The organism is Gordonia sp. IEGM753 (assembly GCF_050321825.1).
GTDB lineage: Bacteria > Pseudomonadota > Gammaproteobacteria > Pseudomonadales > Pseudomonadaceae > Aquipseudomonas.
Window position 1 is genome coordinate 1 of the sequence record NZ_JBNQGB010000010.1, and the last position, 57,671, is coordinate 57,671.

Sequence of the window (57,671 nt, forward strand, 5' to 3'; positions counted from 1 at the left end):
CTGCCGAAAACTGCGTAACTCATTGTTTACCAAGGAGTTTTCCGTTTCGACTGCGCCGGAAGTGGGGCGAATTATAGACGTCCAGGATTTCCCGTCAACCCCTGATTTCAGCTTTACTCGGATTTGAGCGAAATACGTGCAAAAGCCTTCTTCCCAGCCTGGCAAACATGGGTCGCGCCCAGCGCATATATAAAGGTGCGATCGACAACCTCACCATCTATACGCACACCACCGGAATTCAGAAGATCACGCGCCACCGCAGAATTCTTCACCAATCCAGCCTTATTAAGGACTGCGGCAATTGGCATATCTTCCGAAGCAGTCAATTCAATCTCCGGCAGGTCGTCCGGCAGCTCGCCTTCCTTCATACGGTTACCTGCAGCACGGTGAGCACTGGCGGCAGCTTCTTCACCATGAAAACGCGCAACGATCTCTTCTGCCAACTTGATTTTGACGTCTCGAGGATTCGTTCCCGCCGCGACATCAGCACGCAAGCTGTTGATCTCATCCATTGACCGGAAGCTAAGCAGCTCGAAGTAACGCCACATGAGCGCATCCGGAATGGAAACCAGCTTGCTGTACATAACACCCGGCGCTTCCTGGATACCGACGTAGTTGCCCAATGACTTGGACATCTTCTTCACGCCATCCAGCCCCTCAAGCAATGGCATCGTCAGAATGCACTGAGGTTCCTGACCATAACCACGCTGAAGCTCACGCCCCATCAACAGGTTGAACTTCTGATCGGTACCACCCAGCTCGACGTCCGCGCGCAAAGCTACCGAGTCATAACCCTGCACAAGCGGATAAAGGAACTCGTGAATGGCGATCGGCTGGTTAGTCGTATAACGCTTATCGAAGTCGTCGCGCTCGAGCATGCGAGCAACGGTGTATTGCGAGGTCAGGCGGATGAAGTCTGCCGGCCCCATCTGATCCATCCAGGTGGAGTTGAAAGCCACCTCGGTTTTTGCCGGATCAAGAATCTTGAAAACCTGCGTCTTGTAAGTCTCGGCATTATCCAGAACCTGCTCGCGCGTGAGAGGCGGACGCGTCGCACTCTTGCCGCTTGGATCACCGATCATTCCGGTGAAATCACCTATAAGGAAGATCACCTGATGCCCCAGCTCTTGAAACTGGCGCAGCTTATTAATAAGCACGGTATGACCCAAGTGCAAATCCGGCGCGGTCGGATCGAAGCCCGCCTTAATACGTAGCGGCTGGCCACGTTTGAGCTTCTCGATCAGCTCGGACTCGACCAATAGTTCTTCCGCACCACGTTTGATCAGCGCTAGCTGCTCTTCAACCGACTTCATAACAGACCCGCAAGGCTCGAATTCAAAGGGAACCAACCATACAAGATCGCGGGTCAAATACAAAATTTGGCCGGCGTAATGACGCCATTCCACTGACAGAGCGTCCGTGGACTTGCTTCACAGATGATTTGGTTATATTTTATACAGTTATTTCATCTTCATCATGTGCATTCATCTTTTCCAATTCATCTTTTTCAAAGTCAAAATTACCTATGACCTCAGAACCGTCTAAAGCGCCTCCGCTTTACCCGAAGACCCACCTGCTCGCAGCAAGTGGCATCGCCGCCCTCTTAAGCTTGGCTCTCCTGGTATTCCCTTCCAGTGATGTTGAAGCCAAAAAGACAACCCTGAGTCTTGAACTGGAAAGCCCTGCAGAACAACTCACACAAGACCAAGACGCTGCTGACGTTGCCCAAGCCACAAATGAACCAGCAGCTTCACCATTTGCACAGATAGAAAACAGCGCCGAAGAACCTCAAGAAACCGCTCAGGTCGCGCCCGAGCCGGTGGTTGAAGAGAAAAAAGCCCCAGGCCACAGAGAAGTGATTGTTGCCAAAGGTGACACGCTTTCGACATTGTTCGAGAAAGTCGGCCTACCCGCGGCCGCGGTGCATGAAGTGCTAGCCAGCGACAAGCAGGCCAAGCAGTTCAGCCAGCTCAAACATGGCCAAAAGCTCGAGTTCGAATTGAGCCCCGACGGCCAGCTAACTAACTTGCACAGCAAGATAAGTGATCTCGAAAGCATCACGCTAACCAAAAACGCCAAGGGCTATGCGTTCAACCGTATCACCGCCAAACCAACCGTGCGCTCCGCTTATGTTCATGGCGTGATCAACAGTTCGCTGTCACAGTCCGCCGCGCGCGCCGGTCTGTCACACAGCCTGACCATGGACATGGCCAGTGTGTTTGGCTATGACGTCGACTTCGCCCAGGATATTCGCCAAGGTGACGAGTTCGACGTGATCTACGAACAAAAGGTAGTCAACGGCAAAGCGGTGGGTAGCGGTCCAATCCTTTCCGCACGCTTCACCAACCGCGGTAAAACCTACACCGCCGTTCGCTATACCAACAAACAAGGCAATAGCAGCTACTACACCGCTGACGGCAATAGCATGCGCAAAGCATTTATCCGCACGCCGGTAGATTTTGCTCGTATCAGCTCGAAATTCTCCATGGGCCGCAAACACCCGATCCTGAACAAGATCCGCGCCCACAAAGGTGTCGATTACGCAGCGCCACGCGGCACTCCAATCAAGGCCGCCGGTGACGGCAAAGTGTTGCTGGCAGGACGCCGTGGTGGTTACGGCAATACCGTAATCCTTCAGCACGGCAACACATACCGCACGCTGTACGGTCACATGCAAGGCTTCGCCAAAGGCGTGCAAACGGGCGGCACAGTGAAACAAGGCCAGATTATTGGCTATATTGGCACTACTGGTCTTTCCACTGGGCCGCACCTGCATTACGAGTTTCAGGTGAACGGGGTGCACGTCGATCCACTGGGCCAAAAACTTCCAATGGCAGATCCTATCGCTAAAGCTGAACGTGCTCGATTCTTCGCGCAGAGTCAGCCGCTGATGGCGCGCATGGATCAGGAAAAAGCCACCATGCTGGCTTCGAGCAAGCGCTAATCATGACGTTCTATATTGGGGTGATGTCCGGAACCAGCCTGGATGGCCTGGACATCGCGCTTGTTGAGTTAAGCCCGACGATCAAGCTGATCGCCACGCATTACATCCCCATGCCTGATGCCCTGCGCGCCGAGCTCCTGAGCTTGTGCGCCAGCGGCCCAGACGAGATTGCCCGTTCCGCCATGGCCCAGCAAAACTGGGTGCAACTTGCAGCGGAAGGCATTCACGCCCTGCTTGATCGGCAGGGCCTCAAACCCTCAGAAATTCGTGCGATTGGCAGTCACGGCCAGACAATCCGGCACGAGCCCGCGCGTGGTTTCACCGTGCAGATCGGCAATCCAGCCCTGTTGACAGAGTTAACCGGGATCACCGTTGTTAGCGATTTCCGCAGCCGCGATGTCGCCGCTGGCGGCCAAGGCGCACCGTTGGTTCCTGCGTTTCACGAGGCGCTATTTGAGGAGCACTCCGGGAATCGAGCCGTATTGAACGTCGGCGGCTTCAGTAACCTCAGCCTGATAGAGCCGGGCAAACCTGTTGCCGGTTTCGACTGCGGTCCTGGCAATGTCCTGATGGATGCATGGATTCACCAGCAACGCGGCGATAAATTTGATCGCGACGGTCAATGGGCGGCCAGCGGAACGGTCCAGCCTACCCTGCTCAACGCGCTCCTCGGTGATTCATTTTTTCAGGCCAAGGGCCCAAAAAGTACCGGCCGCGAAGTGTTCAATCTGCAATGGTTGCTGCAACACCTATCAAACTTGCCAACTTACGCTGCAGAAGATGTACAAGCGACGTTGCTCGAGCTGACCGCCCTAACCGTTGTGGAATCACTACAACACGCTCAATCAAACACGCAGGAACTGTTGATCTGCGGTGGCGGCGCTCACAATGCCGCACTGATGAAACGTCTGGCCGGTTTGCTGCCCGCTGCGCAAGTCAGCAGTACTGCCAGTCACGGTGTTGACCCAGACTGGGTCGAAGCCATGGCGTTCGCCTGGTTGGCGCACTGCTGCCTTGAAGGCATTGCCTCCAATCGTCCAAGCGTTACTGGCGCCCGCGGCTTACGCGTACTCGGTGCCATCTACCCTGCTTGAACCCTCACGAAAAATCCCGGACAGCAAAACGCCGCAGGGCCTGGAGGCCGTGCGGCGCTTGATAAAGCTGTACGCGCGATCAGATCGAGAACGAAGATCCGCAACCACAGGTAGTCGTAGCGTTCGGGTTTTTGATAACAAAACGCGAACCCTCCAGACCTTCCTGGTAATCCACCTCAGCGCCCGCCAAGTATTGGAAGCTCATCGGGTCGACCACCAGACTCACGCCTTCGCGCTCGACAATGGTGTCGTCATCGGCCACTTCTTCATCGAAAGTAAAGCCATACTGAAAACCTGAACAACCGCCACCCGTAACAAATACGCGCAGCTTCAAGCGATCATTCCCCTCTTCATCGACCAGGCTCTTCACCTTGTGCGCAGCACCGTGGGTGAATTGCAAAGCCGTGGGGGTGAAGGATTCGACGCTCATGCTGACTATCTCCCGGCGTTACGCCGCCATAATGCGTGATGACGGGCATTATCCGCTTCTCCTAGAAAATCGGTCAACTATTGTTACGGTATATCAATCGAACCAATGGTCTTCCAGAATGCAGAAAGGCCCGTTAAACGGGCCTTTCTGCGAAGCGCAATACCGAGTTAAGGCAGCATGCCCGCGTGGGACAGGCCAAGACGCTCATCCAGACCAAACAGGATGTTCAGGTTCTGCACCGCCTGACCCGACGCGCCTTTGACCAGGTTATCGATCACCGATAGCACCACCACCAGATCGCCGTCCTGCGGCCGATGAATCGCGATACGGCAGACATTCGCGCCACGTACGCTACGCGTTTCCGGATGACTACCCGCAGGCATGACATCGACGAACGGTTCATTTGCGTAGCGCTTTTCGAACAGCGCCTGCAGATCGACCGAGCGATCAACAACAGTTGCATACAGCGTGGAATGAATGCCGCGAATCATGGGCGTGAGATGTGGAACGAAGGTTAGCCCAACATCCTTGCCCGCAGCGCGACGCAGCCCTTGGCGAATTTCCGGCAGGTGCCGGTGACCTTTAACGGCGTAGGCCTTCATGCTCTCCGAGGTTTCGGAGTACAGAGAACCGACTGAAGCACCACGACCGGCACCGCTGACGCCGGATTTGCAGTCAGCGATCAAACGAGTAGTGTCGGCCAGCCCCGCTTCCAGCAAGGGCAGGAAGCCCAATTGCGTAGCGGTTGGATAGCACCCCGGGACGGCGATCAGACGAGCTTGCTTGATTTGCTCGCGGTTAACTTCCGGCAAGCCGTAAACCGCCTCTTCCAGTAACTGCGGTGCACCGTGAGGCTGGCCGTACCACTTGGCCCACTCATCAGCATCTTGCAGACGGAAGTCAGCCGACAAGTCGATGACCTTGGTACCCGCCGCCAACAACTCGCCGGCCAAGGCATGCGCAACACCGTGCGGGGTAGCAAAGAACACCACGTCACACGCAGCCAGCGTCTTGATGTCCGGGACACTGAACGCCAGACCGTCGTAATGGCCGCGCAGGTTCGGGTACATATCAGCCACGGCCAGACCGGCCTCGGATCGGGAAGTGATGACGACCACTTCAGCTTGCGGATGCTGAGCCAACAGACGCAGCAATTCGACACCGGTGTAACCCGTGCCACCGACGATACCGACCTTGACCATAAACCTGCCCTCAACGAACCCACTGGAAAGCCGTCGATAATAGGGCCCGTATCGTCCTGCGACAACCAGCAAGGTGACGCGCGGAGCCTCAAGCCTCTACTATCCAGCCTACCGTGAACCTGGGAATAACTAAAAAATGCTCTATCTATGGCTCAAAGCTTTTCACATCGTCAGCATGGTCTGCTGGTTTGCCGGCCTGTTCTATCTTCCTCGCCTGTTCGTTTATCACGCGCAAAGTGAGGACGCCGTCAGCAAAGAACGATTCAGCATCATGGAGCGTAAGCTTTACCGGGGCATCATGGGCCCGGCGATGATCGCGACGCTGATTTTCGGTATTGCGCTGATCGCCCTCAACCCCAGCATATTCAGCCAGGGCGCATGGATTCACGCCAAGCTGACGCTGGTCGTTATCCTGATTGGCTATCACCACATGTGCGGCGCGCAGGTGAAACGTTTTGCCCGTGGCGAGAACACCCGCAGCCATGTCTTTTATCGCTGGTTCAATGAAGTGCCGGTTCTGATATTGCTGGCTATTGTAATTCTGGTCGTCGTTCGGCCGTTCTAATTCCAATAAGCACAACCCGACGGGGTACTTCCAATGTCGCTGCCCGCTTTACTCGAACAACGTTTGCGCCTGCCTGTAGTGGTAGCGCCGATGTTCCTGATTTCCAATCCACACCTGGTGCTCGCTTGCTGTCGAAACGGCCTGGTGGGTAGTTTTCCTGCGCTTAATCAGCGCGAGAGCAGCGGATTCAAGGCGTGGCTTGAGGAAATCGAAGCGGGACTGGCGATGCTGGAAAACCCGGCCCCTTATGCGGTGAACCTGATCGTCCACAACAGCAATCCGCGCCTGCAAGCAGACCTCGATATTTGCATCGAGCACAAAGTGCCGATTGTCATCACCAGCCTCGGTGCCGTGAAAGAACTGGTGGATGCAGTTCACAGCTACGGTGGCCTGGTATTTCACGACGTCACAACCCGGCGTCATGCCGAGAAAGCAGCAGAAGCAGGTGTCGACGGCTTGATCGCAGTCGCTGCAGGCGCCGGTGGGCACGCGGGCACCTGGAGTCCGATCTCGCTGATCGCCGAAATTCGTCAGTTTTTCGACAAAACCCTGCTGCTGGCAGGTTGCCTGAATCACGGTCACGAGGTTCTTGCAGCGCAGCTGCTAGGCGCGGATTTAGCTTACTTCGGTACGCGTTTTATCGGCACGACCGAAAGCCATGCACCTGAAGCCTACAAAAACATGCTGCTGGCCTCCAAAGCGGCAGACATCATCCACACACCGGCGGTGTCTGGCGTGCCTGCAAGCTTTATGCGTCAAAGCCTGGAAGCCGCAGGCTTCGATATGGCTGCGCTGCAGAACAAGGGCGAAGTAAACTTCGGGTCCAAACTCAAACCCATCAGCGATGAAGCCAAGGCATGGAAGACTGTGTGGTCTGCAGGCCAGGGTGTTGGTGAAATCAGCGACCTGCCGAGTGTCGACGAATTGGTGTCGCGACTCGACGCCGAATACCGAAACGCTCTGGAGAAGGCAGCGCAGCTACCGAAACGCTGGCCACGCTGAACGGAAAGTTTGGCCAGTCATCCTCGTCTGGCCTTACACTCCGGGCTTCCTACACTCCAAATATTCAAACACTCAGGACAAGGATGCCTCGCAATGGGTGAAAACCGTTTCAAGATCGTATTCGATGGCGCTCTGCTGCCTGGCGTTGACGCAACAACCGCGAAATTGAATCTCGCCGAATTGTTCAAAAGCGACGTGGCCGCGGTAGAACGATTGTTCAGCGGCAAAACCGTTGCTCTCAAGCGTGATCTGTCACAGGCCGATGCGCAAACCTACCTTCAGGCGCTGGCCAAAACCGGCATTGATGCCCGAATCGAAGCCGAACCTTCGATTGAGCTGAACCTTGCGGATGTTCAAGAGCACTCGCCCAGCACCAGCCAACCTGTATTCGCAGACCCCGAAACCCCTTATGCCCCGCCCCGTGCAACCGTCGGCGAAAACCTGCCAGCGTTCGCCCCTCTGAAACCGTTCAGCGTTGCAGGGCGGATCGGGCGTTTGCGCTATCTGGCCTGGGCCATGGTCTTGACCTTGGTCATGCTCGGCGTCGGCTCGGTCGCGACACTTTTGTTCTTTGCCATCATCAGCTCAGACTCCACTGCCGGACTCATTCTCAGTGGACTGGTAGCGTTCATCCTGTGCCTGGTGTTTGCGGTGATCAGCATCCAGATAAGCGTTCAACGCCTGCACGACATTGGCTGGTCCGGCTGGCTATGGTTACTGAACCTTGTGCCATTTGTGGGCAGCATCTTCCCGTTTGTGGTGATGATTGCGCCTGGCAACACTGGCCCCAACCGGTATGGCCCACCGCCCCCACCCAACAGTCCTGCGGTCAAAGTATTGTCTTCGTTGTGGGTTGTATTCATTGCCATTGGATTTGTAGGTGCGTTGGCGGGTGGCTTCAGCGCGATACAGCAGGAATACGAAAGCACCACTGAAAGCAGCTATGAAAGTGGCTCGGTGACCACTGACGAGGTGGAAGTCGAACCTGCAGCCGAGGCCGAGCAAATACCAAATTCCGCAGACGATGAAGCCGAAGAAGCCCAGCCCCCTGTAGACTCTGCGAAAGAATGAACAGCGCTTCCCGCCCGTGACACCTGCGTCGTCGGCGCGGAGCTGTTGCGATGGAGAACTGCATGACCCGTTACGCTCTGATCACTGGCGCATCCAGCGGCATCGGCCTGGCGATGGCCGAAGCGCTGGCCCGCCGTGGCCGCAGTCTGATTCTGGTGGCCCGACAGCGTGATCAGCTGGAAAGTATTGCGATTGAACTGACTCAACGTTTTGGCGTGGAAGTATTGTTCCGCGCCTGCGATCTTGGCGAGCCTCTGCGCCTTTCCGGTTTCTTGCTGGAACTTGAGGAGGGCGACCGCCACATCGATCTGTTGGTGAACTGTGCCGGTATCGGCACGTGCGGCCCGTTTTTAGCCCAGGACTGGATGACGGAACAGGACCTTATCGAAGTCAATATCCTGGCCCTCACCCGTCTGTGCCACGCCATCGGTAACAGCATGGCGCTGCAAGGTGGCGGACAAATTTTAAACGTCGCGTCAGTGGCCGCTTTTAATCCTGGCCCCTGGATGAGTACTTACTACGCCAGTAAAGCGTATGTATTGCACTTTTCCGAAGGCCTGCGCGTAGAGCTCAAGAAGTGCGCGGTAAAGGTTTCGGTACTCTGCCCGGGGCCGACACGTACCGCATTTTTCCGCACAGCAAAACTGGACACCGACAAACTCACCAACAGCAAGCTGTTGATGAGTCCTGAAGAAGTCGCGCTGTATACCGTGCGTGCACTGGAGAAAAACCGCGCCATCATTATTCCTGGTCGCCGTAATCGTTGGTTCGCGTTCCTGCCGCGGCTTGGCTCTCGCTGGCTGAACCGCACAATCGCAGGCTGGGTTAACAAGGCCTATTGCCCGCGCTGAGTTGTCCTGCGGTAAAAGTCTGTGCTCGGGTATTCCACCTGAGTACACTCTGGCCAGTCAAACAACGGAGAAACAGCTGTGGATACTCTGTTCACTAAGATCATCAACCGGGAAATCCCGGCGAAGATCATTTACGAGGACGACCAGGTACTGGCCTTCCACGATATCGCCCCACAGGCGCCCGTGCATTTTCTGGTCATTCCAAAGAAACCGGTTCGCACGCTTAACGACCTCACTGAGGAAGATAAGGCTTTGGCCGGGCACATCCTGTTCACCGCCCAGCGCCTCGCGCTGGAGCTGGGTTGCGAAAAAGGCTTCCGCGTTGTCATGAACTGCAATGAAGAAGGTGGGCAGACTGTCGACCACATTCATATGCACGTGCTCGGCCAGCGCCAGATGCACTGGCCGCCGGGCTGATTCAGCACGTACCCCCCGTAGGAGCGAGCTCGCTCCTACGGCATTGACTCCACAGAGAGAATGACCCAGCGCAAACCTTCCTTGGCCGATTGGGTTAAACTGGCCATCGATTCCCCCGGAGGTCAGCATGACTACCCAACGTCACTACTCGCCGATTGACCGTCTTCTGCTGCAGGCCGATGCCGCGATGCGTACCTTGCTGCCTTTCAGCGGCCAGCCGTACCGTCCGTCACCTGCCATTGTGCAACCGGATGTACAAATGAGCGACGAAGACACCCGGCACGTCGCCGGTCTGATGCGCATCAACCATACCGGCGAAGTCTGTGCCCAGGCGTTGTATCAAGGCCAGGCCCTGACTGCAAAGCTGCCACAGGTGCGCGCAGCCATGGAACATGCCGCCGAAGAAGAAATCGATCATCTTGTGTGGTGCGAACAGCGGATTCATCAGTTGGGCAGCCACACCAGCATTCTCAATCCGCTGTTTTACGGCATGTCATTCGGGATTGGCGCGGTAGCTGGGCTGATCAGCGATAAGGTTAGCCTGGGCTTCGTCGCCGCAACCGAGCATCAAGTGTGCAAGCACCTGAACGAGCATCTTGAACAACTGCCGGCCGAGGACGAAAAATCCCGAGCAATCCTTCAGCAAATGCGCATAGACGAAGAACAGCATGCCGAAAGCGCGCTGGATGCGGGTGGTATCCGCTTCCCGGCCCCAGTGAAGTTCGGCATGAGCCTGCTGGCCAAAGTCATGACCAAAAGTACTTACCGGGTCTGACTGTAAAACTGCAGGCACAAAAAAGGGCGCTTTATCAGCGCCCTTTTTTTGTATTCGAAAATCTCAGGTCGGCATGTTGCGCGCGTAGAAAATTTCGAGCATTTCGTGTTTCACCCGGTCGGTCACCTGAGCACGCTGCTCAGTGGACAGGCTGCTGGTAGCGTCGCCGAACAGGTAATTATCCAGCTCGAAGTTCTTCAACAGCATTTTGGTATGGAACAAGTTTTCCTGATACACGTTCACGTCGGTCATTTGGTACGCGTCGCGGGTGTCTTCGGACAGATAGTTCTGAATCGAATTGATCTCATGGTCGATGAAGTGCTTCTTACCTTCTACGTCACGAGTAAAACCACGCACGCGATAATCAACGGTCACGATGTCCGAATCGAACTGGTGAATCAGAAAGTTGAGTGCTTTGAGCGGTGAAATGACGCCACAAGTCGACACGTCAATGTCCACACGGAAAGTCGCAATACCGTCCACCGGATGGATTTCCGGATAGGTGTGCACCGTGATGTGGCTCTTGTCGAGGTGGGCCAGGATAATTTCAGGCAGCGGGCCCGGCGATTCTTCGATCTGGCTTTCAGTCGGGGTTACCGGCTCTTCCGAGATCAGAATCGTGACGCTGGCGCCCTGTGGGTCATAGTCCTGACTGGCGATGTTCAGGATATTGGCACCAATGATATCGACAACTTCTGTGAGGATCTGCGTCAGGCGCTTCGCGTTGTACTCTTCATTGATGTACTCGACGTAAGCCTGCTGGTCTTGCGGAGTTTCCGCATAGCAGATGTCATAGATGTTGAAGCTCAAGGTCTTTGTCAGGTTATTGAACCCGTGGAGCTTGAGTTTGCTTTTCACCGTTAAAAACTCTCTATGTATTGCGGCCCGGCCGCGTGATCAAGCATGCCCGTCAGATGCGAACGACGCATTTGCGTAGGACGGTTAACACCTCTTCGCGATGGCGATTTTGGTTGTCTGTTCGGGTGCGTGGCCGGTCGGCTGACAGACCATTACCCTGAAAAAAGTGGCGCATTATGCAGACGTCAGCTTGGGATCGCCAGAGTCTGCACTGCTTTTATGATAGTTGAATGTCGATTCAACCGAGTTCGATGATTTCGTAGTCGTGAGTAATCGCCACACCCGCGGCGCCGAGCATGATCGACGCAGAGCAATATTTCTCTGCCGACAGCTCGATGGCACGTTTAACCTGAGCTTCTTTGAGCCCACGGCCCTTGACCACGAAATGCATGTGGATCTTGGTGAAGACTTTTGGGTCTTCAGTCGCGCGCTCGGCTTCGAGGAAAGCTTCACAACTTTCGACAGCCTGGCGTGATTTCTTGAGAATGCTCACCACGTCGAAATTGCTGCAACCGCCAACGCCCAGCAGGAGCATTTCCATCGGGCGGACACCCAGGTTACGACCGCCGGCCTCAGGCGGACCGTCCATGACCACAACATGACCGCTGCCAGATTCACCGAGGAACATGGCTTCGCCAGCCCATTGGATGCGTGCCTTCATCGCCAAGACTCCACTGTATAAAAAAGGGTCGCCAGCTTAGCACAGGGTCCTCGATTGACAGCGCTCACCTTCCTGAGACATAACCTACTGCTTTGTAGACAAATTCTCGATTCTTGTCGGGATGTGTCTGTTAAGCTGACGCCAATTGACTGGCGTAACGCCAGCTAGTAGCGACCATTTTCAGCCGTCCATAAAAATTCAAACATACCGTGCAGTCTTTTCGGGATACAACCATGGTTGCTATTGCCCCACCCCCCAAAATAAAGAATCTCGACAAGCTACTGATGCATTGCCAGCGTCGTCGCTACGCGGCCAAGAGCAATATCATTTGCGCTGGCGACCGTTCGGAAACCTTGTTCTTCATTATCAAAGGCTCGGTCACCATCCTGATTGAGGACGACGATGGCCGCGAAATGATCATCGCGTACTTGAACTCTGGGGATTTTTTCGGCGAGTTGGGCTTGTTCGAGCAGGCCGGTCTGGAGCAGGAACGTAGCGCCTGGGTACGGGCCAAGATCGAATGCGAGGTCGCAGAGATCAGCTATGCAAAATTCCGCGAACTGTCCCAGCTGGACCCGGACATTCTTTACGTGCTGAGCGGACAAATCGCACAGCGCCTGCGCAACACCACGCGTAAGGTCGGTGATCTGGCGTTCTTTGACGTGACCGGTCGTGTTGCGCGGTGTTTGCTGGATTTGTGCAAGCAACCCGACGCCATGACCCACCCCGATGGCATGCAGATCAAAGTGACACGTCAGGAAATCGGGCGGATTGTCGGCTGTTCGCGGGAAATGGTCGGCCGAGTGCTCAAGGATCTGGAAGAGCGCAGCCTGGTGAACGTCAAAGGTAAGACCATGGTGGTCTTCGGCACTCGCTAAACCTTGAACATCGACGCCAGCCTCTGGCGATAAAGCGCGTCGAGCTTCTCCAGCGCATCAGGCACAGAAAATTTCTCGTGCAAGGCAATGTGGCTCTCGGCACGAACTCGCTGCTCCAGGCCACATGCCTCGTTGAAGCGATTCACCGCCGCCACCATCGACTCCCGCTCGTTTTCCAGCAACAACGCGCCGTGCACCAACCCAACCGGGCGTTGGCCGCCATTGCTCTGCCGCCAGCGCTGCGCGGTACCGACCATCTTGCGCCCGTCGAGGTTGACGTTGAACCGGCCGTCACAGAATGCGCCCTCCACCTCTCCCAGCGAAGCAACCCCACCCAACTCATCAAGCAACTGACAAATCGGATCGCAGAGTCGGCGATAGGCGGTTTCGATTCGGTTCTGATCGCCCTCACTGCGCGGCGGCGCATAGACCAATGCAATATTGATTGTTGCGGCCGATTGCGGGACAGGTTCACCGCCGGTTTCGCGTAGCAAGACTGGCCATCCTGCTGCCGCAGACACGTCGCAGGCTTCAGCGAATTGAGGCAATCGGCTGAGGCGTCGTGGCATGACCAGCGCGCGGTCACTTGGCTGCCAGAACAGCAAGCCGAACTCCGAAGCCCCGGTGCAGACGTGAGCCAGCAGCTCTTGTTCGGCGAGCAAACCGGCTTCGGTGGTCAGGGAGGTAATCAGGGCCATAAGGTATTCCGTGGGACCTTAAGTCTGTGGTGAATCTTGAGCGGCCATCGCAAACAGGCTCGCACCTACATCAGTACACCTTCGTAGGTGGGAGCGAGCCTGCTTGCGATGCTTTTTCAGTCGAGTGTGGAACCGGTGATGACGGTGCCGCGCTCAGGGAAGAACAAACGCTGCAACTCGGCGCCGGGGTTTTCGGCGCGCATAAAGGTTTCACCCACCAGGAACGAGTACACGTCGCTGATCTCCATCAGCTCCACATCGGCGCGGTTGACGATACCGCTCTCGGTAATCACCAGACGATCACGCGGGATGCGCGGCAACAGGTCGAGGGTTATTTCCAGGCTCACTTCGAAGGTGTGCAGGTTGCGGTTGTTTACACCGATCAGCGGAGTGTCGAGGGTTTTCAACGCCCGCTCCAACTCGTCGCCGTTATGGACTTCCACCAGAACATCGAGGCCGACGCTTTTGGCCACCGCAGCCAACTCCGCCATCTTCACGTCATCCAGCGCAGACACAATCAGGAGTACGCAGTCAGCGCCAAGGGCACGGGCTTCGACGATCTGATACGGATCAATCATGAAGTCCTTGCGGATAACCGGCAGCTTGCACGCCGCGCGAGCTTGCTGCAGATAGGCATCGGCGCCCTGGAAAAAATCGATGTCAGTTAGCACCGACAGACAGGTTGCGCCACCCTTCTCGTAACTCTTTGCGATGTCGGCAGGGTCGAAATGCTCTCGAATCACGCCTTTGCTCGGTGACGCTTTCTTGACCTCGGCAATTACCGCTGGCTGCTTGAGCTTGGCCTGTGCGATCAAAGCGTCGGCAAAACCACGGGGTGCATCGGCCGCTTTGGCCAGACTTTCCAGCTCGGCAAGACTCACACGAGCACTGCGCTCGGCGACTTCTTCGACTTTGCGAGCCAGAATGTTTTCCAGAACCGTCGGTACACTCATCCCTCATTCTCCACTCTGAATACCGCGGTAAATGCACCCAACTCCTCGAGTTTCTCCCGAGCGAGGCCTGTGTGCAGCGCATCGTGCGCCAAGGCAACGCCTTCTTTCAAACTTGTAGCATGGTCGGCGGCGTATAACGCTGCACCGGCATTAAGCACAATCATTTCGGCAGCTTTCTGACCGTTCTCGGTCTTGCGCTTGCCAAGTGCGTCACGAATCAACTCCAGTGAGGCGGCCGGGCTGTCGACTGCCAAACCGTGCAGGCTCTGGCTTTTCATGCCCAGGTCTTCTGGCTCGACCCAATACTCGGTGACCTGACCGTTTTTCAGTTCCGCGACAAAGGTCGGCGCCGCCAGACTGAACTCGTCCAGGCCATCCTTCGAATGCACCACCAACACATGCTTGCTACCCAGACGCTGCAAGACTTCTGCCAACGGCCGGCACAAGGCCTGGCTGAACACACCCACCACCTGATGCTTCACGCCGGCCGGATTCGTAAGCGGGCCGAGCATGTTGAACAAGGTACGCAGACCCAAATCGCGGCGCGGGCCTGCGGCGTGCTTCATTGCACTGTGATGGGTTTGCGCAAACATGAAACCGATGCCCACGTTATCAATGCAACGCGCCACCTGCACTGAAGTCAGGTTGAGGTAAATACCAGCGGCTTCCAGCAAGTCGGCGCTGCCACTTTTACCCGATACCGCACGGTTACCGTGCTTGGCAACGGTGCAACCGGCGGCCGCCACTACAAACGAAGAGGCAGTCGAAACGTTGAAGATGTTGGCACCGTCACCGCCGGTGCCGACCACATCAACCACGCCGTCGAGGGTCTTGAGCTCAACCTTGTCCGCCAACTCGCGCATGACCGACACGGCACCGACGATTTCATCGATGCTTTCGCTTTTCATGCGCATGGCCATCATGAACGCGCCAACCTGCGCTTCCGTGCATTGGCCGGTCATGATTTCGCGCATCACATCACGCATCTCATCGGTACTGAGGTCGAGGTGGTCGACGATACGGCTCAGGGCTGTCTTGATATTCATGAAAGGTCCTTAGCGCGTGCCGCCAGTTTGTTTGAGGAAGTTAGCGAACAGTTCGTGGCCTTGTTCAGTCAGGATCGACTCGGGGTGAAACTGCACACCTTCGATATTCAATGTCTTGTGGCGCAGGCCCATGATCTCATCGACCGAGCCGTCGTCGAGCTGTGTCCAGGCAGTCAGCTCAAGGCAATCGGGCAAGGTGTCACGCTTGACGATCAGCGAGTGATAGCGCGTGACTGTCAGCGGATTATTCAGGCCTTCGAATACCCCTTTGTCCTGGTGAAAAACCGGGCTGGTTTTGCCGTGCATCACCTGACGGGCACGCACGACATCGCCGCCAAAGGCCTGACCAATAGACTGATGCCCCAGGCAAACGCCCAGAATCGGCAGCTTGCCGGCGAAATACTTGATGGCTTCAATCGAAATGCCGGCCTCGGTCGGGGTGCAAGGACCGGGCGAAACCACGATCCGCTCAGGTTTCAGGGCTTCGATTTCAGCAATAGTGAGCTCATCGTTGCGCACAACTTTAACCTGGGAGCCCAGCTCACCGAGGTATTGCACAACGTTGTAGGTAAAAGAGTCGTAATTATCGATCATCAGCAACATGGCTTAAGAACCTCTTGAATTCACTGACTTTAAATACTGCCTTCGAATGAGTTACCCGCAGCGTCCTGTGCTTTGTCAGTCAAAGCCGCATGGCATACGGGTAACGTTCTGCGGTCAGCTTTCCGGGGTTTGTTCAGCCAGGGCTACTGCGCGGAACATTGCGCGGCGCTTGTTAAGGGTCTCTTCCCATTCCAGCGCCGGGACCGAGTCGGCGACAATACCGCCACCGGCCTGCACGTGCAGTTCGCCGTTCTTGATCACTGCAGTGCGGATCGCAATAGCAGTATCCATGTTGCCGTTCCAGGCAAAGTAACCCACTGCGCCGCCATAGACGCCACGCTTGACCGGCTCCAGTTCGTCGATGATTTCCATCGCCCGAATCTTCGGTGCGCCCGACAACGTGCCCGCCGGCAGAATTGCGCGCAGTGCGTCCATGGCTGTCAGCCCGGCTTTAAGTTGCCCGGTGACGTTGGACACAATGTGCATCACGTTGGAGTAACGCTCGATGACCATTTTCTCGGTGAGCTTCACCGAACCAATCTCCGATACCCGACCCGTGTCGTTACGACCCAGGTCGATCAACATCAGGTGCTCGGCGATCTCCTTGTCGTCCGAAAGCAGGTCTTTTTCCAGCGCCAGGTCTGCCTCTTCGCTGGCCCCGCGTGGTCGAGTGCCGGCGATCGGGCGCACGGTGATCAGATTGTCTTCAACCCGCACCAGCACTTCCGGCGAACTGCCGACAACGTGGAAGTCACCGAAGTTGAAGAAGTACATATAAGGCGTCGGGTTAAAACAACGCAACGCGCGGTACAGATCGATCGGCGCAGCCTTGAAGTCGATCGACATGCGCTGCGAGGGCACGACCTGCATGCAATCGCCCGCCAGGATGTATTCCTTGATGGTGTCGACGGCTTTTTCGTAGTCGTCCTGAGTGAAACTCGAACGGAATACCGGGTCAGCCGACTGTTGCTTGCTGAAATCCAGGCCGCGACGCGGTGTGATTGGCTGGCGGAGTTTTTCCAGCAGCGCTTCCAGGCGCGCCCTGCCCTGTTCGAACGCATCGTCCTGAGCCGGATCGGCCAGCACGATTGCGTGCATCTTGCCGGCGAGGTTATCGAACACCACCACCGCATCGGAAACCATCAGCAGAATGTCCGGAACGCCCAGAGGATCAGGGTTAGGGCACTTGCCCAGACGCTTCTCTACATAACGCACGCAGTCATAACCGAAGTAACCCACCAGGCCGCCATTGAAACGTGGCAGGCCAGCGATGGTCGGGACGTTGTAGCGGGCCTTGAATTCTTCAACGAACGCCAGCGGGTCTTCTGCCTCGTGGCTTTCAACCTCGACGCCATCTACGGTCACGCTAATGTGATGATCGTGAACCCGCAGGACGGTGCGGCATGGCAGGCCGATGATCGAATAACGGCCCCATTTCTCACCGCCCTGTACCGATTCCAACAAGTAGGTGTTGGGCTCATCGGCCAGTTTCAGATAGATCGACAGCGGCGTGTCGAAGTCGGCCAGGGTTTCGCAGGCAAGCGGGATGCGGTTATAGCCGGCAGCGGCCAAACGCAGGAATTCTTCGCGGATCATGTGGTGCCTCGTGGCTTGAGGGTCTAACAGTCAGGTATGCAAACGCGCCGGATAACCGGCCAGAATCAAGTCAGGCGCGCCAACGCCAGCGGGCCAGGGCCTTAATGACTTTCATCCAGAGTTTGCGAGTGACCACCACGATGGAGTTTCCAGGAGGGGATTGAACAGCGTCGGCCAACGTTATCTCAGCGGCCGGATCCAGGCAACCGGGAATTAGCTTGCGCAAGTCGTCGATAACCAGCGCAGGCGACTCCTCGGCGATCGGTCGGCCATGGTTGTAGCCATAACTGAGGGCGACACATTTGACCCCGGCCGCTTTCGCCGCCAACACATCACTGCGCGAATCGCCGACAAACAAGGATTGCGAAGCCGGGATATTGGCCATTTTCATTACGAAGAACAGCGCCGCCGGATCAGGTTTTTTCTGCGGCAAGGTGTCGCCGCCGATGATCCATTTGAAGTATCGGCCGATCTTCATCTGATCCAGCAGTGGCGCGACAAAGCGTTCAGGCTTGTTGGTGATCAACGCCATCTCGACACCCTGCTTGTGCAACCACTTGAGGGTGTCGCGCACGCCGGGATAGACCACGGTCAGCTCATGGCTTTCGCTATAGGCCTGCATGAAGATCTCCAGCGCGCCTTCGGCTTCACCGTCGTCGACCGTTGAATGATCGAGGCCACCGGCCAGCGCACGGCGCACCAGCACTGGCGCACCGTTACCCACCCACTCACGCACCGAGTCGAGGCCGGCCGGTTCGCGACCGAGTTTGAGCAACATGTTATCCACAGCCACCGCGAGGTCCGGGACCGAATCGATCAGCGTGCCATCCAGATCGAACATCACCAGCCGTGGCAGACGCCCCGGAAACAGCTGCTCAAAGCCGCTCATGGGCGGGCCAGCGCCAGTTCGGAGCGCATTTTGTCGATCACTTCCTGATAATTGGGCGCATTGAAGATCGCTGAGCCGGCCACAAACGTATCGGCGCCAGCCGCCGCGATTTCGCGGATATTGTTCACGTTTACCCCACCGTCGATTTCCAGGCGAATGTCGCGGCCGGAAGCGTCGATCAGCGCGCGTGCTTCACGCAACTTGTCGAGTGTGCCGGGAATGAACTTTTGCCCGCCGAAACCTGGGTTGACGCTCATCAGCAGGATCATGTCGACCTTGTCCATCACGTACTTGAGCACGTCCAGCGGGGTCGCCGGGTTGAACACCAGACCCGACTTGCAACCACCCTCACGGATCAGCTGCAGGGAGCGATCAACGTGCAGCGTGGCTTCCGGGTGGAAGGTAATGTAGGTCGCGCCTGCTTCGATGAAGTCACCGACGATGCGGTCCACCGGGCTGACCATCAGGTGTGCGTCGATTGGCGCGGTAATGCCGTACTTGCGCAAGGCAGCGCATACCATCGGGCCGATGGTCAGGTTAGGCACGTAGTGATTGTCCATGACATCGAAGTGCACGAAGTCGGCGCCAGCGGCCAGGACGTTGTCCACTTCTTCACCCAAACGGGCGAAATCAGCGGAGAGAATCGACGGAGCAATTACGAAGGGCTGCATGACGCACCTTTTTTGAGCAGAATCACGATGGCGCGCATTGTATACCTCATGCTTTGGCGCGCGCACCGTGGCTGCGATGATCAGTACGCCGCTCGGTAAATCTTCTCGATGTCGGCAGCGCTCAACTTGCGAGGGTTATTGCGCATCAGACGCTCGATTCCCGCGGCTTCAACGGCCATCGACGGGATCGCATCCTCGGGAACTCCAAAACTGCTCAGGCCTGGCGGGATTTCCACTGCCGCACACAATGCAGTCATCGCCTCCACCGCTTTATCGGCCGCGTCATTGGCGCTCAGATGAGCGGTTTTCACGCCTAACGCCTCGGCAATATCTTGCATGCGCTCGACGCAGGCCATTTTGTTCCAGGTCATGACATACGGCAGTAACAACGCGTTACTCACCCCGTGCGCAATGTTAAAACGCCCACCCAATGGATAAGCCAATGCGTGCACTGCGCCGACGCCGGCATTACCGAACGCCATGCCGGCCATCAGGCTGGCGGTGGCCATGTCTTCGCGGGCTTGCAGATGGGAAGGATTGGCGTAGGCCTTGGGTAATGCCTTGGCGATCAGTTTGATGGCGCCGATGGCCAAGGCGTCGGTAATCGGCGACGCATTCACCGACAGGTAAGATTCGATGGCGTGCACCAACGCATCAACCCCGCTGGCAGCAGTCACACTTCGCGGGCAGGTCAAGGTCATTTGCGGGCTGACCAGTGCGACATCCGGCAATAGATAGTCGCTGACGATGCCCTTCTTCAACTGCGCGACCTTGTCGGAAAGGATGGCGACATTAGTGACCTCAGATCCGGTGCCGGCGGTGGTCGGAATCGCGATCAGCGGCGGCCCTTTACGCGGCACTTGGTCGATGCCGAACAAATCTTCCAGCGCGCCGTGGTAACCGGCGTAAGCAGCGACACTTTTGGCAATGTCGATGGCACTGCCGCCGCCCAGGCCGATCAGCCCGTCATGCCCACCCTCGCGGTAGACCTGCATGCAGTCTTCAACAATGGCGATCTCTGGGTCGGGTAATACGCGGTCAAAGATTTCGTAGCTGCGCCCACCCAGTTGCGCCAACGCCAACGCAACCGTTCCGGACTGGACCAAAGCGGCATCGGTGACGATCAATGGGTTATCGACATCCAGGCGCGTCAGCTCAGCAGCCAACTGCTCGATGGCAGCTGCGCCGGTGATCAGTTTGTGAGCAATTTTGAAAGAGGAAAGACTCATGTGCGCAGCCTCTTATGGGTAGGGGAGCTGCGCACAATAGTAGCTGGGGATTGGGGTTGTCCGCTATTCAGGTCATGAATGACCCAAGACCGCAAAAACACCCTGAGTCACTGTGGGAGCGAGCCTGCTCGCGAAAGCGGATCGACATTCAACATCAATGTCGACTGATACTCCGCATTCGCTAGCAGGCTAGCTCCCATATTGGATCGGTGTGTAGCGTTAGACCTGTGCGGTACGCAGTTTCTCGCTGCGGCCGCGCAACCATTCCAGGGTCAGCAGCAGGATGACCGAGAAAGCGATCAGCAGCGTTGCGGCGGCGGCAATCGTCGGGCTGAGGTTTTCGCGGATGCCACTGAACATCTGCCGTGGCAAGGTCGCTTGTTCGGGACCGGCAAGGAACAGTGTCACGACCACTTCATCGAACGAAGTGGCGAACGCAAACAATGCGCCGGAAATCACACCCGGTGCTATCAACGGCAACGTCACCCGACGGAACGCCGTCAGCGGCGAAGCGCCAAGGCTTGCAGCAGCACGCACCAGGTTGTGGTTAAAACCCTGCAGGGTGGCCGACACCGTAATGATCACAAACGGCACGCCCAACACCGCATGCACCACGATCAGCGAGAAGAAGCTGTTGCCCAGCCCCAGCGGCGCAAAAAACAGATAACTCGCCACACCGATGATGACCACCGGCACCACCATCGGCGAAATCACCAACGCCATCACCAACGGCTTGCCCGGAAAGTCGCCACGGGTCAGGCCAATCGCCGCCAGCGTACCGAAAACCATCGCCAATACCGTGGCGGCAGGTGCAACGATGATGCTGTTTTTCAGAGCACGCATCCATTCAGCAGAGGCGAAGAAATCCTGATACCAATGCAGCGAGAAGCCTTGCAATGGGTACACCAGGAAACTGCCCGAGTTGAACGACAGTGGAATGATCACCAGCACCGGCAGAATCAGGAACAACAGAATCAGCCCACAGAGAATGCGCAAGCTGTAGAACCAGACCCGCTCAACGGGCGACATATAAGGGCTCAACATTTCATTCTCTCCTTAACTCAGGCGCAGGCGGCTGGCGCCGACCAACCAGTTGTAAATCAGATAAAGCACCACAGTCGCCAGCAACAGCAGCCCGCCGAGCGCGGTCGCCATGCCCCAGTTGATGCTGGTGTTGGTGTAGAAGGCGACGAAGTAGCTGACCATCTGATCGTTGGGGCTGCCCAACAACGCCGGGGTGATGTAGTAGCCGATGGCGAGAATGAACACCAACAGGCAACCGGCGCCAACACCGGCATAGGTTTGGGGGAAGTACACCCGCCAGAAGCTGGCGAACGGATGGCAGCCCAGGGAAATCGCGGCGCGCATGTATGTCGGCGAGATGCCCTTCATGACGCTGTAGATCGGCAGGATCATGAACGGCAGCAGAATGTGCACCATCGAGATGTAAACCCCGGTGCGGTTGAACACCAGTTCGAGCGGCTTATCGATAATGCCCATGGCCATCAGGCCACTGTTTATCAGCCCACCCGATTGCAACAGGACGATCCATGCGGCGACACGCACCAGAATCGAAGTCCAGAACGGCAGCAGCACCAGAATCATCAACAAGTTGCTTTGCCGTGACGGCAGGTTCGCCAGCAGATACGCCAAGGGATAAGCCAGCACCAGGCAAATCACGGTAATGATCAACCCCATCCAGAACGTGCGGGCGAAGATATCGAGATAGATCGCCTGATCGGGAGTGGTCGGAGCGATTTCACCGAGGTCGTCAATCCGGTGATCAACGGCTGCCAGCAGGTAGAACGGAGTGATACTGCTGACGTTGCGGCGCACCGCTTGCCAGTAAGCTGGATCGCCCCAGCGCTCATCGAGCCCCTCCAACGCTTCTTTATAAGAGGCCGGCTCAGTGGCAAACGGTAAGGCCCGGGCAGTTTTGGTCAGCAGGCTGCGGTAACCGGCCAACTCCATGTTCAAGCGCTTGGACAGATCACCCAAGGTCTGATTCTTGCGGGCCTCGGCGAGGTCCTCGCTGGCAGCCTTGTAAACGGGCTCGTCGGGCAAGCCACGGCCATCCCAACTGGCAATAGCCGTCACCGTACGCGGCATGCCGCCAACCACTTCGGGGTTGCCGACACTTTTGTAGAGCAGCGCCACGATGGGCACCAGAAACACCAGCAGCAGAAACAGCACCAATGGCGCGATCAAGGCCTGAGCCTTCCAGCGGTTTAGCCGCTCGGCGCGCTTGAGGCGCTGCTTCAATGTGGGACTGGTGCCCGCGTTCAGGGGAATGGCGGTGGCCATGGCGTACTCCAAAAATCTTTGATCGATCATTAAAGTGGGAGCGAGCTTTTGTGGCGAGCGAGCTTGCTCGCGCTGGGCTGCGAAGCGGCCCCAAAACTCTGCTGACAACTTCCAATTTTGTGAGTGCTGCACACTCAAGCGCGAGCAAGCTCCCTCGCCACAAAAAGCTCGCCCTCACAAGAGGGCGAGCCCTCTGATTACTTGGCCGCCCAGGAATTGAAGCGCTGCTCCAGTTGCTCGCCGTTATCAGCCCAGAAGCTGACGTCGATTTGCACTTGGTTGGCGATGTTTTCCGGGGTGGTTGGCATGTCTTTCAAGACATCCTTGGCCAGCAACGGAACGGCTTGGGTGTTGGCCGGGCCATAGGCGATGTTTTCCGAGTAGGTCTTCTGCTGCTGTGGCATGACCGAGAAGGCGATGAATTTCTTCGCCGCTTCAGCACGTGCCTTGTCCAGGCCTTTTGGAATAGCCCACGCGTCGAAGTCGTAGATGCCGCCGTTCCACACCACTTTCAGATTGCTTTCTTTCTGTACCGCAGCAATCCGGCCGTTGTAGGCAGAGCTCATGACCACGTCACCGGAGGCCAGGTATTGCGGCGGCTGTGCGCCTGCTTCCCACCACTGAATGCTCGGTTTCAGCTCATCGAGCTTCTTGAACGCGCGGTCCTGACCATCCTTACCGGCCAGTACTTTGTAGACGTCTTTGGGCGCAACGCCGTCCGCCATCAGTGCGAATTCCAGGGTGTACTTGGCGCCTTTACGCAGGCCGCGTTTACCCGGGAATTTCTTGGTGTCCCAGAAATCAGCCCAACTGGTCGGCGCGGTTTTCAGTTTGTCTGCGTTGTAGGCCAACACGGTCGACCATACAAAGAAGCCCACGCCGCAAGGCTGGATAGCGCCTTTGACGTAGTCTTCGGTTTTGCCGAACAGCGCAGGATCGAGTTGCTCGAACATGTCTTCGTCGCAGCCACGGGACAGCTCCGGCGATTCCACTTCCACCAGGTCCCAGGAAACGCTCTTGGTGTCGACCATGGCTTTGACCTTGGCCATTTCACCGTTGTATTCGCCGGCAACGATCTTGCCGTTACCTGCCGCTTCCCACGGTGCGTAGAAAGCTTTGGCCTGGGCTGCTTTGTTTGCCCCGCCAAAGGACACCACGGTCAGGTCCGGGCCCGTTGCCATCGCGTGTGCCGCGCCGATCATGCCCATTACCAGGGCGGTGAATTTCAGGGATTTCAACATTTATATTGTTCTCCACGTGCAGGGTTGGTGTAGCAGGGGGCGATCAGTTCGCCTCTAAAAGTGGGTCGAGCGCGCGAACGTGTTCGACTTGCCAGCCAAGCGGTACCACATCGCCGACGGCCAGAGCAGGATCCAGCTCGGCAATCGGTTGTTTCACAAAGAAGTCGGTTTTGCCGCAGACTTCCAGGCGAACCCGGACGTGGTCGCCCAGATAGATGAATTCCGCCACCCTCCCTGAGAAGCGGTTGACGCATTGGTCGCTTGCGCCATTGATGCTCACGCGTTCCGGGCGAATCGACAGCGTGACTGGCTCGCCGGTCTGGCCGACGTTGACCGCCAGCGCTTCAACTTTTTCACCACGCCCCAGTTCCACCACGCAGCGGTCGCCGGTCTGACTGTGCAAGCGACCGTTGAGGCGGTTGTTCTCACCGATGAAGTTGGCGACGAAAGTATTTTTAGGCTCTTCGTAGAGTGTGCGCGGTGGCGCAATCTGTTGAATCTCGCCTTGGTGGAATACCGCCACGCGGTCCGACATGGTCAGGGCTTCACCCTGGTCATGGGTCACGTAAACCACGGTCACGCCCAGGCGTTGATGCAGGTGCTTGATCTCCATCTGCATGTGCTCGCGAAGCTGTTTATCCAATGCCCCGAGCGGTTCGTCCATCAGCACCAATTGCGGCTCGAACACCAGCGCACGAGCCAGCGCCACGCGCTGTTGCTGGCCTCCGGAGAGTTGCGCCGGATAACGCTGGGCGAAGGTGTCGAGCTGCACCATGCTCAACACACGTTTGACCCGGTCGCTGACATCGCTTTTATTCAAGCCGCGCACGGTCAGCGGGAACGCCAGGTTCTCGGCGACCGTCATGTGCGGAAACAATGCGTAGTTTTGGAACACCATGCCGATATCACGCTTGTGCGGCGGCACGTTGTTGATCGAGCGCCCGGCCAGCAGGATTTCCCCAGCGGTCGGCGTTTCGAAACCGGCGAGCATCATCAGGCTGGTGGTCTTGCCAGAGCCGGACGGCCCGAGCAAGGTCAGGAATTCACCTTTGCGAATGTCCAGGTTGAGGTCTTTGACGATCAGGTTCTCGCCGTCGTAGCTCTTCTGCACACCACGAAAGCTGACCAGAATATCGCTGGCCCCTGCGTTTGAATCGACCTGGCTCATACCCACACCTTTTTTGTTGATGACTGCTGTGGGGACTAAGCCTAGTGGACGCTGCAAACCACGCAAATCGGGGCGCAGGAGAGAATCGCCTCAGCCGGATGGAAGGTTGGGTGTAGGGATTGCCCTACAAGGATGGCGCGTTTTGGCACGTGCGACGGCAAGCCGTCAGCGACACGCCGCAAGGACAGGTAACAGCCGGTGTACGGGGTGTCGCAAATGGATATGCCGCCTGATTCCTCTGGGCGTCGGACCTCAGAGCAGTTTGTGTTCCATCGCGTATTTCACCAGTTCAGCCAGCGATGTGATGTTGAGCTTCTGCATCAACCGCGCCTTGTGGGTGCTGATGGTTTTGCTGCTGAGCGCCAATTGCTGGGCGATATCGTTGACGTTAGCGCCCTGAGCCAAGCGCTCGAACACCGAAAACTCGCGCTCCGAAAGCAACGAGTGCAATGGTCGCGAATCGGTCAGGCCTACTTCGAAAACCATGCGGTCCGCCAGGTCCGGGTCGATGTAGCGCCCGCCGGCGGCAACTTTTCGGATTGCCGTCAACAGCAGTGCGGGGTCGCTGTCCTTGGTCGCATAACCTGCTGCACCGACCTTTAATGCGCGAGCGGCCATTTGCGCTTCGTCATGCATCGATAACACCAGAATGGCCGGCGGATTGTTCATGGCGCGAATCCGCGGAATGGCTTCCAGGCCATTCACCCCCGGCATGGAGATATCCAGTAACACCACTTCGCAGGGAACATGACGTAACGTCTCGAGCAACTGCTCACCGTTGCTCGCCTCCCCCACCACCAACAAGTCCTTGGCCAGGCCAATCAACTGCTTGATGCCTTCGCGCACGATGGTGTGGTCTTCTGCTACGAGTACGCGGATCACTTGGCCTTACCTCATTCAATGCACTGACGAATTTTTATTAATCCAGCGGCACTCGCACTTCTAACGTCGTGCCTTCACCCGGCTCACTCTCAAGCGACATTCGGCCGCCCATGATCAACACCCGCTCACGCATGCCAACGACCCCGAAAGACGCCGACCTACCGGTTGTGGCGACAAATCCTACGCCATCATCGCTAACAGTCAGGCATAACTCGTCGCCCTCCCGCATCAATGTCAGTTCGACAGTATGCGCTTGGGCATGGCGCATCACGTTAGTCAGCGCTTCCTGCAGGATCCGGAACAGGCCGATGGCCTTGGCATCGCTGAGCACCGGCAGATTATCGGGGACCTGCACCAGGCAAGGGATTTGCGTGCGAGCCTCGAAACGGCGGGCCTGCCATTCAATGGCCGAGGCGATCCCGGCATCAAGAATCGGCGGCCGCAACGCCGTTGCAACATCGCGCACCAATTGGAACAACTGAGCGATCAAGCGCTTCATGCTGTTGAGGCGTTCGTTCAGCCCGGGGTCGAGTTGGGCGTAGGCCAGTTCGCACATGGACGTTTCAAGCTTCAACACCGTCAACATCTGCCCCAGCTCATCGTGAACTTCGCGGGCGATGCGCGCCTTTTCTTCCTCCCGGACACTCTCCAGGTGCGCGGACAACTCGCGCAATTGTTCGCGGGAGCTGGCGAGCTCAAGTTCAATACGCTTGCTCTCGCTGATGTCCCAGACAATGCCATCCCAAACATAGGCACCATCATCGAGACGGCGGGTAATAGCCTTGATCTCGGCCCAGCGTTGCAGGCCTTGGCGAGTCAGGATCCGGCCTTGCCACGACCAGTCACGGTCAGTATCCAGCGCATGGTCTTGCGTGCGGTGGTAGCTCGCTTTGTCATCCGGGTGCACCAGGCTGCGCAGGCCTTTGTCGCGATGAGCGAGTGTCGCGGGCGAATAGCCCACCAGGCCTTCGCTGCCTTCACTGATGTAGGCAAAGTCGACCTGACCTGTCACCGGCGCCCGCTCCAGGCGAAAGACCAATCCCGGAACGTTGGCGGCAATCCCCTGCAGCCGCGCTTCACTTTCCTGTAACGCTGCCAGCGCACGCCGGCGCTCGGTAACATCGTTAAGGTAGACGACCAGGTATTCGCCCCCGCGAAAGCGCAAGAAACTCAATGACACATCTGTTGGCAGGATGCTCCCATCGGCGCGCACACAATTTGTTTCGAAGCTTTGTGGCACATCCTCACTGGCGCGTGCGTGCTTCCAAAGGTTGAGCCAGCGGTCCATGTGCAACCCCGGCTCGAAATCGATCAATGGCCGGTCAATAATCCCGCCGGATGAATAACCGAGCATGTTTTCGGCTGCGCGGTTGGCGTATCGCACATGGCTGTCCCAGTTCACCCAGAGGATGCCGACGGTGCTTTGATCGATGGAAAACTGCGTCAGGCTCAACGCCTCTTCACTGGCGGCACGTAAGGCAATGTCTTCGCGTGCGGCCAGCAAGCGTTGCTCCAGGCTACGCTGCTGCCGACGCTGCCAAAACACAATAGCCATGCTGCTGAGCAGTATGACCGCCAGCAGCAAACACAGGTTTTGCCAAAAACCCGGTGATTCGGTCAGGCGCGGATACTTGGGTTGCAGCCATTGGTTGTGCAGTTGTTCGAGGTCTTTGGCAGGGATTGCTCGCAGCGCACTTTCAACGATGCCCGCCAGCTCCGGCCAGTCCCGACGTGTGGCCACACGCAGCAACTGCGGCAAGCCGATGTCGCCCACCACCACCAGCCCGGCGAACTCTGGCTCGACGGACAGGCGCCCCAATTGCGCTTCGTCGATGATCGCGTAGCTGGCCTGCTGGCTCGATAACAGTTGCAGCGCCTGACGCTCGAGCGGTACGCCCTGAAGATTTAAATGGGGGAAGTTATTGCGCAGGAAATCGGCGGTTACACTGGGCATGCGCACGGCAACTCGGGCTTGGCTGTCGAGCTTTTCCAGCTCCACCACGCCGGCGCTTTTCTGGTCGCTGACCACCAGTTGCGGCACGCGCATGTACGGATCGGAGAACTGCCAGAGACGTAAACCGCCAGGGGTTTGCGTAAGCCCCGGCGCAATATCGATTTCGCCCTCTCGGGCAGCGGCTTCCAATTGCTCAAGGTCTGGAAAATTGCGCCAGCGCAGTTCGACATTGAGTGCCTTGGCCAACCACTTGATCAACTCCACGTTGACCCCGGACAGGCGTTGCAAGCGGCGATCGTATTGGGCGAAAGGCGCCTGCAGGACCACGCCGACGCGTAATTCACCGTGCTGTACCAGCCATTGCCGTTGTGCCGATGTCAACTGGGCGACGTGCGCCGGCGGCCCTGCGGCAGCCCAGCCGATCAAGGGAAACCATAAACAGCCGATAACCAACAGGCAGCGAAAAAGCATCATTGAAGTCTCACACACTGACAAATACTGACCAACCCATTAGGCTGCCGGAATAACTTCTGGCCTGGAATATCCGATGCCCCTTGTCTATCGCCTGGCACTGCCAGCATTGTGCCTGTCGCTGATGCTGCCTTGCGCCTTTTCTGTTGAAGCCGCTGACCCGGCACCGGCCAAAGCGGAAAAACCCGCCGAGGCAAAACCGGTCGAACGCCAGCCGCTGCTTGAGCGTAGTCAGGAAGATGCGACAGCACTTGAGCGAACAGTACCCGCTCAGGAACAGCAACAACTGCAAGCAGGCAGCGACACGTTTCTGGCCTTGTGGAAACCAGCCAATACCGGCGACCCCAAAGGCGCGGTGATTATCATCCCCGGCGCCGGCGAAACCGCTGACTGGCCGCAAGCTGTCGGCCCGCTGCGACGCAAATTGCCAGATGCGCAATGGAGCAGCCTGAGTATCTCCTTGCCAGACTTGCAAAGCGAAGTCATTGCCCCTCGTGTCGTCGAAGTACCGCCGACGATCAAAGCGCCGGAAACCGGCAGTAAGGACTCGACCACCGCAGCGCCCATCGAACAAGCAGTGGGCGGCGAAGCGGACGTGGCAGACAAGGCAATCGTAGAAACCAGCGAAGAGCAGGCCAAAGCAGATGCCGAACGAATTTTCGCGCGCATCGACGCCGCCATCGCCTACGCCGAACAGCAAAGCGCTCGCAAGATAGTCGTGCTGGGACATGGCACCGGCGCTTACTGGGCTGCGCGCTACTTGAGCGAGAAACAACCTTCGCAAATCGAAAAGTTTTTGATGGTGGCAGTGCAGACACCCGTGACGGCGAAGCCCGAATTGGCAGAGCTGACGCCCACCTTGAAACTGCCCACCGCAGACATCTTCTATACGGATAAGCCGTTGGACCGCAACGCGGCACTGGCAAGGTTGCAGGCCAGCAAGCGGTTGAAGACTTCAGCGTTCAGCCAAGTGGCGTTAAAAGCATTGCCGGGCAACTCGAACGCAGAGCAGGAGCAATTGTTTCGGCGGGTGCGTGGCTGGCTGAACCCGCAGGCGACAGCTGACTGATCGATAGCCCGATGGCTCGCTTCCACACGGGAATGCTTTCCACGTGTGCGCGAGCCTGCTCGCCAAGGCGTCGTCTCGCACATGCGCTTCTTTTCGTGTTACCGGAAATTGCGCCGCTGCCGAATCAACGTGTAGGCGCTTTGCAGTTCACGGGTTTTATCGGTCGCCTCGCGCACCTGTAACGCCGTTGCCCCGGTGCCTGCAACTTTGTCCGGATGATGACGGCTGAGCAGGCGCCGGTAGGCATGCTTGATTTGCGCGGGCTCAGCCGAAGCCGATACCCCCAATAACCGTAAAGCATCCTGGTAGGTCACGGCAGTGTTGACCACGTGTTGCTTTTGCGGCTCATAGTCGGCGGCCAGTGCCTGAATTTGCCGCGACCTCAAACCCAGCCATTTGCCCCATTGCAGGATCAATTCGCGCTCGGCAGCGCTGGCACGACCGTCAGCCCAGATCATTCGCCAACAGGCTCGCAAAACGCCTTCGGCAGCGTAGGGCTGGGAGCCCAAACGCCGCAAATAACCGCGCACGTTATCGGTGCCCAACTTGCCACGATTGAACGCGGCAATTGCCCGGCGGGTAGCGGCTTCGGTCATCTCCAGAGATTGCATTTCCTTGCGCGCTTGCAGGATATGGCCATCCACCACCCGGCCATTGCTTTTGGCCAATCGCCCGAGCAATACAAACAGCAGTTCATCGTTGCGCAGTACCGCGCGCCCGCCGAGTTTTTCTCGCAACTCACCAAAGTTTTGCAGCTGCAAGCGCCGATCCAGCGCTTGCCCCAATAAAGCGCCCAGCATGGCCCCCGGAATGCTGGCGACAGCAAAACCCGCTCCGGCTCCAATCAGAGTCCCTGGCCACAACATGTTAGCGTCTCGCTTCTATCAAAGTTTCGGCCTCAGCCAGGCGTTCGTAGGTTCCGACATCCACCCAAACTCCATTCAGGCGCTCACCCGTCACTTGTCCTTGCTCCATGGCAACACGAAGCAGAGGCGCAAGTTTGAAGGCGCCTGCTTCGCATCCATCAAACAGTTTTGGGTGCAGCACGGCGATGCCACTGTAAGTAAGGTTCGCACTACCTGGCTGGCCATCACGCACCAGCCCTTCTGCCACCAGGAAATCGCCGGCCGGATGATGGCGCGGATTGTCTGCCAATACCAGATGGGCCAGCCCGGGAATCGACTTGTGCAAGCCACTGAAATCGAAGTCGGTCCAGATATCACCATTCACCACCAGAAAGGGCTCATCCCCCAGCAATGGCAGTGCGCGAAAAATCCCGCCTCCGGTTTCCAGCGGCTCGCCTTCCGGAGAGTAGTGAATGCGCACTCCGTACTGCGAGCCATCGCCCAGGTAAGCTTCTATTTGCTGACCCAGCCAGGCGTGATTGATCACTACCTCGGTGAAGCCGGCAACCGCGAGCGCTTTCAAATGGTACTCGATTAATGGCACACCGCCAGCACGAACTAACGGCTTGGGTGTTGTAAGGGTTAGCGGACGCATCCGCTCGCCCTTGCCTGCAGCAAGAATCATGGCCTTCATGCCGTTGCTCCAGCGCGCAGGCTAGCCATCAGCACATCCAGCTCGACCAACTCCGGGCGCCGGGCGATGACTGCATCTATATAAGCAAAGAAGCGCGGCACGTCGGCCAGATAACGCGGCTTGCCATCGCGGTGACAAATACGCGCAAAAATACCGATGACCTTCAAGTGACGCTGCACACCCATCAAGTCACTGGCCCGCGAGAAGTCTTCGAAGTCAGGCTGAACCGGTATGCCCAGCGCGCCTGCTTGCTGCCAGTAATCGTGCAACCATCCAGACACACGCTCTTCAGGCCAGCTCAGGAATGCATCTTTGAACAGGCACGTTACGTCGTACGTCACCGGACCATAAACCGCATCCTGAAAATCCAGCACACCGGGATTCGGCTCGCTGAGCATCAAATTGCGCGGCATATAGTCACGGTGCACCAGCACTTTGGGTTGGGCGAGGGCACTGTTGATCAGCAGGTCGCTGACTTGCTGCCAGAGTAGTTGCTGCGCCGCATCAAACTCGATGCCCAATTCATGCTTTACGTACCACTCGGGGAACAGTTCCAGCTCTCGGCGCAGCAACGCGACGTCATAGCTTGGCAACGGCGCAACCATCGGCAATTGCTGAAAAGCCAACAGCGCTTGCAGAGCGTCCTTGAACAAATCGTCGGCATTTTCGCTGTCGATGACGTCCAGATACGTCTTGTTCCCCAGGTCGTTGAGCAAAAGAAAACCTCTTTCCAGGTCTTCGGCAAAAATTTTCGGAACATTTATTCCGGATTTCGCCAGCAAAAAGGCGATATCCACGAAGGGTTTGCAGTTCTCCTGAGGGGGCGGAGCGTCCATTACGACGAAACTTCTGCCCTCGCCTTCCCAGCGAAAATAGCGCCGAAAACTCGCGTCACTACTGGCCGCAGTCAACGTGGCCGGGGGTACAGCGCCCCAGCCTTGTTCTGTAAACAAGATGGCCAACTGTTCATCGAGCCAAACTTTCAGGTGTTGCAAACGTACATCTTGGTCAGGCATTGCAAGGGTCTCCGACGGCGCTAGCCGTCAAGCGGGTCATGCTTTATTATCCAGCATCTTTTTCAGACCATCGAGAGGCGTGCGGCCCACACCGCGGGCAGATGGCACGCAGGAAGCCCGGACTAATAAGATGGCATTGAAATCCCCCGCGTTTCGTAAAAAATTTCCGTTGTTGGTTACCGGCAGTTTGCTGGCCCTGCAACCCCTAGCCACTTCCTACGTGGTTGCCGCGGAACAGTATGACTGCTCAGTCTCTGCTTCGGGTGCCTGGGACTGTGCGCCAAAATCGCCTACCGCAGCGCTGCCACCACGCCCCGTGCATGACGGCAGTGCGGTCAGCTCAGGCGGCGAAGCGGCGACCGACAACGGTTCCGGCACCAGCCAGGACGCCGGCGCCAAGCCTGCGTTGGTGACTGACGCCAAGGGCCGTGGCCTTAAGTCGCGTAGCGAAGACTTCAGTCACCTCGACTGGGTTCCGCGCGAGAAGCTCACTGCTGCGCAATTGGCCGAAACCGGTCCTTATTGCTCTGGTGCCTATATCGAACCGATTCGTCCTGGCATGAATGACAAGACGAATAAAAGTGACGCTCCGACGTTCATCGGCGCCAAGGCTTCCCGTTACAACACGGAAGATCAGGTCGGCACGCTGGCCGGCGACGTAGTGTTGCGTCAGGGCAGCATGCAGGCTGAAGCCGATGAAGCGAACCTGTATCAGGCCGAGAGCCGTGGCGAACTGAACGGCAACGTGCGTATTCGCGACAATGGCGCGCTGATCGTCGGTGACCACGCCGACGTGCAACTCGACACCGGTGAAGCCAAGGTCGATAACGCCGAATACGTGATGCACAAATCCCGTATCCGCGGTAACGCGCTGTACGCCAAACGTGCCGAGAACGCGATCATCCGCCTCAAGGATGGTACGTACACCACGTGCGAACCGAACAGCAACGCCTGGCAGCTCAAGGGCAACAACATCACCTTGAACCCGGCCACCGGTTTCGGTACTGCGACCAACGTGACATTGCGGGTCAAGGACATTCCGATTCTGTACACGCCGTATATCTACTTCCCGATCGATGACCGTCGCCAGTCCGGTTTCCTGCCGCCGACTATCGGCACCGGCACCGATACCGGCTTCATGCTGGTCACACCGTATTACTTCAACCTGGCACCGAACTACGATGCCACGTTGTATCCGCGCTACATGAGCAAGCGCGGCATGTTGGTGGAAGGCGAGTTCCGTTACCTGACCAAGTCCAGCGAAGGTCAGTTCGGCGCTGCGTACCTCAACGACGAAGACACCGAGCGCAGCCAGCAGAGCGATTACGAAAAAACCCGCTACATGTACAACTGGCAGCACAAGGGTGGCCTCGACTCGCGCGTCTTCACGCAGGTCGACTACACCAAGATCAGCGATCCTTATTACTTCCAGGATCTGCAGACTGACCAGATTGGCGTGAAAAGTGCCGACTACGTCAACCAGCAGGGTTCGGTCAGCTACCGTGGCGACAGCTACACCGCTCGCCTCAACGCCCAGGCTTATCAGCTGGCGACCGTGTCGAACATCACACCGTATGACCGTTTGCCGCAAATCACCTTTGACGGTGCGCTGCCTTACCATCCAAACGGCCTGACGTTTGCGTACAACACCGAGCTGGTGCGGTTTGATCGCGATCTGAAAAACGGCAATTTCACAGATGAAAACGGCAACGTTACGCCGCGTCTTGATACCAACGTTCAAGGTCTGGCGCGCGCCAATGGCGACCGTCTGAACCTTGCACCTTCCGTCAGCTTGCCGCTGAACTGGACCTACGGCTTCGTGAAGCCGACGTTGAAGTATCAATACACCCAGTATGATCTGGATCTGGACGGTACTGGCAAAGGTCAGATTGCCGCTCAGACTGCGGAACAAGACAAGATCAACGGTACCTTCGGCAGCAACCAAAGCCGTGGCGTTCCAATTGCCAGCATCGACAGTGGCCTGTACTTCGATCGTGACACTCAATGGTTTGGCAAAAACTATCGCCAGACTCTCGAGCCGCGCCTGTTCTACCTGTATGTCCCAGAGACCAACCAGGAAGACATTCCGGTATTCGACACCAGCGAGTACACCTTCAGCTACGCATCGCTGTTCCGTGACAACCGCTTCTCCGGTTCCGACCGCGTCGGTGACGAGAACAAACTGTCGCTGGGCGTGACCAGCCGCTGGATCGAAGACAACGGTTTCGAGCGTCAACGCGTCAGCGTCGGCCAGGCCTTGTACTTCAAGGACCGCGAAGTTCAACTGCCAGGTATCGACGCAAAAACCCGCGCCGATGCTCAAGCAAACGTTTCGCCATACGCTCTGGAATACGAATATCGCTTCAACCGCGACTGGCGCACCACGGCCGACTACAACTGGGATCCGGACAGCCGCAGCCCTCGCTCGGGTAGCGCAATGTTCCACTACCAGCCTGAAGACAACCCGAACAAGGTTATCAACGCCGGTTATCGCTATCGCAATGACCAGGTTCGTTTCGACCAGACCACCGGTAAATGGTCGGTGGGTGGTGGTGACTACGGTACCCCAGGCCAGCCTGGCTACGTGAAGGACTACTACAAGATCCAACAGCACGACTTCTCGGTGATCTGGCCGATCGTGCCGCAATGGAACGCCATCAGCCGCTGGCAGTATGACTACAACCGTAACCGTACCCTGGAAGCCTTTGGTGGTTTCGAGTACGACAACTGCTGCTGGAAACTGCGCCTGATCAACCGTTACTGGGTTTCATATGACGAGTTCAGTCAAGAAGCTCCACAAAACGAAAAAGGCGACCACGGCGTATTCCTCCAAATTGTTCTGAAGGGACTCGGCGGCCTCACTGGCGCCAAGGTAGAGAGCTTCCTCGACAAAGGCATTCAAGGTTATCGTGAACGTGAAGACCAAGCTTTCTGATTGTCTGCGCCCGCTGATGCTGGGCGCGTTGTTCCTGGGTACCGCGGCGAACGCAGCGGTACAGTCCATCGATAAAGTGGTGGCCATCGTCGACAATGACGTGGTCATGCAGAGCCAACTGGACCAGCGCGTCCATGAAGTTCAGCAGACCATTGCCAAGCGTGGCGCTGCTGCTCCACCCGCCAGCGTGCTGGATCAGCAGGTGCTTGAACGTTTGATCGTTGAAAATCTGCAACTGCAGATCGGCGAACGCTCCGGCATCCGCATTACCGATGAAGAACTGAACCAGGCTGTTGGCACCATTGCCCAGCGCAACAACATGACCGTGGACCAATTCCGCGCCGCCCTGACTCACGATGGCCTGTCTTATGACGACGCTCGTGACCAGATCCGTCGCGAAATGATCATCAGCCGTGTGCGCCAGCGTCGTGTGGCCGAGCGCATTCAGGTGTCCGAACAGGAAGTTAAAAACTTCCTCGCTTCCGACCTTGGCAAGATGCAGTTGTCTGAAGAGTTCCGCCTGGCAAACATCCTGATTCCTACGCCGGAAAGCGCCAACTCCGAAGCGATTCAGAGCGCGGCCAAACAAGCGGACGCGGTTTACCAGCAACTCAAGCAAGGCGCTGATTTCGGTCAGATGGCCATCGCCAAATCCGCCAGCGAAACCGCTTTGGAAGGCGGCGACATGGGCTGGCGTAAAGCCGGCCAATTGCCTCCTCCGTTCGATCGCATGCTGAGCACCATGGCTGTCGGCGACATCACCCAACCCATGCGTACCCCGGGCGGCTTCATTATCCTGAAGATCCTCGAGAAACGTGGCGGTGATGCCCAGATGCGCGATGAGGTGCATGTACGCCACATCCTGGTCAAACCTAGCCCGATCCGCGACGAAGAAAAAACCAAGGCACTGGTTCAATCGCTCTACACGCGCATTGAAGCAGGCGAAGATTTTGCCGAACTGGCAAAAAACTACTCGGAAGATCCAGGTTCTGCCCTTAACGGTGGCGACCTGAACTGGATCGACCCGAATGCACTGGTTCCCGAGTTCCGCGAAGTGATGGCCAAGACCCCTCAAGGTCAGTTGTCCAAGCCGTTCAAGACTCAATATGGCTGGCACGTACTGGAAGTCCTTGGCCGCCGTGCCACTGACAGCACCGCCCAGGCCCGTGAGCAGCAAGCAATGACCGTACTGCGTAACCGCAAATACGACGAAGAGCTGCAAACATGGCTGCGTCAGATCCGCGACGAAGCGTACGTAGAGATCAAACTCCCTGGCGCAGACCAGGCAGCGCAGTGAAACCCAAACGTTTCGCGCTGACACCCGGTGAACCGGCCGGCATAGGTCCAGACCTGTGCCTGCTGCTCGCCTCGCAAGCCCAGCCATACCCCCTGATAGCCATTACCAGCCGCGACCTGCTCCTTGAGCGGGCCGCGCAATTGGGCGTGGCCGTCAATCTGATACGGGTTACAGCGGATGATTGGCCGGATGTACCCGCGCCAGCCAACAGCCTTTATGTCTGGGATACGCCACTAAACGCCAAGGTCACCCCAGGGCAACTGGACACAGCCAACGCTGCGTTTGTCCTAGAAACCTTGACCCGGGCTGCCGAAGGCTGCGTGGACGGGCACTTTGCCGGCATGATTACCGCCCCCGTGCATAAGGGCGTTATCAATGAATCCGGAATCGCCTTTTCCGGGCACACGGAATTCCTTGCTGACCTGACTCATACCGCCCAAGTGGTCATGATGCTTGCCACGCATGGCTTGCGTGTGGCACTGGTCACGACACACCTGCCCCTTCGGGAAATTGCTGACGCGATTACCCCGCAGCGTCTGGAGCAGGTCACGCGGATCCTGCACACCGAACTGCAACAAAAATTCGGCATCGCCCAGCCACGCATCCTGGTGTGCGGACTAAACCCCCATGCCGGTGAAGGTGGCCACTTGGGCCATGAAGAAATCGACATCATCGAACCTACATTAGAGCGCCTGCGCGGCGAGGGTATGGACCTTCGTGGTCCCCTGCCCGCCGACACTCTGTTTACCCCCAAATATCTGGAGCACTGCGATGCAGTGCTGGCGATGTACCACGACCAGGGCCTGCCTGTGCTGAAATACAAAGGCTTCGGCGCGGCAGTCAACGTGACCCTCGGCTTGCCGATCATCCGCACTTCGGTCGACCACGGCACCGCCCTGGATCTAGCCGGCAGCGGTAAAATCGACACCGGCAGTCTGAAAGTCGCCCTGGAAACTGCCTACCAGATGGCCGAGACCCGTTTATGACCGAGCATTACCAACACAAGGCGCGCAAACGCTTTGGCCAAAACTTCCTGCACGATGCCGGCGTTATCGACCGTATCCTGCGCGCCATCCGCGCCAAACCAGAAGACCGTCTGCTGGAAATCGGCCCGGGCCAGGGCGCGCTGACTCAAGGCCTGCTTAACAGCGGCGCCCAGCTTGACGTGGTGGAGCTGGACAAGGACCTGATCCCGATCCTTAACCAACAGTTTGCCGGCAAGAGCAACTTCAACTTGCACCAGGGCGACGCATTGAAGTTTGACTTCAATAGCCTGAACGCGGCGCCCAACAGTCTGCGAGTGGTCGGCAACCTGCCGTACAACATCTCTACGCCGCTGATTTTTCACCTGCTGAACAATGCCGGCATCATCCGCGACATGCACTTCATGCTGCAAAAGGAAGTGGTGCAACGTCTGGCCGCAGGCCCAGGTGGCGGTGACTGGGGTCGCTTGTCGATCATGGTTCAGTACCACTGCCGCGTTGAGCATCTGTTCAACGTTGGCCCAGGTGCGTTCAATCCACCGCCTAAAGTCGACTCCGCTATCGTGCGCCTGGTGCCACATGCGGTATTGCCGCACCCGGCCAAGGATCACAAGCTGTTGGAACGCGTTGTACGCGAAGCCTTCAACCAACGCCGCAAGACCCTTCGCAACACGCTGAAGTTGCTGCTGAGCAACGACGAGATCGAAGCCTCTGGCGTCGATGGCAGCCTGCGCCCCGAACAGCTCGATCTGGCTGCCTTCGTGCGCCTGGCCGACACGTTGAGCGAACAAGTATCGCAGGCGCCTGCCGTCGACTGACAGGCAACAAGCGTTATCGGGTAGGACACCAGCCCCCATGTCTGGTTTACTACTCGATACTTGGCCTAGACTGAGTTCTTCAATCTATGCCCCGCGTCCCGCTTCGTTTTTAAGGCCTCTTGCATGTCCGATCTTCGTTACCAGGTCGACGTCAGCGTCGTCACCCGCTATCTGGCAGAACAATCGCAACCCGAGCAAAACCGCTTTGCCTTCGCTTACACCATCACCGTGCAAAACAATGGCGAGCTCGCGGCCAAGCTTCTGTCGCGGCACTGGGTGATCACTGATGGTGACGGGCATGTCGAGGAGGTCCGCGGCGCCGGCGTTGTGGGTTTGCAACCCTTGATCCCGGCCGGCGAGAACCACACGTACAGCAGCGGCACGGTGATGACAACCAAAGTTGGCACCATGCAGGGCACCTATCAAATGATCGCCGACGACGGCAAGCATTTCGATGCGGTCATTGCGCCGTTCCGCCTCGCAGTGCCTGGAGCCCTGCACTGATGGCGACGTATGCCGTCGGTGACTTGCAAGGTTGCCTCGAACCATTGCAATGCCTGCTCAAAGAAGTGGCGTTCGACCCCGCACGGGATCGACTGTGGCTGGTGGGCGATCTTGTCAACCGCGGTCCGCAGTCGCTTCAGACCCTGCGCTTCCTCTATAACATCCGCGAATCGCTGGTGTGCGTGCTGGGCAATCATGACCTGCATTTGCTTGCCGCAGGCCACAACATTGAGCGCCTGAAAAAATCCGACACCCTGCGCGAAATTCTTGAAGCACCCGATTGTGCAGAACTGCTCGCGTGGCTGCGCCAACAGAAACTCATGCATTACGACGAGCAACGCAACATGGCGCTGGTCCATGCTGGCATACCGCCGCAATGGTCCCTGCGCAAAGCCTTGAAGTGCGCCTCTGAAGTCGAAGAAGCCCTGCGCGACGACAACCTGTTCGCACCCTATCTGGATGGCATGTACGGCAACGAGCCTGTGAAGTGGGACAACGATCTGCAGGGTGTCACCCGCCTGCGGGTCATCACCAACTATTTCACCCGGATGCGTTTCTGCACCAGCGAAGGCAAACTCGACCTCAAGGGTAAGGAAGGCGCCGATACCGCGCCGCCAGGTTATGCGCCCTGGTTTCAGCAAAAGGGTCGCAAGACCAAAGGCACCAAGATCATTTTCGGCCATTGGGCAGCTCTTGAGGGCAAATGTGACGAGCCCGGCGTGTTCGCGCTCGACACCGGTTGTGTCTGGGGCGGCGCCATGACGCTGATGAACATCGATACTGGCGAACGCCTGCAATGCAAGTGCGACGAGCATGGCCATACCCTACCGCCAGTCGCCACCTCTATTCCCGAACAAACGTCAGCCAGCGCCCAGCGCTAGACTGCGCTTTCAGCCGAGCCACAGGAGCCCGCCATGAGCGAATTCAAACGTATTCCCCCCGAACAGGCACAAACCCTGCGTGAACAAGGTGCAGTAGTGGTCGACGTTCGAGACCCGCAAACCTTCGCCGCGCTGCACATCGCAGGCTCGAAACATCTGGACAACCATTCGCTGCATGCCTTCATTCAGGCTGCAGACCTGGATGCACCAACTGTCGTGGTCTGCTACCACGGCAATTCAAGCCAGGGCGCGGCCGCCTATCTGATCAGCCAAGGGTTCTCCGACGTCTACAGCATGGACGGCGGTTTCGAGCTGTGGCGCACGACTTATCCAGCGGAAACCGCACAAGGCACGTCCGAATAATTTTTTTGTAACGTGTAAGCCCCGGCTCCAGCGGCTTGCGCGGTGGCAGACGAACGGTCTGCCACAACTAATTGCGTATCTCGCCTTTACCTCCTGAATTCCCAACTATCCTTAAGCCCAGGCCATCCAAAACAGGGGAGAGCCGGTACACCGGCGCGCGGGTCATCGGGAGTTGCTTTCGGAGCGGTAAGCTCTGGAAGTGTTCTGGGGGGTAAACAGCAACTGCCTGTTCGGTTGCTGCCAGCATCGACTGAGTGATCCGGCGTCGGCTCCACGTATCGAGCGAGGTGACGTCATGAGTATCTTTAGCCACTTCCAACAACGCTTCGAATCCACACGCCAGGAAGAACTCTCTCTGCAGGAGTATCTTGAGCTGTGCAAAAAGGACCGCAGCGCCTACGTTTCCGCTGCCGAGAGGTTGTTGCTAGCCATCGGCGAACCGGAACTGCTCGACACCTCGACCAACTCGAGACTGTCCAGAATTTTCTCCAACAAGGTTATCCGCCGCTATCCGGCCTTTGAAGACTTCCATGGGATGGAAGAATGCATCGACCAGATCGTGTCGTATTTCCGCCATGCCGCTCAGGGCCTGGAAGAGAAGAAACAAATCCTCTATCTGCTCGGCCCCGTCGGTGGCGGTAAATCGTCCTTGGCCGAGAAGCTGAAGCAGTTAATCGAAAAAGTGCCGTTCTACGCGATCAAGGGCTCGCCGGTTTTCGAGTCTCCACTGGGTCTGTTCAACGCCACCGAAGATGGCGCGATCCTGGAGGAAGATTTCGGCATTCCTCGGCGCTACCTGAACACCATCATGTCGCCATGGGCCACCAAACGCCTGGCCGAATTCGGCGGCGATATCAGCCAGTTCCGGGTGGTCAAACTCTATCCGTCGATTCTCAACCAGATTGCGGTGGCCAAGACCGAGCCTGGGGATGAGAACAACCAGGACATCTCGGCGTTGGTGGGTAAGGTCGATATCCGCAAACTGGAAGAATTCCCACAAAACGATGCCGATGCCTACAGCTACTCGGGTGCACTGTGCCGGGCCAACCAAGGCTTGATGGAATTCGTGGAAATGTTCAAGGCGCCGATCAAGGTGCTGCACCCATTGCTGACAGCCACCCAGGAAGGCAACTACAACAGCACCGAGGGTCTGGGGGCTATTCCGTTTACCGGGATCTTGCTGGCGCACTCAAACGAATCCGAATGGCACACGTTCCGTAACAACAAGAACAACGAAGCCTTCATCGACCGGATCTACATCGTCAAAGTGCCTTACTGCCTGCGCGTCAGCGACGAGGTGAAGATTTACGACAAGCTGTTGTTCAACAGCTCGCTGGCCAAGGCCCACTGCGCGCCAGATACCCTGAAAATGCTGGCCCAGTTCACCGTGCTTTCACGACTCAAGGAGCCGGAAAACTCCAACATCTATTCGAAGATGCGCGTGTACGACGGCGAAAACCTCAAGGACACCGATCCAAAGGCCAAGTCGATCCAGGAGTACCGCGACAATGCGGGTGTCGACGAAGGCATGAACGGGTTGTCGACACGCTTCGCGTTCAAGATCCTGTCGAAGGTGTTCAACTTCGACCCGCACGAAATCGCCGCCAACCCGGTGCATTTGCTCTACGTACTCGAACAACAGATCGAGCAGGAGCAATTCCAGGCCGAGACCCGCGAACGGTATCTGCGCTTCCTCAAGGAATACCTGGCCCCGCGCTACATCGAATTCATCGGCAAGGAGATTCAAACCGCTTACCTCGAGTCGTACAGCGAGTACGGCCAGAACATCTTCGATCGGTACGTGCTGTACGCCGACTTCTGGATTCAGGATCAGGAATACCGCGACCCGGAAACCGGCGAAATTCTCAATCGCGTCGCCCTGAACGAGGAGCTGGAAAAAATCGAGAAACCAGCCGGTATCAGCAATCCGAAGGATTTCCGCAACGAAATCGTCAACTTCGTACTGCGCGCGCGCGCCAACAACAATGGTAAAAATCCGACCTGGCTCAGCTACGAAAAACTGCGGGTGGTCATCGAGAAGAAAATGTTCTCCAACACCGAGGACCTCCTGCCAGTCATCAGCTTCAATGCCAAGGCGAGCAAAGAGGATCAGCAAAAACACAACGATTTTGTTACACGAATGGTCGAACGTGGCTACACAGACAAACAGGTAAGGCTTCTTTCCGAATGGTACCTACGGGTCCGGAAATCGCAGTGAAGCAGCTGCAAGCAATAAGCCACAAGCTGCAAGAAACAAGCACATAGACCTGATGTCCGGGCAACTGCTTGTACTTGCAGCTTGCAGCTCACAACTTGAAGCTGCCCAGAGGGCCTCTTATGAGCTATGTGATCGACCGACGCCTCAACGGCAAGAACAAGAGCACGGTAAACCGGCAACGGTTTCTGCGGCGCTATCGTGACCACATTAAAAAAGCCGTCGAAGAGGCGGTCAGCCGGCGCTCCATTACCGATATGGAGCACGGCGAGCAGATCAGTATTCCCGGCCGCGATATCGACGAGCCGGTGCTTCACCACGGACGTGGCGGCAAACAAACGGTCGTACACCCGGGTAACAAGGAATTCACCAGCGGTGAGCACATTGCCCGCCCGCAAGGTGGCGCAGGTGGCCGTGGGCCTGGCAAGGCCGGTAACTCCGGCGAGGGGATGGACGAGTTCACGTTCCAGATCACCCAGGAGGAATTCCTCGAGTTCATGTTCGAGGACTTGGAGCTGCCCAACCTGGTCAAGCGTAACCTGACCGGCACCGACACCTTCAAAACTGTTCGCGCAGGCATCAGTAACGAGGGCAATCCGTCTCGGATCAACATTATCCGGACCTTGCGCTCAGCTCACGCACGCCGAATAGCGTTATCCGGCAGCAGCCGCGCCAAACTTCGCGAAGCCAAAGAGGAATTGTTGCGCCTCAAACGCGATGAACCGGATAACTTCGGCGATATTCAGGAAATAGAGGCAGAAATTGAAAAACTCAGTGCGCGCATTCATCGCGTACCGTTTCTCGACACCTTCGACCTCAAATACAACCTGCTGATCAAGCAACCCAATCCCAGCTCCAAAGCGGTCATGTTTTGCCTGATGGACGTCTCCGGCTCCATGACCCAAGCCACCAAGGACATCGCGAAGCGGTTCTTTATCCTGCTGTACCTGTTTCTGAAGCGTAACTACGACAAGATCGACGTGGTGTTCATTCGTCACCACACCAGCGCCCGCGAAGTGGACGAGGAGGAGTTTTTCTACTCACGCGAAACCGGCGGTACCATTGTCTCCAGCGCCCTGAAACTAATGCAGGAGATCATGGCTGAACGCTATCCGAGCAACGAGTGGAACATCTACGCGGCTCAGGCTTCCGATGGCGATAACTGGAACGACGACTCACCCATTTGCCGCGACATTCTGATCAACCAGATCATGCCGTTTGTGCAGTACTACACTTACGTAGAGATCACCCCGCGCGAACATCAGGCCTTGTGGTTCGAGTACGAGCGCATAGCCGACGCCTTTTCTGACACTTTTGCCCAGCAACAACTGGTCTCGGCCGGGGATATCTATCCGGTCTTCCGTGAACTCTTCCAGCGCAGGTTAGTGACATGACCGCCAAAGAGCAGAAGCGCCAACCCATTTCCACCGGCTCCGAATGGACGTTCGAGCTGATCCAGGCCTACGACCGCGAAATCAGTCGTATCGCGGCTCGCTACGCACTCGATACCTACCCAAATCAGATCGAGGTGATCACCGCCGAGCAAATGATGGACGCCTACGCGTCCGTCGGCATGCCGCTGGGCTATCACCATTGGTCCTACGGCAAACACTTCCTGAGCACCGAGAAATCCTACAGTCGGGGGCAGATGGGGCTTGCCTACGAAATCGTGATCAACTCCGATCCTTGCATCGCTTACCTGATGGAAGAAAACACCATCTGCATGCAAGCCTTGGTCGTAGCCCATGCGTGCTACGGCCATAACAGCTTTTTCAAGGGCAATTATCTGTTTCGTACCTGGACCGACGCCAGTTCGATCATCGATTACCTGGTGTTTGCCAAGCAGTACATCATGCAATGTGAGGAGCGCCACGGCATCGATGCGGTCGAGGACCTGCTGGATTCCTGCCATGCGCTGATGAACTATGGCGTTGACCGGTACAAACGTCCTTATCCGATATCGGCAGAGGAAGAACGCCGTCGGCAAAAAGATCGCGAAGAACATTTGCAGAAACAAATCAATGACCTGTGGCGAACCATCCCCAAGGGCGCAGACAAATACAGCGACAAGGACAACGCGCGTTTCCCCGCCGAGCCTCAGGAAAACATCCTGTATTTCATCGAAAAACACGCCCCGCTACTGGAGCCGTGGCAACGAGAAATCGTGCGTATTGTGCGCAAGATCGCGCAGTACTTTTACCCTCAGCGCCAGACTCAGGTCATGAACGAAGGCTGGGCCACGTTCTGGCACTACACGCTGATGAATGATCTCTACGACGAAGGCCTCGTCACGGATGGCTTCATGATGGAGTTCCTGACCTCTCACACCAGTGTGGTGATGCAGCCAGGCTTCGACAGTCCGTATTACAGCGGCATCAACCCGTACGCACTGGGTTTCGCCATGTATCGGGATATCCGACGCATGTGCGAGGAGCCTACCGAAGAGGATTACCGCTGGTTCCCTGACGTTGCGGGTACGGATTGGTTGTCGAGCATCAAGTTTGCCATGAGCAGCTTCAAGGATGAGAGCTTCATCCTGCAGTACCTGTCACCGAAGGTGATTCGCGATCTGAAGCTGTTCAGCATTCTCGATGACGACCAGAAGGACGACCTGCTGGTTCCGGCCATTCATGATGAGCCGGGCTACAAAACCATCCGCGAAACCTTGGCTGCGCAGTACAACCTGGGCAACCGCGAACCCAATGTGCAGATTTACAGCATTGACCGCCGCGGCGATCGTTCCCTGACATTGCGACACCAGCAACACGACCGCAAACCGCTGGGTGAATCCACCGAGGAAGTACTCAAGCACCTGCATCGTCTTTGGGGCTTCGATATTCACCTGGAAACCCTGCAAGGTGACCAAGTGATGAAAACGCATCATGTCCCACCCAGAACTGAACACGCTGAAGGCGATTACGGCCGATTGGACTTGGCTGTCGTTCATCTTTGATAGTGTTTGTACCTCCGCGAGTTCGACGCAAAGGTTATTCTGTCGAGCTAACGGAGGTTTTTTATGCAGATTTATAAAGTCGGCGGCGCCGTACGCGATCGCCTGCTGGGCCGGTCTGTCACCGACATCGACTGGGTGGTGGTGGGCGCCACTGCCGAAGAAATGCTCGCCAAAGGCTTTCGTCCGGTCGGGGCAGACTTCCCGGTTTTTCTTCACCCCAAAAGTGGTGAGGAATATGCACTCGCCCGTACTGAACGAAAAAGCGGACGCGGTTATGGCGGTTTCACCTTTCACGCCAGCCCTGAAGTGACCCTCGAGGAAGACCTGATCCGTCGCGATTTGACGATCAATGCCATGGCCGAGGATGACCAGCAAAACCTGACCGATCCTTACCATGGCAAGCAAGATCTTGACGCCCGCCTATTGCGTCACGTTTCCCCCGCGTTCGCCGAAGATCCACTCCGGGTCCTGCGTGTTGCCCGCTTCGCAGCACGCTATGCAGACCTTGGCTTCACGGTTGCGCCAGAGACGCTTGAGCTGATGCGTCAACTCAGCGAGTCAGGTGAACTGGAGGCGCTGACCGCGGAACGCAGCTGGAAAGAAATTTCTCGCGCACTGATGGAAAACCAACCCCAGGTATTTATCGAAGTTCTGCGAGATTGTGGCGCACTCAACGTGTTGTTGCCGGAAGTCGATGCGCTATTTGGTGTCCCCCAGCCCGAGGCTCATCATCCCGAAATCGACACGGGTCTGCACACCCTGAGCGTGCTTGAGCAAGCCGCGCGATACACACAACCGCTGACGGTGCGCTGGGCATGTCTGCTGCACGATTTGGGCAAAGGGGTAACGCCGCGAGAAGAGTGGCCTCGCCATATTGCTCATGAGCACAAAGGACTGAAACTGATCAAAGCGGTAAACGAACGTTTCAAGGCACCCAAGGACTGCCAGGAACTCGCCTTGCTGGTTGGCCAATACCACACTCATGGCCATCGCGCCCTGAAGTTGAAGCCTTCGACTTTGCTGGAGTTGCTGCAAAGTTTTGATATCTACCGTCGTCCGCAGCGATTTGAAGAATTTATTGCAGCGTGCGAGATGGACGCGCGAGGACGTAAAGGGCTGGAGCAGAGAAGTTATCCACAGGCGGATTATTTGCGCGGGGCAGCAACTGCAGCACGCAACGTGGCAGTGCAGCCGTTACTGGAGAAAGGATTCAAAGGCCCTGAGCTGGGTGAAGCCCTGAAAGGAGAACGCTTGAAGGCGCTGAAATATTACAAGGACACGGCGTCTGCCTGAAAAGCTTCGCGAGCAAGCCCGCTCCCACAGTTGATTTGAGTAAGACGCAGATCCAATGTGGGAGCGGGTTTGCTCGCAAAGGTGTCCTGCGTATCACAACAACGCTGAAGGCGTCAGCTGCTTGCCCCGCCACTCAAAAGACACCGGCGCCAACACCTGGTCAATCTGTGCCTCATCCCACAACGTGGCAAAGCTTTTTCCTACGCCTGGGTGTATACGATCTGGCGCAATCAGCGACAGCGGCCACAGCACAAAAGCATTTTTCAGAATCTCTGCTCGCGGCAGTATCAAACCGTCGAAATTCCCCACCAGATCACCGAACAACAGCACATCGATATCCAACGGCAAGCCCTTGCGATCCGGTGCATAGCGGCCGTTATCCGCCTCGATGAATTTCAAGCGGCGGTCGAGTTCCATCAGTGGCAGATCGGTGAAAGCCGACACCACAAAATTGAAAAACGGTCCGCTTTTGATACCCACCGGCTGGCTTTCGAACACCGCCGAACAGCGAATATCCAGCAGAAAACCCGCCAAGGCCTCAAGGCCGGCCCGCAAATGGGATTCGCGCTCGATATTGCTACCGAGCCCGAGATACACCTGAGTCAGCGACATCCGCGCTCGATCTCCACACCCACGCCGCCCGTAGCCGCCGGGACAGCACCTGGCTTGGTCAACTTGAGACGCACCCAGGTGATCTTGAATTCGCTCATCAGCACCTCGACGAGGCGCTCGGCAAACGTTTCGACCAATTGGTACTGTGCCTGCTCGGCGAACGCCTGAATACGCGACGAAACGCTCGCGTAATCAAGCGCCAAAGTCAGGTCATCACCCGCGGCAGCCGGGCGATTATCCCAAGCGAAGCTCAGATCAAGTCGCAGGCATTGTCGGATGCCTCGCTCCCAGTCGTAGGCACCAATGACGGTGTCCACTTCCAGACCCTCGATAAACACTCTGTCCAAGCACTCTTCTCCGCTGCACGACAAGGGCGCAATGCGCCGTTAGAATCAGGGCGTCCTCGCCCGGAATAGTTAGCATGTTTTGGTTACTGGCGACCCTCGCCTACCTGCTCGGCTCTCTGTCCTTTGCCATTTTACTCAGCCGCCTGACCGGTAAACCGGATCCGCGAATGAGTGGTTCCGGTAATGCCGGCGCCACCAACATGCTGCGTCTGGCCGGTAAAAAGCTTGCCGTCCTGACCCTGCTTGGCGACCTTTGCAAAGGCCTGTTACCGGTCCTGATTGCAGGTACTGCAGGCCTTTCACTGCAAGAACAGGCCTGGATCGGCGTGTGCGCCGTCATCGGACATCTGTTCCCACTGTATTTTCGCTTTCGCGGCGGCAAGGGTGTCGCCACCGCCGCAGGGATGCTGCTGGGGCTCTACCCACCCGCGGCCCTTCTGGCGGCGTGCGCCTGGCTGCTGACGTTCTACCTGACCCGCACCAGCTCACTCGCAGCCCTGATTGCCACACCACTGACCCTGCCGCTGCTGGCTTGGCAAGAACCGGCGGCGTTGCTGCCCATGAGCGCTTTGACCGGGCTGATCGTGTGGCGTCATCGCGGCAATCTACGCGACCTGTTTGCCGGGCGCGAACGGCATTTTTAGATGCAACGCATGAGCCCGGCTCATCACAACGGTGACAATTGCTCCATCGGCCAACGGGCCTGCACGCTGATTGCCAGGCTTTCGTGCTGACCTGCCTGCAATCGCTGGCAACCGGCAAACGCGATCATTGCGCCATTATCGGTACAGAATTCAGGACGGGCGTAAAACACATCGCCTTTCATGTCGCCGAGCATTTTTTCCAGCGATAAGCGCAGCGCTTTGTTGGCGCTGACGCCGCCGGCAATCACCAGACGCTTCATACCGGCCTGTTTGAGGGCCCGCTTGCACTTGATGGTCAAAGTCTCCACCACGGCCTGCTGGAACGCCAGTGAGATGTCGCAACGAGCTTGATCGCCGTCGTCCCCGGCGCTTACGCATTGCTGCCAGGTATTCAGGGCGAATGTTTTCAAACCGCTAAAACTGAACGCCAGCCCCGGTCGATCACACATCGGACGCGGGAAAGTGAAACGCCCGGCAACACCCTGCGCCGCCAAACGCGCGATTTCCGGCCCGCCCGGATAATTGAGCCCCATCATCTTTGCGGTCTTGTCGAAAGCTTCGCCGGCCGCGTCATCGAGGGTTTCGCCCAACAGCGTGTATTGGCCTATTCCATCGACCTGCACCAACTGCGTATGACCGCCCGAGACCAACAAAGCGACGAACGGGAACTCGGGGGGTTGCGACTCCAGCATCGGCGCCAACAAATGACCTTCCATGTGGTGCACACCAAGGGCTGGAATGCCCCAGGCAAAGGCCAGTGCCTGGGCGCAAGAGGCGCCCACGAGTAAGGCCCCCACCAGCCCCGGCCCCGCGGTGTAGGCAATAGCGTCAATCTCTGTAGGCACGCAGTCGGCCTCGGCCAACACCTGACGAATCAAGGGCAGCATGCGCTTCACGTGGTCGCGCGAGGCCAGCTCCGGCACCACGCCGCCATAGGCGCGATGCAGGTCAATCTGGCTGAACAGTGCATCGGCCAGCAGGCCGCGTTCACTGTCATAAAGTGCGACACCAGTTTCATCGCAAGAGGTTTCTAATCCCAGTACTAGCATGGGTTTGCGCCTTGTTTAGGCTGAATTCGAAGGCGCGCATAATAGTCGCCACGTGATGCCCCGACCAGCGGTTTTCGATCAGAGGCTTTGCATTCCGTGCGATGAGGGGTTAACATCCGCAACCCTTAAAAACCGACGTCTTCAAGTGCTCTTTTGCCACGAGGATGTTGACCCCGGTAATGAATGAAGGTAGCTCTGGATGCCAGCCGTCAAAGTAAAAGAGAACGAACCCTTCGACGTAGCTCTGCGTCGTTTCAAGCGCTCCTGCGAAAAAGCCGGTGTTCTGGCTGAAGTTCGTAGCCGCGAATTCTACGAGAAGCCGACTTCCGAGCGTAAGCGTAAAGCAGCAGCCGCTGTTAAGCGTCACGCGAAGAAAGTTCAGCGCGAACAGCGCCGCGCCGTTCGTCTGTACTAATACACAGACGTTCGTAGCAAGCTTCTGCCAAGCCCGGCCCTCAGCCGGGCTAATGGCATTTGCGGAAAACGCTTGATGCTTCACCGTCAAAGTCGCAGACGCGACCAAGACAAATCTGCTTCACAGCGTCAGACCTGGCTCTTTTGCCAGCGGTGCACGTCTTTTCTGACGAGCCTTCCAAGGCTACTGACGAGCACACCCACTGATTCCTCTCACGACGATCAGCCCAAGGCACCATCTTGCGTGCCCGCTTATGAGCTATCCGAGGCCTGTATTGGCCGCAGCCGGATTCAGCGCAACACTTTTCATACAGTCGAATACTGATTGGTACTAACGTCAGTGGATTTTCGGCAGATACACTCCCCGATAGCGATTATGCAGACGACACTGGTCGAGCCGCACGTTTTGCGCGCCTCAAACAACGCCCATGATCGATTGCCGCTCGTTTCGGATCCAATTCGCAGATGACGAGAACGCCATGGCCGGGCTAATTCCCCAGAGCTTCATTGACGACCTTCTGAACCGCACCGACATTGTCGACGTGGTCAGCTCGCGCCTGCAAATCAAAAAGGCCGGCAAGAATTACACAGCTTGCTGCCCCTTCCACAAAGAAAAAACCCCTTCGTTCAGCGTCAGTCCCGACAAGCAATTCTATTATTGCTTCGGCTGCGGCGCGGGCGGCAATGCCCTCGGCTTCATGATGGACCACGACAACCTGGACTTTATCCAGGCTGTCGAAGAACTGGCCAAAGCCGCCGGCATGGAAATACCCCGTGAAGAAAGCGGCCGACAGCACAAACCACGTCAGCCGACCGATTCGCCGCTCTACCCCTTGCTCACCGCCGCAGCGGATTTTTATCGGCAGGCACTGAAAAGTCATCCGTCGCGAAAAGCAGCGGTGGATTACCTGAAGGGTCGCGGATTGACCGGTGAAATTGCCCGGGACTTCGGCCTGGGATTCGCGCCACCAGGCTGGGACAATCTGTTCAAGCACTTGAGCACGGACACGCTACAACAGAAAGCCATGGTCGACGCCGGGCTGCTGATCGAGAACGCTGAAACCGGCAAACGCTATGACCGCTTCCGTGATCGCGTGATGTTCCCGATTCGCGACAGCCGGGGACGCATCATCGCGTTCGGCGGCCGCGTACTCGGCGACGATAAGCCGAAATACCTGAACTCACCGGAAACCCCGGTATTTCATAAAGGCCAAGAACTCTATGGCCTTTATGAAGCACGTAAAAACAACCGTAACCTTGACGAAATCATCGTCGTCGAAGGCTACATGGATGTCATCGCCCTCGCCCAGCAGGGCCTGCGCAACGCCGTCGCAACACTGGGCACCGCCACCAGCGAAGAACACCTGAAGCGATTGTTTCGCGTGGTGCCCAACGTTTTGTTTTGTTTCGACGGCGACCAGGCCGGCAGAAACGCCGCGTGGCGCGCACTGGAAGCAGCCTTGCCGTGCTTGCAGGATGGGCGACGCGCACGCTTTCTGTTTCTACCCGAAGGCGAAGACCCGGACACCTTGGTCCGTTCTGAAGGCACTGACGCCTTCCGCGCCCGGATTAATCAGCACGCGCAGCCGTTAGCCGATTATTTTTTTCAGCAATTGACCGAAGAATCAGACCCGCGCTCGCTAGAAGGCAAAGCCCACATGGCCACCCTTGCCGCACCGCTGATCGACAAGGTCCCGGGCGCGAACCTGCGCATTCTGATGCGTCAGCGCCTGAGTGAAATTACCGGCCTGAGCGGTGAAGCGGTCAGCCAATTGGTGCAAAGCGCTCCCCAAAACGCGCCGCCCGCTTATGACCCCGGCGTCGATTACGACGCTATGCCGGATTACAGCGACTACCATCAGCCGCAGGCGCAAGACATGTATGCGCCGCAACAGGAATGGACTCCGAAAAAACCCGGTGCCGGCGGCAAGAAGTGGGACAAGAAACCCTGGGACAAGAACGGCAAGCGTGGCGGTGATCGCGATCAACAGAGCGCACCACGCACCCCAATTGCTGTAGAAGCCCCAACACTTATTGCCTTACGCACGCTCATTCATCATCCGGAGCTGGCCGGGAAGGTAGAAACCGCCGACCACTTCGCCAATGAAAGCAACACTTACGCGCAACTGCTAGTGGCCCTTATCGGGGCCGTACAAAAAAATCCTAAGCTAAACTCAATTCAGCTGATGGCCCGTTGGCATGGAACCGAACAGGGACGCCTTCTTAAAGCGTTGGCGGAAAAGGAATGGCTGATTACAGGCGACAACCTTGAACAACAGTTTTTAGACACCATTACTAGGTTATCAGCGGGTCAACACACCGATAGCCTTGAAGCATTAATCAGGAAAGCAAGGCAGCCAGGATTGACCGCGGAGGAAGCAAATCAGATCGCAAATCAGATGCGCGACCTATTAAAACGCAATATGGCTGTATCAGACCCGACCTCAACTGGCGCGTGAGGTCATAGCTCAGGTATAATCCTCGGCTTGTTTTTTGCCCGCCAAGACCTTCAGTGGATAGGGTGTTATGTCCGGAAAAGCGCAACAGCAGTCTCGTATCAAAGAGTTGATCACACTTGGTCGTGAGCAGGGTTACCTGACTTACGCGGAGGTCAACGACCACCTGCCGGAGGATATTTCAGATCCGGAACAGGTGGAAGACATCATCCGCATGATCAATGACATGGGGATCAACGTATTCGAGGTTGCGCCAGATAAGGATTCCCTTATGCTGGCCGACGCCGATACCGACGAAGCCGCGGCCGAAGAGGCAGCAGCAGCGTTGGCAGCGGTCGAGACCGACATTGGTCGCACCACCGACCCAGTGCGCATGTACATGCGCGAAATGGGTACGGTAGAGCTCCTCACACGTGAAGGCGAAATTGAAATCGCCAAACGTATTGAAGAGGGCATCCGCGAAGTGATGGGCGCAATTGCGCACTTCCCTGGCACGGTTGACCATATTCTCTCCGAATACACTCGCGTCACCACCGAAGGTGGCCGCCTGTCCGACGTCCTTAGCGGTTATATAGACCCGGACGACGGCATTGCGCCGCCTGCTGCAGAAGTGCCGCCGCCTGTCGACCCTAAAGCCGCTCCAGCTGCTGACGAAACCGACGACGACGATGCTGAAGCCAGCACCGATGACGAAGAAGAAGCCGAAAGCGGTCCGGATCCGGTCATCGCAGCACAGCGTTTTGGCGCTGTCTCCGATCAGATGGAAATCACCCGCAAGGCGCTGAAAAAGCACGGTCGTGGCAACAAGCTGGCTATCGCCGAGCTGGTGCTGCTGGCTGAGCTGTTCATGCCGATCAAACTGGTGCCGAAGCAATTCGAAGGCCTGGTCGAGCGTGTTCGCAGTGCCCTGGATCGTCTGCGTCAGCAAGAGCGCGCGATCATGCAACTTTGCGTCCGTGATGCCCGCATGCCGCGTGCAGACTTCCTGCGCCAGTTCCCAGGCCATGAAGTTGACGAAAGCTGGACCGATGCATTGGCCAAAGGCAAAAGCAAATACGCTGAAGCCATTGGTCGCCTGCAACCGGACATCATTCGTTGCCAGCAAAAGCTGACTGCGCTGGAAACCGAAACAGGTTTGACGATCGCCGAGATCAAGGACATCAACCGTCGCATGTCGATCGGTGAGGCCAAGGCCCGCCGCGCGAAGAAAGAGATGGTCGAAGCCAACTTGCGTCTGGTGATCTCCATCGCCAAGAAGTACACCAACCGTGGCCTGCAATTCCTCGATCTGATCCAGGAAGGCAACATTGGCTTGATGAAAGCGGTAGACAAGTTTGAATACCGCCGCGGCTACAAATTCTCGACTTATGCCACCTGGTGGATCCGTCAGGCGATCACTCGCTCGATCGCCGACCAGGCTCGCACCATCCGTATTCCGGTGCACATGATCGAGACGATCAACAAGCTCAACCGTATTTCCCGGCAGATGTTGCAGGAAATGGGTCGCGAACCGACCCCGGAAGAGCTGGGCGAACGCATGGAAATGCCTGAGGACAAAATCCGCAAGGTATTGAAGATCGCTAAAGAGCCGATCTCCATGGAAACCCCGATCGGTGATGACGAAGACTCCCACTTGGGTGACTTCATCGAAGACTCGACCATGCAGTCGCCAATCGATGTAGCTACCGTTGAGAGCCTTAAAGAAGCCACTCGCGAAGTACTGTCCGGCCTCACTGCCCGTGAAGCCAAGGTCCTGCGCATGCGCTTCGGTATCGACATGAATACCGACCACACCCTTGAGGAGGTTGGTAAACAGTTCGACGTTACCCGTGAACGGATTCGTCAGATCGAAGCCAAGGCGCTGCGCAAGTTGCGCCACCCGACGAGAAGCGAGCATCTTCGCTCCTTCCTCGACGAGTGATCACAAAACCCCCGGCCCATGCCGGGGGTTTTGCTTTATACAGATTAAATTCCCCGTGTCACCCTCCTGCCGATTTGCCGGTCTACACTCGAAACATTCCCCCGAGCCATAACGAGACCGTTATGCCCAGACTGCCGACCGTGCTTTTTTTGCTGTCGCTGATGACCTGGACCGCAACGGCTGGCGCCCTGACTCTGACCGACGAAGAACGTAGCTGGCTAGCGGCTCACCCGGACTTACGCCTGGGTGTCGATGCGTCATGGCCACCGTTTGAGTTTCGAGACGAACAAGGCAAATACCAAGGCCTCGCGGCAGACTATATCGACCTGATTCGCCAACGACTGGCGATCAATCTCACGCCGATTGAGCCCTCCAGTTGGACAGCGGTGCTTGAACAGGTCAAACAAGGCAAACTGGATTTGTTGCCGGGCATCATGTCGACTCCGGAACGACAGAATTATTTGTCTTTTACCCGCCCTTACCTGGATTTCCCGATTGTCATCCTTGCCCATGTCGGCGGTAAGCAACCGCGCAAGCTTTCAGACCTTTACGGCCTGAAAGTGGCCGTAGTGGAGAACTACGCTCCGCACGAACTGCTGCGCAGCCACCACCCCGACTTGAACCTGGTGGCGATGCCCAACGTCAGTTCGGCCCTGCAGGCGCTGGCAACGGATAAAGTCGATGCCGTAGTGGGCGACCTGGCTTCCAGTGTCTGGAGCCTGCGCCAGCTTAAGCTCGATGGGCTCTACGTCAGTGGTGAAACGCCTTATCGATACCAATTGGCCATGGCTGTTCCTCAGGACAACACAATACTGATCGGCATTCTGGACAAGGTGCTGGCCGACATGTCCCCGGCTGAAATCAGTGCGATCCAAGAACGTTGGGTAGGCAATGTCCTCGATCATCAAACGATCTGGTCCGACCTGCTGGTTTACGGCCTCCCAGGATTGCTGGTACTGATCATGGTATTGGCAGTCGTCATCCGAATAAATCGGCGACTGAGTTCGGAGATCGCGCGCAGAGTCGATCTGGAACAGGAGTTGCGCAGCAGCGAATATCACTACCGTGGGTTAGTCGAAAGCCTTTCAGCCATCGCCTGGGAAGCGCGGATCAGTGATTTCACTTACAGCTATGTGTCGCCTCACGCCGAAGACTTGCTCGGATACCCACTGTCTCATTGGCTGATTCCGGGCTTCTGGCGCAACATCATTCACCCGGCAGATCTGACACGCGCACAAACCTTTTGCGATCACGAAGTGCTGGCGGGGCGCGATCATAGCCTCGATTATCGGGTTATCACCGCCGATGGCCGGTGCATTTGGGTACGCGATATCGTCAGCCTGATCGAGCACGGCCACGAGCCAATCATGCGCGGCTTGATGATCGACATTACCGAAGCCAAACGCACCGAAGAAGCCTTGCGCCTTTCGGAACAGAAGTTTGCCTCGGTGTTTCAGCAATGCCCCGACATCCTGGTTATCGCGCGACTTTCTGATGGCTGCCTCTTGGAGGTCAACAAGGCGTTCGAAGAGCAAATTGGCCTCACCGCCCTTGAAGTCATTGGTCAAACGGCCACTGACTTGAACATTTGGGGCGTCCCGGGCGTCGGGCCGGGTTTATTACAGCGGTTGCAGGCGGGCAGTATTCGTAACCTGGAGATGCCCTTTCGCCGCAACAACGGCCACGTCTTTACCGGCCTGATTTCCGCCGAGCCCTTTGATCTTGATACCACGCCGGCGCTGGTGGTGGTTGTGCGCGATATCAGTCAGCTCAAGGAAACCCAGCAACAACTGCAAACCTCCGAAGAGAAATTTGCGAAGGCGTTTCACGCCTCGCCCGACGGCTTGCTGCTGTCTCGGCAAAGCGACGGTTTGCTGCTGGAGGTCAACGACGGTTTCAGCCGCATTACCGGGTTCAACAGTGCGATGTCGGTGGATCGCTCGGCGCTGGAATTGGGGATATGGGTCAACCTCAACGAGCGCAAACAAATGCTCGACCTGCTACACCGCGATGGTTTTGTCCGCGATTTCACCTGCCATATCCGCCGTAGCGACGGTCAAATCCGGCTCTGCGAAGTGTCCAGCCGTCCCCTGCCCATCGGCAATGAAAACTGCATGCTGACCATCGCCCGGGACATCACCGAACGCCACCTCATGCAGGAAAAACTGCAACAGGCCGCGACCGTATTCGAGAGCACTGCCGAAGGCGTTTTGATTACCGACACCCAGCAACATATCAGCGCGGTTAACCGGGCGTTTACCGAGATCACTGGTTACAGCGAAAGCGAAGCGCTGGGCCACACCCCTCGCTTGCTCGCTTCAGGCCTGCACGACAGCGCCTTTTATGCGGCCATGTGGCACCAGTTGACGGCGGATGGTCACTGGCAGGGCGAGATTTCCAACCGGCGTAAAAATGGTGAGCTCTACCCCAGTTGGCTGACCATCAGCGCAGTGCGCAACCGGGATAAATTCATCACTCACTTCGTGGCAGTGTTCGCCGATATTTCCAGTCTCAAGCACGCGCAGGCCAGACTCGACTACCAAGCGCACCACGACCCGCTGACAGGCCTGCCAAACCGCACATTGTTCGAAAGCCGTTTGCTCACAGCGCTTAACAGCCAGCAGGAAAATGGCGGCCAGGGCGCCGTACTGTTCCTCGACCTGGACCGTTTCAAACACATCAACGACAGCCTCGGGCACCCGGTCGGCGACCTGCTGCTGAAGGGCATTGCCGTGCGTCTCAAGGAGCAATTGCGAGACATCGACACCGTGGCGCGACTCGGCGGTGACGAGTTCATTATCCTGCTGCCCGGCCTGCAACAAGCGAGCGATGCCGACCACATCGCAACCAAGTTGCTCAACTGCTTCGGCGCGCCATTCCAGGCTGGCGAACACGAGTTTTTCATCAGCGCCAGCATCGGCACCAGTCTGTACCCCAAGGACGGCTGTGATGTGGCGACGCTGGTCAAAAACGCCGACGCAGCAATGTATCGCTCCAAGGCCAAGGGCCGCAATCGGGTGGAAAGCTATACCCGCGACCTCACTGCCCAGGCCAGTGAGCGCGTGGCCCTGGAACATGAACTACGGCGCGCCATAGAACGCAACGAACTGCACCTGCATTACCAACCAAAAATCAGCCTCGACGACCATCGCCTGGTGGGCGCGGAAGCACTCATTCGCTGGCGTCATCCAACCTTCGGCGACGTGCCGCCGGAACACTTTATTCCCCTGGCCGAAGAAAACGGCATGATCCTGCAGATCGGCGACTGGGTCCTCGAAACGGCTTGCCGCCAGATGTTCGAATGGAACCAGGTTTACGAAGGGCTTGGCCCGCTGTCGGTCAACCTCGCGGGCGCCCAGTTGCGCCAGCCAAACCTGCTAAGCCGAATCGATCAATTGCTCAGGGATAACCGACTTGAGCCGGGTTTTCTGCAACTGGAAATTACCGAGAACTTCATCATGAGCCAGGCCGAAGAGGCGCTGGCAGTACTGCACCAACTCAAACATCTGGGCGTGCAACTGGCGATTGACGACTTCGGTACCGGCTATTCGTCCCTGAGTTACCTCAAGCGATTGCCACTGGATATCTTGAAGATCGACCAGTCTTTCGTTCGCGGGCTGCCGGATGACCCACACGATGCGGCGATTGTTCGCGCCATCATCGCCTTGGGTCGCAGCATGCAATTCACCGTGATTGCCGAGGGGGTCGAGACCCAGGCACAGCAGCAATTCCTGGCCGCGGAGGGCTGCGAGCAGATCCAGGGATACATCGTCAGCCTGCCTTTGCCCCCCGACGAATTTGCCGCGACATTTCTTCGTATACTCGTTTCCGACTTTTCGGATAGCACAGCTGAGAAACCATCGCTATAATCCGCGACCTACTGAGGGCCTATAGCTCAGTTGGTTAGAG

At 57.2% G+C, this 57,671-nt stretch carries 51 protein-coding genes and 1 tRNA gene (1 of these 52 running past the window's edge); 27 read left to right on the forward strand and 25 right to left on the reverse strand.

The genetic code is table 11. The features are described 5' to 3' along the window. Window positions 1-113: 113 nt before the first annotated feature. On the reverse strand, window positions 114-1,406 hold the full coding sequence (gene tyrS, locus ACQR3R_RS29455; protein WP_428278052.1) for a tyrosine--tRNA ligase: 1,293 nt from the start codon (window positions 1,404-1,406) through the stop codon (window positions 114-116). Between the two features lie 35 nt (window positions 1,407-1,441). Between tyrS and ACQR3R_RS29460 the strand changes: the two genes are divergently transcribed. Both ACQR3R_RS29460 and ACQR3R_RS29465 read left to right on the forward strand, forming a co-directional pair. Then, window positions 1,442-2,944: a peptidoglycan DD-metalloendopeptidase family protein gene (locus tag ACQR3R_RS29460; RefSeq protein WP_428278054.1), complete on the forward strand. Its 1,503-nt coding sequence runs from the start codon at window positions 1,442-1,444 to the stop codon at window positions 2,942-2,944. Between the two features lie 2 nt (window positions 2,945-2,946). Further along, on the forward strand, window positions 2,947-4,038 hold the full coding sequence (locus ACQR3R_RS29465; RefSeq protein ID WP_428278056.1) for an anhydro-N-acetylmuramic acid kinase: 1,092 nt from the start codon (window positions 2,947-2,949) through the stop codon (window positions 4,036-4,038). A gap of 79 nt (window positions 4,039-4,117) precedes the next feature. On the opposite strand, the gene erpA is transcribed toward ACQR3R_RS29465, so the two are convergent. Together erpA and argC are read right to left on the reverse strand one after the other, a co-directional pair. Continuing rightward, on the reverse strand, window positions 4,118-4,468 hold the full coding sequence (gene erpA, locus ACQR3R_RS29470; RefSeq protein WP_007906865.1) for an iron-sulfur cluster insertion protein ErpA: 351 nt from the start codon (window positions 4,466-4,468) through the stop codon (window positions 4,118-4,120). Window positions 4,469-4,635: 167 nt separating this feature from the next. Continuing rightward, window positions 4,636-5,670 (reverse strand): N-acetyl-gamma-glutamyl-phosphate reductase, encoded by a 1,035-nt coding sequence (argC, locus tag ACQR3R_RS29475; RefSeq protein WP_428278059.1) that lies wholly within the window; start codon window positions 5,668-5,670, stop codon window positions 4,636-4,638. 136 nt (window positions 5,671-5,806) lie between these two features. On the opposite strand from argC, the gene hemJ reads away from it, so the two are divergent. The 6 genes from hemJ to coq7 all read left to right on the forward strand — a co-directional run bounded on the left by hemJ (window position 5,807) and on the right by coq7 (window position 10,351). Continuing rightward, on the forward strand, window positions 5,807-6,235 hold the full coding sequence (gene hemJ / locus ACQR3R_RS29480) for a protoporphyrinogen oxidase HemJ (protein ID WP_428278061.1): 429 nt from the start codon (window positions 5,807-5,809) through the stop codon (window positions 6,233-6,235). Window positions 6,236-6,268: 33 nt separating this feature from the next. Further along, window positions 6,269-7,237, forward strand: a complete 969-nt coding sequence (locus ACQR3R_RS29485; protein ID WP_428278063.1) for a nitronate monooxygenase — start codon at window positions 6,269-6,271, stop codon at window positions 7,235-7,237. Between the two features lie 93 nt (window positions 7,238-7,330). Then, a complete protein-coding gene (locus tag ACQR3R_RS29490; RefSeq protein WP_428278064.1) occupies window positions 7,331-8,308 on the forward strand; it encodes a DUF805 domain-containing protein in 978 nt (325 codons plus the stop codon). A 62-nt stretch (window positions 8,309-8,370) separates the two neighbouring features. Further along, the gene (locus tag ACQR3R_RS29495) at window positions 8,371-9,159 is read left to right on the forward strand and encodes an SDR family NAD(P)-dependent oxidoreductase (protein ID WP_428278066.1); all 789 of its coding nucleotides are present in this window, start codon (window positions 8,371-8,373) and stop codon (window positions 9,157-9,159) included. A 78-nt stretch (window positions 9,160-9,237) separates the two neighbouring features. Next, complete coding sequence (locus tag ACQR3R_RS29500; RefSeq protein ID WP_428278068.1) at window positions 9,238-9,576, forward strand: HIT domain-containing protein; 339 nt, start codon at window positions 9,238-9,240, stop codon at window positions 9,574-9,576. Between the two features lie 127 nt (window positions 9,577-9,703). Next, window positions 9,704-10,351 carry a 2-polyprenyl-3-methyl-6-methoxy-1,4-benzoquinone monooxygenase gene (gene coq7, locus ACQR3R_RS29505; RefSeq protein WP_428278070.1) on the forward strand — a complete coding sequence of 216 codons (648 nt, stop codon included), beginning with the start codon at window positions 9,704-9,706 and terminating at the stop codon, window positions 10,349-10,351. Window positions 10,352-10,414: 63 nt separating this feature from the next. Here the strand turns inward: coq7 and speD are convergent, their stop codons facing one another. Both speD and ACQR3R_RS29515 read right to left on the reverse strand, forming a co-directional pair. Further along, window positions 10,415-11,209, reverse strand: coding sequence for an adenosylmethionine decarboxylase (gene speD / locus ACQR3R_RS29510; protein ID WP_428278072.1), 795 nt, complete (start codon window positions 11,207-11,209; stop codon window positions 10,415-10,417). A 238-nt stretch (window positions 11,210-11,447) separates the two neighbouring features. Then, complete coding sequence (locus tag ACQR3R_RS29515; protein ID WP_003176451.1) at window positions 11,448-11,870, reverse strand: OsmC family protein; 423 nt, start codon at window positions 11,868-11,870, stop codon at window positions 11,448-11,450. A 233-nt stretch (window positions 11,871-12,103) separates the two neighbouring features. Here ACQR3R_RS29515 and crp point away from each other — a divergent pair, with 233 nt between their 5' ends. Next, complete coding sequence (gene crp, locus ACQR3R_RS29520; RefSeq protein WP_428278074.1) at window positions 12,104-12,748, forward strand: cAMP-activated global transcriptional regulator CRP; 645 nt, start codon at window positions 12,104-12,106, stop codon at window positions 12,746-12,748. Here the strand turns inward: crp and ACQR3R_RS29525 are convergent. The 14 genes from ACQR3R_RS29525 to ACQR3R_RS29590 all read right to left on the reverse strand — a co-directional run bounded on the left by ACQR3R_RS29525 (window position 12,745) and on the right by ACQR3R_RS29590 (window position 28,456). After that, window positions 12,745-13,446, reverse strand: a complete 702-nt coding sequence (locus ACQR3R_RS29525; RefSeq protein ID WP_428278076.1) for a lipoyl protein ligase domain-containing protein — start codon at window positions 13,444-13,446, stop codon at window positions 12,745-12,747. The two genes, crp and ACQR3R_RS29525, sit on opposite strands and share 4 nt — an antisense overlap. A 116-nt stretch (window positions 13,447-13,562) precedes the next feature. Next, entirely contained in the window at window positions 13,563-14,399 is an 837-nt protein-coding gene (gene trpC / locus ACQR3R_RS29530) for an indole-3-glycerol phosphate synthase TrpC (protein ID WP_428278078.1), read from the reverse strand. Continuing rightward, the gene (gene trpD / locus ACQR3R_RS29535) at window positions 14,396-15,445 is read right to left on the reverse strand and encodes an anthranilate phosphoribosyltransferase (RefSeq protein WP_428278079.1); all 1,050 of its coding nucleotides are present in this window, start codon (window positions 15,443-15,445) and stop codon (window positions 14,396-14,398) included. Before trpD ends, trpC begins: the two co-directional genes overlap by 4 nt. Before the next feature lie 9 nt (window positions 15,446-15,454). Continuing rightward, on the reverse strand, window positions 15,455-16,048 hold the full coding sequence (locus tag ACQR3R_RS29540; RefSeq protein WP_428278081.1) for an aminodeoxychorismate/anthranilate synthase component II: 594 nt from the start codon (window positions 16,046-16,048) through the stop codon (window positions 15,455-15,457). A 114-nt stretch (window positions 16,049-16,162) separates the two neighbouring features. Then, complete coding sequence (trpE, locus tag ACQR3R_RS29545; protein WP_428278083.1) at window positions 16,163-17,644, reverse strand: anthranilate synthase component I; 1,482 nt, start codon at window positions 17,642-17,644, stop codon at window positions 16,163-16,165. A 70-nt stretch (window positions 17,645-17,714) separates the two neighbouring features. Beyond that, window positions 17,715-18,533, reverse strand: a complete 819-nt coding sequence (locus ACQR3R_RS29550) for a phosphoglycolate phosphatase (protein ID WP_428278085.1) — start codon at window positions 18,531-18,533, stop codon at window positions 17,715-17,717. Further along, complete coding sequence (gene rpe, locus ACQR3R_RS29555) at window positions 18,530-19,204, reverse strand: ribulose-phosphate 3-epimerase (RefSeq protein ID WP_428278087.1); 675 nt, start codon at window positions 19,202-19,204, stop codon at window positions 18,530-18,532. The genes ACQR3R_RS29550 and rpe overlap by 4 nt, the downstream gene beginning before the upstream one ends. An 80-nt stretch (window positions 19,205-19,284) precedes the next feature. Continuing rightward, window positions 19,285-20,433, reverse strand: coding sequence for an iron-containing alcohol dehydrogenase (locus ACQR3R_RS29560; protein WP_428278089.1), 1,149 nt, complete (start codon window positions 20,431-20,433; stop codon window positions 19,285-19,287). Between the two features lie 219 nt (window positions 20,434-20,652). Continuing rightward, on the reverse strand, window positions 20,653-21,477 hold the full coding sequence (locus tag ACQR3R_RS29565; protein WP_428278091.1) for an ABC transporter permease subunit: 825 nt from the start codon (window positions 21,475-21,477) through the stop codon (window positions 20,653-20,655). Window positions 21,478-21,489: 12 nt separating this feature from the next. Then, window positions 21,490-22,737, reverse strand: a complete 1,248-nt coding sequence (locus tag ACQR3R_RS29570) for an ABC transporter permease subunit (protein ID WP_428278093.1) — start codon at window positions 22,735-22,737, stop codon at window positions 21,490-21,492. Window positions 22,738-22,934: 197 nt separating this feature from the next. Next, on the reverse strand, window positions 22,935-23,978 hold the full coding sequence (locus ACQR3R_RS29575; protein WP_428278095.1) for an extracellular solute-binding protein: 1,044 nt from the start codon (window positions 23,976-23,978) through the stop codon (window positions 22,935-22,937). Window positions 23,979-24,021: 43 nt separating this feature from the next. Further along, window positions 24,022-25,146, reverse strand: a complete 1,125-nt coding sequence (locus tag ACQR3R_RS29580; protein ID WP_428278097.1) for a polyamine ABC transporter ATP-binding protein — start codon at window positions 25,144-25,146, stop codon at window positions 24,022-24,024. 252 nt (window positions 25,147-25,398) lie between these two features. Next, window positions 25,399-26,028 (reverse strand): response regulator, encoded by a 630-nt coding sequence (locus ACQR3R_RS29585; RefSeq protein ID WP_428278099.1) that lies wholly within the window; start codon window positions 26,026-26,028, stop codon window positions 25,399-25,401. A 37-nt stretch (window positions 26,029-26,065) separates the two neighbouring features. Beyond that, the gene (locus tag ACQR3R_RS29590; RefSeq protein ID WP_428278101.1) at window positions 26,066-28,456 is read right to left on the reverse strand and encodes a PAS domain S-box protein; all 2,391 of its coding nucleotides are present in this window, start codon (window positions 28,454-28,456) and stop codon (window positions 26,066-26,068) included. Between the two features lie 73 nt (window positions 28,457-28,529). Here ACQR3R_RS29590 and ACQR3R_RS29595 point away from each other — a divergent pair, with 73 nt between their 5' ends. Continuing rightward, the gene (locus ACQR3R_RS29595; protein WP_428278103.1) at window positions 28,530-29,522 is read left to right on the forward strand and encodes a DUF3530 family protein; all 993 of its coding nucleotides are present in this window, start codon (window positions 28,530-28,532) and stop codon (window positions 29,520-29,522) included. A gap of 98 nt (window positions 29,523-29,620) precedes the next feature. On the opposite strand, the gene ACQR3R_RS29600 is transcribed toward ACQR3R_RS29595, so the two are convergent. The 3 genes from ACQR3R_RS29600 to ACQR3R_RS29610 form a co-directional block, all read right to left on the reverse strand. Then, entirely contained in the window at window positions 29,621-30,322 is a 702-nt protein-coding gene (locus ACQR3R_RS29600; protein WP_428278105.1) for a DnaJ domain-containing protein, read from the reverse strand. Window positions 30,323-30,389: 67 nt separating this feature from the next. Then, entirely contained in the window at window positions 30,390-31,061 is a 672-nt protein-coding gene (gene murU / locus ACQR3R_RS29605; protein ID WP_428278107.1) for an N-acetylmuramate alpha-1-phosphate uridylyltransferase MurU, read from the reverse strand. Continuing rightward, complete coding sequence (locus tag ACQR3R_RS29610; RefSeq protein ID WP_428278109.1) at window positions 31,058-32,077, reverse strand: phosphotransferase; 1,020 nt, start codon at window positions 32,075-32,077, stop codon at window positions 31,058-31,060. The genes murU and ACQR3R_RS29610 overlap by 4 nt, the downstream gene beginning before the upstream one ends. A 130-nt stretch (window positions 32,078-32,207) precedes the next feature. On the opposite strand from ACQR3R_RS29610, the gene ACQR3R_RS29615 reads away from it, so the two are divergent. From ACQR3R_RS29615 to ACQR3R_RS29665, 11 genes are all read left to right on the forward strand, one after another. Next, complete coding sequence (locus tag ACQR3R_RS29615) at window positions 32,208-35,012, forward strand: LPS assembly protein LptD (RefSeq protein WP_428278111.1); 2,805 nt, start codon at window positions 32,208-32,210, stop codon at window positions 35,010-35,012. Further along, complete coding sequence (gene surA, locus ACQR3R_RS29620) at window positions 34,993-36,309, forward strand: peptidylprolyl isomerase SurA (protein ID WP_428278113.1); 1,317 nt, start codon at window positions 34,993-34,995, stop codon at window positions 36,307-36,309. Before ACQR3R_RS29615 ends, surA begins: the two co-directional genes overlap by 20 nt. Then, a complete protein-coding gene (gene pdxA / locus ACQR3R_RS29625; RefSeq protein ID WP_428278115.1) occupies window positions 36,306-37,295 on the forward strand; it encodes a 4-hydroxythreonine-4-phosphate dehydrogenase PdxA in 990 nt (329 codons plus the stop codon). The genes surA and pdxA overlap by 4 nt, the downstream gene beginning before the upstream one ends. Further along, entirely contained in the window at window positions 37,292-38,110 is an 819-nt protein-coding gene (rsmA, locus tag ACQR3R_RS29630) for a 16S rRNA (adenine(1518)-N(6)/adenine(1519)-N(6))-dimethyltransferase RsmA (RefSeq protein WP_428278117.1), read from the forward strand. The genes pdxA and rsmA overlap by 4 nt, the downstream gene beginning before the upstream one ends. 123 nt (window positions 38,111-38,233) lie before the next feature. Further along, window positions 38,234-38,614 carry a Co2+/Mg2+ efflux protein ApaG gene (gene apaG, locus ACQR3R_RS29635; protein WP_428278119.1) on the forward strand — a complete coding sequence of 127 codons (381 nt, stop codon included), beginning with the start codon at window positions 38,234-38,236 and terminating at the stop codon, window positions 38,612-38,614. Then, window positions 38,614-39,495 carry a symmetrical bis(5'-nucleosyl)-tetraphosphatase gene (locus ACQR3R_RS29640; protein WP_428278121.1) on the forward strand — a complete coding sequence of 294 codons (882 nt, stop codon included), beginning with the start codon at window positions 38,614-38,616 and terminating at the stop codon, window positions 39,493-39,495. The genes apaG and ACQR3R_RS29640 overlap by 1 nt, the downstream gene beginning before the upstream one ends. Window positions 39,496-39,528: 33 nt before the next feature. Then, window positions 39,529-39,858 (forward strand): thiosulfate sulfurtransferase GlpE, encoded by a 330-nt coding sequence (glpE, locus tag ACQR3R_RS29645; protein ID WP_428278123.1) that lies wholly within the window; start codon window positions 39,529-39,531, stop codon window positions 39,856-39,858. Between the two features lie 295 nt (window positions 39,859-40,153). After that, window positions 40,154-42,076 carry a PrkA family serine protein kinase gene (locus ACQR3R_RS29650; protein WP_008027052.1) on the forward strand — a complete coding sequence of 641 codons (1,923 nt, stop codon included), beginning with the start codon at window positions 40,154-40,156 and terminating at the stop codon, window positions 42,074-42,076. 119 nt (window positions 42,077-42,195) lie between these two features. Then, window positions 42,196-43,467: a DUF444 family protein gene (locus ACQR3R_RS29655; protein WP_428278125.1), complete on the forward strand. Its 1,272-nt coding sequence runs from the start codon at window positions 42,196-42,198 to the stop codon at window positions 43,465-43,467. Next, a complete protein-coding gene (locus ACQR3R_RS29660; RefSeq protein ID WP_428278127.1) occupies window positions 43,464-45,026 on the forward strand; it encodes a SpoVR family protein in 1,563 nt (520 codons plus the stop codon). The genes ACQR3R_RS29655 and ACQR3R_RS29660 overlap by 4 nt, the downstream gene beginning before the upstream one ends. A gap of 63 nt (window positions 45,027-45,089) precedes the next feature. After that, window positions 45,090-46,319, forward strand: a complete 1,230-nt coding sequence (locus tag ACQR3R_RS29665) for a multifunctional CCA addition/repair protein (protein WP_428278129.1) — start codon at window positions 45,090-45,092, stop codon at window positions 46,317-46,319. 93 nt (window positions 46,320-46,412) lie between these two features. On the opposite strand, the gene folK is transcribed toward ACQR3R_RS29665, so the two are convergent. Continuing rightward, a complete protein-coding gene (folK, locus tag ACQR3R_RS29670; protein WP_428278131.1) occupies window positions 46,413-46,931 on the reverse strand; it encodes a 2-amino-4-hydroxy-6-hydroxymethyldihydropteridine diphosphokinase in 519 nt (172 codons plus the stop codon). After that, entirely contained in the window at window positions 46,922-47,269 is a 348-nt protein-coding gene (gene folB, locus ACQR3R_RS29675) for a dihydroneopterin aldolase (RefSeq protein WP_428278289.1), read from the reverse strand. Before folB ends, folK begins: the two co-directional genes overlap by 10 nt. 83 nt (window positions 47,270-47,352) lie before the next feature. Here folB and plsY point away from each other — a divergent pair, with 83 nt between their 5' ends. After that, window positions 47,353-47,922 carry a glycerol-3-phosphate 1-O-acyltransferase PlsY gene (gene plsY, locus ACQR3R_RS29680; RefSeq protein ID WP_428278133.1) on the forward strand — a complete coding sequence of 190 codons (570 nt, stop codon included), beginning with the start codon at window positions 47,353-47,355 and terminating at the stop codon, window positions 47,920-47,922. A gap of 23 nt (window positions 47,923-47,945) precedes the next feature. On the opposite strand, the gene tsaD is transcribed toward plsY, so the two are convergent. Further along, a complete protein-coding gene (gene tsaD, locus ACQR3R_RS29685; RefSeq protein ID WP_428278135.1) occupies window positions 47,946-48,971 on the reverse strand; it encodes a tRNA (adenosine(37)-N6)-threonylcarbamoyltransferase complex transferase subunit TsaD in 1,026 nt (341 codons plus the stop codon). A 199-nt stretch (window positions 48,972-49,170) separates the two neighbouring features. Here tsaD and rpsU point away from each other — a divergent pair, with 199 nt between their 5' ends. The 5 genes from rpsU to ACQR3R_RS29710 form a co-directional block, all read left to right on the forward strand. Further along, complete coding sequence (gene rpsU / locus ACQR3R_RS29690; protein WP_002551877.1) at window positions 49,171-49,386, forward strand: 30S ribosomal protein S21; 216 nt, start codon at window positions 49,171-49,173, stop codon at window positions 49,384-49,386. Between the two features lie 478 nt (window positions 49,387-49,864). After that, window positions 49,865-51,844, forward strand: a complete 1,980-nt coding sequence (dnaG, locus tag ACQR3R_RS29695) for a DNA primase (RefSeq protein WP_428278139.1) — start codon at window positions 49,865-49,867, stop codon at window positions 51,842-51,844. Window positions 51,845-51,911: 67 nt separating this feature from the next. Then, window positions 51,912-53,762: an RNA polymerase sigma factor RpoD gene (rpoD, locus tag ACQR3R_RS29700; RefSeq protein ID WP_428278141.1), complete on the forward strand. Its 1,851-nt coding sequence runs from the start codon at window positions 51,912-51,914 to the stop codon at window positions 53,760-53,762. Between the two features lie 122 nt (window positions 53,763-53,884). After that, window positions 53,885-57,631 (forward strand): EAL domain-containing protein, encoded by a 3,747-nt coding sequence (locus ACQR3R_RS29705; RefSeq protein WP_428278143.1) that lies wholly within the window; start codon window positions 53,885-53,887, stop codon window positions 57,629-57,631. Between the two features lie 15 nt (window positions 57,632-57,646). Beyond that, window positions 57,647-57,671, forward strand: a tRNA-Ile gene (locus tag ACQR3R_RS29710) (it continues 52 nt past the right edge of the window).

Coding starts and splice junctions, on each gene's coding strand:
- crp (WP_428278074.1), top strand. CDS start 12,104: ATGGTTGCTATTGCCCCACCCCCCAAAATAAAGAATCTCGACAAGCTA.
- ACQR3R_RS29565 (WP_428278091.1), bottom strand. CDS start 21,477: ATGTTGAGCCCTTATATGTCGCCCGTTGAGCGGGTCTGGTTCTACAGC.
- dnaG (WP_428278139.1), top strand. CDS start 49,865: ATGGCCGGGCTAATTCCCCAGAGCTTCATTGACGACCTTCTGAACCGC.
- ACQR3R_RS29610 (WP_428278109.1), bottom strand. CDS start 32,077: ATGCCTGACCAAGATGTACGTTTGCAACACCTGAAAGTTTGGCTCGAT.
- ACQR3R_RS29595 (WP_428278103.1), top strand. CDS start 28,530: ATGCCCCTTGTCTATCGCCTGGCACTGCCAGCATTGTGCCTGTCGCTG.
- rpsU (WP_002551877.1), top strand. CDS start 49,171: ATGCCAGCCGTCAAAGTAAAAGAGAACGAACCCTTCGACGTAGCTCTG.
- ACQR3R_RS29490 (WP_428278064.1), top strand. CDS start 7,331: ATGGGTGAAAACCGTTTCAAGATCGTATTCGATGGCGCTCTGCTGCCT.
- ACQR3R_RS29640 (WP_428278121.1), top strand. CDS start 38,614: ATGGCGACGTATGCCGTCGGTGACTTGCAAGGTTGCCTCGAACCATTG.
- ACQR3R_RS29665 (WP_428278129.1), top strand. CDS start 45,090: ATGCAGATTTATAAAGTCGGCGGCGCCGTACGCGATCGCCTGCTGGGC.
- ACQR3R_RS29600 (WP_428278105.1), bottom strand. CDS start 30,322: ATGCTGGGCGCTTTATTGGGGCAAGCGCTGGATCGGCGCTTGCAGCTG.
- ACQR3R_RS29650 (WP_008027052.1), top strand. CDS start 40,154: ATGAGTATCTTTAGCCACTTCCAACAACGCTTCGAATCCACACGCCAG.
- erpA (WP_007906865.1), bottom strand. CDS start 4,468: ATGAGCGTCGAATCCTTCACCCCCACGGCTTTGCAATTCACCCACGGT.
- ACQR3R_RS29485 (WP_428278063.1), top strand. CDS start 6,269: ATGTCGCTGCCCGCTTTACTCGAACAACGTTTGCGCCTGCCTGTAGTG.
- folK (WP_428278131.1), bottom strand. CDS start 46,931: ATGTCGCTGACTCAGGTGTATCTCGGGCTCGGTAGCAATATCGAGCGC.
- plsY (WP_428278133.1), top strand. CDS start 47,353: ATGTTTTGGTTACTGGCGACCCTCGCCTACCTGCTCGGCTCTCTGTCC.
- ACQR3R_RS29525 (WP_428278076.1), bottom strand. CDS start 13,446: ATGGCCCTGATTACCTCCCTGACCACCGAAGCCGGTTTGCTCGCCGAA.
- coq7 (WP_428278070.1), top strand. CDS start 9,704: ATGACTACCCAACGTCACTACTCGCCGATTGACCGTCTTCTGCTGCAG.
- ACQR3R_RS29590 (WP_428278101.1), bottom strand. CDS start 28,456: ATGATGCTTTTTCGCTGCCTGTTGGTTATCGGCTGTTTATGGTTTCCC.
- ACQR3R_RS29570 (WP_428278093.1), bottom strand. CDS start 22,737: ATGGCCACCGCCATTCCCCTGAACGCGGGCACCAGTCCCACATTGAAG.
- ACQR3R_RS29465 (WP_428278056.1), top strand. CDS start 2,947: ATGACGTTCTATATTGGGGTGATGTCCGGAACCAGCCTGGATGGCCTG.
- murU (WP_428278107.1), bottom strand. CDS start 31,061: ATGAAGGCCATGATTCTTGCTGCAGGCAAGGGCGAGCGGATGCGTCCG.
- ACQR3R_RS29660 (WP_428278127.1), top strand. CDS start 43,464: ATGACCGCCAAAGAGCAGAAGCGCCAACCCATTTCCACCGGCTCCGAA.
- tsaD (WP_428278135.1), bottom strand. CDS start 48,971: ATGCTAGTACTGGGATTAGAAACCTCTTGCGATGAAACTGGTGTCGCA.
- ACQR3R_RS29615 (WP_428278111.1), top strand. CDS start 32,208: ATGGCATTGAAATCCCCCGCGTTTCGTAAAAAATTTCCGTTGTTGGTT.
- hemJ (WP_428278061.1), top strand. CDS start 5,807: ATGCTCTATCTATGGCTCAAAGCTTTTCACATCGTCAGCATGGTCTGC.
- ACQR3R_RS29560 (WP_428278089.1), bottom strand. CDS start 20,433: ATGAGTCTTTCCTCTTTCAAAATTGCTCACAAACTGATCACCGGCGCA.
- rpe (WP_428278087.1), bottom strand. CDS start 19,204: ATGCAGCCCTTCGTAATTGCTCCGTCGATTCTCTCCGCTGATTTCGCC.
- apaG (WP_428278119.1), top strand. CDS start 38,234: ATGTCCGATCTTCGTTACCAGGTCGACGTCAGCGTCGTCACCCGCTAT.
- ACQR3R_RS29550 (WP_428278085.1), bottom strand. CDS start 18,533: ATGAGCGGCTTTGAGCAGCTGTTTCCGGGGCGTCTGCCACGGCTGGTG.
- ACQR3R_RS29495 (WP_428278066.1), top strand. CDS start 8,371: ATGACCCGTTACGCTCTGATCACTGGCGCATCCAGCGGCATCGGCCTG.
- glpE (WP_428278123.1), top strand. CDS start 39,529: ATGAGCGAATTCAAACGTATTCCCCCCGAACAGGCACAAACCCTGCGT.
- trpC (WP_428278078.1), bottom strand. CDS start 14,399: ATGAGTGTACCGACGGTTCTGGAAAACATTCTGGCTCGCAAAGTCGAA.
- argC (WP_428278059.1), bottom strand. CDS start 5,670: ATGGTCAAGGTCGGTATCGTCGGTGGCACGGGTTACACCGGTGTCGAA.
- ACQR3R_RS29655 (WP_428278125.1), top strand. CDS start 42,196: ATGAGCTATGTGATCGACCGACGCCTCAACGGCAAGAACAAGAGCACG.
- rpoD (WP_428278141.1), top strand. CDS start 51,912: ATGTCCGGAAAAGCGCAACAGCAGTCTCGTATCAAAGAGTTGATCACA.
- trpE (WP_428278083.1), bottom strand. CDS start 17,644: ATGATCCGCGAAGAATTCCTGCGTTTGGCCGCTGCCGGCTATAACCGC.
- ACQR3R_RS29580 (WP_428278097.1), bottom strand. CDS start 25,146: ATGAGCCAGGTCGATTCAAACGCAGGGGCCAGCGATATTCTGGTCAGC.
- ACQR3R_RS29575 (WP_428278095.1), bottom strand. CDS start 23,978: ATGTTGAAATCCCTGAAATTCACCGCCCTGGTAATGGGCATGATCGGC.
- ACQR3R_RS29540 (WP_428278081.1), bottom strand. CDS start 16,048: ATGTTGCTGATGATCGATAATTACGACTCTTTTACCTACAACGTTGTG.
- ACQR3R_RS29705 (WP_428278143.1), top strand. CDS start 53,885: ATGCCCAGACTGCCGACCGTGCTTTTTTTGCTGTCGCTGATGACCTGG.
- ACQR3R_RS29515 (WP_003176451.1), bottom strand. CDS start 11,870: ATGAAGGCACGCATCCAATGGGCTGGCGAAGCCATGTTCCTCGGTGAA.
- trpD (WP_428278079.1), bottom strand. CDS start 15,445: ATGAATATCAAGACAGCCCTGAGCCGTATCGTCGACCACCTCGACCTC.
- rsmA (WP_428278117.1), top strand. CDS start 37,292: ATGACCGAGCATTACCAACACAAGGCGCGCAAACGCTTTGGCCAAAAC.